Here is a 54,627-nt window from a genome sequence, read left to right on the forward strand (position 1 = left end):
GTGGCCCACTCGCGGGGAAGGTCAGCGATACCTTCCGGCAAACGCGGGGCGATGGACTCTGGGAACACTAGGCGCGTGCTCTCCGGACTCGAAAGTCCGGCGGCGCTCAGATCGAGGGATTCCGGCTTCGATACGTTCGGGCCGCTACGGCGCTCCCCTTCGTCATAGGTGGCCCAGTAGACCTCTTTGCGGCGAGCGTCGATGGCCACCAGCCACTCCCCCATTCGACCATGCGCGATGGCATCCAAGGTGCACACGCCGTGTACCGGCACGTGGAGGGCCACGCCCAACGCGGAGGCGGTGGCCATGCCCACGCGCAGGCCGGTAAACGGTCCGGGCCCCGTGCCCACGACGATGGCGGAGAGATCTAGGTAGGTCAGGGAGGCGTCGGCAAGCAGCTCCTCGATGGTAGGGATGAGCTGCTCATTGTGGGCGCGCGTACCGCTGATGACGCGGTCGATGCTGTCGCCAGTGTCGGTGTCAACGATGCCCGTGACCAGATCCGTGGTGGCGGTATCGAGTGCGAGGACCTTCATTAGCCCACGAACTGCCAGGCAGGAGCGTCCTCATTGTCAGCACCCTGCTGCAACATCTGGTCATCACCGCGCAGGAACTGCAGCGGCTCGCCCGGCTGGATGCCGCGCAGCGGCGGAGCGTCCTGGCCCTGGGCCTTGGCCATCTCCACCTGCTCGAGGACGCCGGAGCAGAGGTCCACCTGGGAGCGGTTCAGCTTCTCCACCTGGTACTCCTGATTGACGCTCACGGTGACAAAGTAGTTCTCATCCTCCGCCACCTTGCCGTCGACAAAGTCGATACCGGCGACATCCACGCCGCCTTCCCCAAGCTGCTGCTCCGTAGCACCCGGGCAGACGACGAGACCGGCAATCCAATCCTGGCCGTAGACGTCGGGGACCAAGAGCGCGGAGAAGCTCAGGTTCTTCGGGTACGTGTCCAAGGTTTCACCCAACGTCGAGGAAGGCTCCTCCGGCGAGCGGGTCATGGACAGCGCGATGAGCAAGCCAAGGACGATGGCAAAGCCGCCGATGACTACGGTCGTGATGAATTGGCCGATTTTATTCATGGGGATGTGCTCCTAATAATAGGGAGTTCAGTACGGGGATATCCTACGCGACCGCCCTGCAGCGACCCTGACCGGCCCTTCCGGTGCCGAGAAAAGGATCAGACGATCAACAGGGCAAGGACCTGACACATGAGGATCTTGCCGATCATCGCCGTGGGGTACACGGTGGCATAGCCGCGCTCTGCCAGCTGGGTGCCGGTCTGGGGGTTGAGGTAGGCCATGATCGCCGGGTTCGTGGTCATGCCTGCGGCGATGCCCATCGACTCATCAAACTTCAGGCGCAGCACCAGCATGGATACCGCGATGATGCCGATGGCGGAGACCAGCGACAGCACAATACCCACGCCCATATACTTCAGGGAGGTCGGATCCGACAAGGCGTCGCGGAACTGGCCGCCTGCCGACGTTCCCACGCCCGCCAGGAACAAGGTCAACCCCAGCGTGGAGATAGTCTGCTTGGCGTGGAAAGGAAGCTGCCAGTTAATCGGGCCCGAGCGGCCCAGCGCGCCCAGGATGAGGCCGACGACGATGGGGCCGCCACCGAAGCCGAAGGACAGCGTCGTGCCGCCTGGCAGCGGAATCGGGATAGCACCGAAGAGCAGACCAATGAAGAGGCCGAGGGCAAAGGGGAAGAGATCGACGTTGCCGAGTTTGGCTTCGGAGTCGCCGAGGAAACGGCGGACGTCGTCAAGCCTGCCCGGCGCGGTGATGACGCGCACACGGTCCGAGTAGTGCAGGACGGTTTCCTCGTTCGGCACGACGTCGGAGTCACCGCGGCGCACGCGCGCGATGAGGAAGCCTTCCTTGACAGTGTCCAGGTCCTTGAGCTGATAGCCCGCAACACGTGGGCTGGACACGGTCAGGCGGCGGTAGACCAGGCCATCTTCCTCGTGGAGGTTGAGGTGGATCTCCTCACCCAGCTGGGAAATCGCACTATCGAGCGCTGGTGCCGTGCCGTTAAGCAAGAGCTCCATGCCGGCGCGCAGCGGCAGCTCCGGGTAGGCCAGGTTGTGGTTGTGGGGATTGTTGACGTGGCGGGTAGCGATGACGCGCTCGCCAGTCACCTCCTGCAGCTCCCCTACCGTTGCGTCAAAGTCGCGGGTCAGGCGCACCGCCCGCCACTCCAGCGGCTCCGCAATCATGCCCTCGGCCCGGGCGTCCTCAACGTGATTCACGCGCAGCGCCTTCGCGCCGATGGCGGCCACCAAAATGGTTCCGATAATGCAGCCAGGGTAAGCCAAGGAATAGCCCACCACCGGGGTGCTATCGCCGCCCAGGGCCTCGACGACCGCGGCCATACCGGGCGTCGAGCTCAGCGAACCTGCCAGCGTGCCCACGCTGATCGCGGGGTCCAGATCAAAGAGGCGCATCGCTAGGGTTGTCAGCCCCGCGAGCAGGAAGAAGAAGACGATGACCACCATGGACATCTTCCAACCGCGCCGGCGGAAATCTTCGAAGAAGCTGCGGCCAAAATTCAGGCCGATAACGTAGACGAAGATGGCCAGGCCAAACTGATAAACAAAGGCGGGGACCACGATGTCCGGGTTCGCCGCGGACAAGCCCAAGGCCACGAACATCGCCGCTGCGGCGCCGAGCGAGATGCCGAAGACATTGATCTTGCCAACAGCTAGTCCCACCGCCATGATCAGAAAGAGCGTCAGCAGGGGCTGTTCGGCAAGAAAAGCCAGCACGTTAGTTCACCCATTTCCATGTAAAGACGCGGACGTCATCGTCCGAGTCGCGGTTGATTGTGATGGCGAGGTACGCATCGGACAGGCGCTCCATGAAGCCCCCACCCCACTCGGCAACGACCACGGCGTCCTCGATTTCGGTGTCCAAGTCTAGACTGTCCAGCTCCCCCAACGGATCATCCGAATGATCGAGCAAGCGGTAGGCATCCACGTGCACCAACGTCGGCCCGCCCACGCGGGAAGGGTGCTCGCGCGCGATGACGAAGGTCGGCGACGTCACCCGCCCCTTCACCTGCATCCCGCGGGCAATGCCCTGCGTAAAGGTGGTTTTCCCGGCACCTAAGGGGCCGTCGAGGATCACCAAGTCCCCTGCTTCCAACGCCGCGCCCAGCTCTTCGCCGAAGGCCTGGGCATCCTCCGGGGTGGCAGCCACACGGCGCCCTTCGTGCGGAAAATCACTGCGCATCGTTAGCTCCTTCACAATAGGTGCGCGTGGTGCGCCCGGTGGGGCGGCACACCACTTCATAGTTGATGGTGCCAGCGGCCGCGGCCAATTCTGTAGCGCTCATACCGCCGCGCCCAAAGATAACGGCGGTGTCCCCGGCGCGCACGCCATGAGAGTTCGCGCCGAGGTCGACGACGATCTGGTCCATGCAGACCCGCCCCACCTGCTGGTACAACTCGCCACCAATGCCTACCTGCAGCGCCCCCTGAAAGGCGCGCGGCAGCCCGTCGGCATAACCCACGCTGACGGTGGCGAGCTCGCGGTCACTATCCGCGGTCCAGGTCAGGCCATAGCATGTGGACTCCCCCGCCGAAATCGGCTTCACGGCAACAACGGAAGCCTCCCACGTCATGGCTGGTTCCAGCCCATGGTCGAGCCCGGCCACCGGTTCAAGCCCGTACAGGGCCACACCGGCGCGCACTTGTTCAAAACGTGCTGAGGGGCGAGTCAATGCCGCCGGCGAATTGGCCAGGTGGTTCAGCGGGCACTCCAGCCCCACCTCGCGTGCAAGCGCTAGGGCCTGGCGGAATTCCGCCTCCTGATGATCATTGTGCGGGTGCTCCGGCTCGTCCGCACAGGCAAAGTGGGACATGAGGCCTAGGACGGTGATGTGGGGGGCGTCGGCAAGCAGGCGGAAGGTCTCCTGCCACGCATGCTTGTCGACGCCCGACCGGTGCATCCCCGTTTCCACCATCACGAAGGCTTCGGTGGGCGCTTCGGCAGCCTCGATGAGGGCTCGTGCGTGCATCAATGATGGGATGCCGATCTGAATACCAGCGGCAAGCGCCGGGGCGAGGTCCTCCGTTGGCTCCCACAACCAGGCAGCGATGGGAAGGTCCTCGATGACGCCTCGCAACTCCACGGCCTCGACGAGCGTGGCCACCCCGAAGGCGTCTGCCCCCGCCTTCGCCATGACCGGTGCGCAGCGCTGCGCACCGTGCCCGTACGCGTCCGCCTTGACCACGCACATGAGGCGGGCCGGGGCCACCGCCTCCTTCACGCGAGCAACATTGTGGGCAATAGCGTTGAGGTCAACGGTGGTTTTTAACATACCCACCATTGTGCCACTTGAGGGCTCAGCGCTATTCGACGGTCACCGACTTCGCAAGGTTGCGCGGCTGGTCCACGTCGTAGCCCTTGGCGGTGGCTACACCGCAGGCGAAAATCTGCAGCGGCACAGTAGCCAGCAGCGGCTGCATGAGCGTCGGCGCCTGGGGAATGCGGATGATGTGGTTGGCGTAGGCCTCGACCGCCTCGTCGCCCTCTTCCGCGATGACGATGGTGATAGCGCCGCGGGCGCGGATCTCCTGGATGTTGGAGACAACCTTGGCGTGCAGGGAATCGCGACCGCGCGGGGAAGGCACGATAACGAAGACCGGTTGACCCTCCTCGATAAGCGCGATCGGGCCGTGCTTGAGCTCGCCGGCAGCGAAGCCCTCCGCGTGCAGGTAGGCAATCTCCTTGAGCTTGAGCGCGCCCTCCAGCGCGACCGGGAAACCGACGTGGCGGCCCAAGAAGAGCACCGACTTAGCGTTCTCCATAGCGTTGGCTAGGTCGTAGACCTGCTTTTCGTTGTCGATGACTACCTGGACCTTATCCGGCATCGCACGCAGGTCATCCAGGACGGAGTTGACCTCATCGGAGAACATGTTGCCGCGCAGGCGCGCTAGGTAGAGGCCCAGCAGGTAGGTCGCGGTGATCTGCGCCAGGAAGGCCTTGGTGGAGGCCACGGCGATCTCCGGGCCGGCGTGGGTGTAGAGGGCGGCGTCGGACTCGCGCGGAATGGAGGAACCCTGGGTGTTGCAAATAGCAATCACCTTGGCGCCCTGCTGGCGGGCGTGGCGCACTGCCATGAGGGTATCCATGGTCTCGCCCGATTGGGAGAGGGCCACGACCAGGGTCTTCTCGTTGACAATGGGATCGCGGTAGCGGAACTCGTGAGCCAACTCCACCTCACACGGGATGCGGCACCAGTGCTCGATGGCGTAGCGCGCGACGTGGCCGGCATAAGCGGCGGTGCCGCAGGCGATGACGATGATCTTGTCGATGGACTTGAGCACCGACTCCTCGATGCGGATCTCATCGAGGACCAGGTTGCCGGTCTCATCGAGGCGGCCGAGCAGCGTATCGCGCACTGCTGCTGGCTGGTCGTGGATTTCCTTCTCCATGAAGGAGTTGAAGCCGCCCTTTTCGGCAGCAGCGGCGTCCCATTTGATCTCGAAGGGCTTGCCCTGGGCGGGGTTGCCGTCGTAGTCAGTGATCTCGATGTCATCCGCGGTGATGGTCACGACCTGGTCGTTGTCCATCTCCACGGCGGACTTGGTGTAGTCGATGAAGCCGGAGACATCCGAGCCCAGGAAGTTCTCCCCCTCGCCCAGGCCGATGACCAGCGGCGAATCGCGGCGGGCAGCCACGATGCGATCGGCCTGCTCGGTATGGATAGCCAGCAGGGTGAACGCGCCTTCCAGGCGCTTGCCGGTCAACTGCATGGCCTTGGTGAGGTCGCCGTGGGCCTCGTTGTGGAAGACATCCGCCAGCAGGGTGGCGGCAACCTCAGTATCGGTCTCGGACACAAAGTTGTGGCCCTTGCCCTCCAGCTCGCTCTTGAGCTCGGCGAAGTTCTCGATGATGCCGTTGTGTACGACGGCGAGCTTGCCGCCGTCCACGACGTGCGGGTGGGCGTTCAGATCGGTTGGACCACCGTGAGTAGCCCAGCGGGTGTGCCCGATGCCCAGGACGGAATCCTTGAGTGGGCGCGCAGCGATTTCGGCTTCCAGCGCAGCGACCTTTCCAGCCTTTTTGCGCCAGGAGATCTCCCCATCGGCGTACATTGCGACGCCTGCTGAGTCATAGCCGCGATACTCCAATCGGCGCAGGCCCTCCAGCACAACGTCGAGGGCAAAGTACTCACGACCATCGGTGTTATGGCCAATGTATCCAACGATTCCACACATGGAACGGAATTTTACAGCATGATTTAACGTGCCGAATCGCAAGGATCGTGCTTAAAACCTTCCCCCACCTATCTGGTACATGTCCACCTCTTTGTCTACGCTTTCCTCTATTCTGTAAAGCGTGTCTGCGAATTTGAAGAAGCATCTCGGTACGTTGTCCAAGCGCGGCCCGCACCGCGTCCTCGTTGGGGACCTGTCTTATGCAGGGCTAGAAGGCAAGGTCTACACCCCTGCTGAAGGCAAGGGCCTGCCCGCCGTGGCGTTTGCTCACGACTGGACGAAGAGCATCAAGGACTACCACGCCACCCTCCGCCACCTGGCCAGCTGGGGCATCGTGGTGGTTGCTCCCGATACGGAGACTGGTGTCTTTGCCAAGCACCGCAACTTGGCTGCTGACCTCGAATCGGCCCTGCAGATTGCCGCTGGCGTTAGGCTGGGCGCTGGCAAGATTTCGGTGTCCGCCTCCAAGCTGGGCGTTTTCGGCCACGGCATGGGCGGCGGCGTAGCCACCTTGGCTGCCGTGGATAACCCAAAGGTCCGCGCCGTCGCAGCCCTCTACCCTGCTGATACCTCACCATCCGCCGTTCAAGCTGCCCGCACCGTCAAGGCACGCGGCCTCGTTATCGGCGCGGGCCAGGATGACATCTTCCGCGCCGGCAACCCCGCAAAGCTGGCCAACGCGTGGGGCGGACCGGTGGCCTACCGGGAGATTGCCAAGGGCACGCAGTCCGGTTTCAGCGAGGATAAGTTCTTCAAGTTGGCGCTCGGTTCCGGCTTCTTCCAGGGCTCCGCAGTCGAGACCGCCCGCGGCCTTGTGACCGGCTTCTTCCTTTCCACCCTGGCTGGCGAATCCAAGTATGACGGCTTTGCGGATGCCGATGCCTCCGCGAAGGGCGTTGAGAGCTTCACCGGCGAGGACCTGGCTCAACGCGCCGGCTTTGAGCACAGCAAATAAAGCTCCAACGAAAGAGCGCTTCACAGCGCGGCTTTTCCTAACTACAGCAGGACGATCAGTTGTCGTCCTGCTTTAGTTGTTTTAGCTTAGGGACTTCAAGAAAATACCAGGCAATAAGTGCAATGCCCGGCAGAAGCAACTGAGCGGCCGTCCACAGCTTTATGTGGGACATTTCTCTGTCGAATTTAATCTCAATGCCAAGCACAACAAAAGCCACCAAGAGGTACAGCATGGGAAGAACGCCCCACAGGACGTCATGAAGCCAAGGCACTGTTGTCATGCGGCATTCTCCTCACCCTGGTTGATACGTGCAGTAGGCAGTCACCTCACGGTATCACCTGTGGCTGCGAGGAACCAGACTTGTTTCTCGCTGCTGCTTCAGCTGCGCCTGAGCACCGACTGCACCTGACCGCGCGGACGGCCCCGGCCCTGCCCCTGCGCTTGACTATGCGGCACGCCCCTGGACTCTGGGTTTCGCCCCGGCGTATGTGTGTGCGGCGCATGTGTGTGCGCTTGGGCTTGGGCCGCGCGCTGAGCGGACTTCTCAAGCTCGTCCTGTGCCTTGGCCATCGCTTTCTCAAACTCCAGCAGCCGTGCGGCTGTGCGCTCGCGGAATCCACGTGCGAACTCATCGAAATCATTGTGCGGCATTACCACTGCCCTGCCTTTCGCGCCTGTACGGATGGGGAATCTGGGCTTTCTTCCGGTGCCGTTTCCGGTGTCATTTCTGGTGCGGCTCCCGCGCCGGGAGCCGGCCCAGACGCTGGCTCAGGGGGCGGTTCAGGGGCTGGTACCGGTGCAGGTTCCGGCACTGGTGCCGGTGCCGGCGCTTCCGCTGCCTGCATATGCGCCAGCTTCTCCGGTGGAGCTTCTGGCTCGGGAACGTTATTTAGCTCTGGCGGTGGTGGCGTGACTCCGTTGTCCGGGGCTGGTTCTGGTGCCGGCGGTGGACCTGGCTCCGGTTCCGGCTGCGGCTCGGGTTCTGGTTCGGGCTCAGGCGCAGGTTCCAGCTCAGGCTCCGGCAGATTCTCAATGAAATCCACGGCGGCTTCAGCCAGCAGCCCAAGCCCCAGAATGGCAACTCCTACGCCTAGGATGCCCAGACTTCCGCAGCAGGATTCCTCCGGCTTACACTCACAGGATTCCGCGTTAGGACTCTCGCCGCTTTCTTCCTCACAGTCTTCAGCTACTACAGGCTCGTCAGGCTCCTCGACCTCTTCGACTTCCTGCACCGCCTCCTCTGGGCAGTCAGTCACCTCCGCTTGCACGGGTGCGGTGGGCACGTCAACCTCGCTGGGTGCCTCTATCCCGGCGTCGGCCGGCGTGGTGGTTCCCACGTCGCGCGGCTGCTCAGTGCAGGTACAAGACTGCTGCGACTCCTTCTCCGCGTGGCACCCGCACGGCTTGTGCTCTTCTTCTGTTGCGGTGGAATCGGGTGTGGGCTGCGCTTGCGCTGCGGGCTCAGTCGGCACGGTATGCGGCGTGTTCGGTTTCGCTGGCCGAGGCTTATCCTCAGCCGGCGGGCACTCTTCTTCCGTCACCGCCGCGGGCTGCGTTGGCGCAGGTTTTTCTGGCGGTGCCACCGGTTTGTCTGGTTCCGGCTCGACTGGTTGCTGCGGTGCAGGGGGCTGCTCTGCCGACGCCGGTGGCGTTGGCTGGGCTTGCGCCGGTGGCGGTGGTTCTGCGGGGCTTGCAGGTTTCGTCGGTTCACAGGGCTCAGGATCCGGTTGTGGGCACTCCTTCGGCTTCTCCTCGCAACCGCATTCAGGCTCAGGCGGGGTTTCCGGCAGCTCCCGCTCGCATACCTCGGTGCAGCGCTTTTCAAACTCGCCGTAGCAATTCTCAATGGCGGTGTCGCGGTCCCGGCAGGTTTGCGAAATGGTGTCATTCGTCTGGTCGATCAGGTCACCGCCAATGCGCGAAATAACCGGGACGATGGCCTTGCCCAACGGGTGCCGCTGCAGCAACATGGTCAAGATATTCAGCAGCGGAATTACTGCAGAAATCAACTCCGCTACGGCAGATTCGGAAACACTGACCACGTCTTCGATGGCCTCGGAGCACTGCTGCGCGGACTCCACCAGATCATCGGCTTCGTCCCTTTCCTTCTCAAAGTCATCCTGCACGCCGCGCAGGTGATCCATGATCGCTCCCCCAGCCAGCGACAGCACCGTGCCAAGGAGGAAATCCCGCAGACCATTGCCGCCACGCAGTGGACGTCGCGCGCCCATCGCCGACGCGGTATGCGTCACGAGCTCTCCTGGGTTGATCCCGTCGACGGAACCGACCATGTCCCCCAACAAATCAATCGGTGTGCTGGGACCGGAGTAGCCGCCAAGGCTCGCAGCCTGAAATTGGGAGACTACCTGTGAATAATCGCCCAGCAGTGACTTGATCATCGTGGACATCAGTTCGCCCCCGTTTCCTGGCTGCCGAATTGGCCAGCGAGGCCACGGTCGACGTCGCCAAAAGCCCGCACCTGCTCGCGCGCAGCACCCGCGGTGGCCGATATGTTCTCCAAGCGCCACGCACCGCGCTGGTGTAGCCGACTCAGCAACGCCTGAATCTGCGCCCCATGCCCGCTAAAATCCCGCCCCGCAGAAGACGGGGCAAAGCTCGGCCTGTCCCCGCGGTGCGCGTCACTTTGGGCGCGGGCTTGGTCCATGACGTCGTCGAGAAGCCGCGTGGCTTCCTCCTCATCAAAAAATACGTCGGGCATGTGCGCCCTCCTTCTCGTCCACAACAAACAGTGATTCCTGCTCTTATTGGACTGAGAAAGCCACCCGCCGGTTCCCCACCACACAGAAAAAGAAGAAACCCCAGGCCAAAGGCCCAGGGTTGCGATTATGCGGGTAGAATTAAACTGCAGCAACGACGGCAGCGAGCTTGCCCGCTACCTTGCGTGCCTGCTCCTTTTCAGCTGCTTCCACCATGACGCGGAAGAGCTCCTCTGTGCCTGAGGGGCGCAGCAGGACGCGGCCCGTATCACCAAGCTCTGCCTCGGCGGCGGCAATAGCTTCCTTGACTTCGGGGGCATTGAGGATGACCGCCTTATCGGACACCGGCACGTTGATGAGCACCTGCGGCAATACCGTCATCACGGAGGCCAGCTCCTTGAGAGTCTTGCCGGACTTAGCCATGCGCGCCATGATGGACAGTCCCGTCAGTGTGCCATCGCCAGTGGTGCAATCATCCGGGAGCACGACGTGACCGGACTGCTCGCCGCCCAGGGAGAAATCACCGCGGTTGAGCTCCTCCAGCACGTAGCGATCCCCCACGGCGGTTTCCTTGACCTCAATGCCCTGCTCCTGCATCGCCAGCTTCAGCCCCAGGTTCGACATCACGGTGGCCACCAGGGTGTTGAAGCGGAGGTCGTTCTCTTCCTTCATGCCCACCGCGAGGATCGCCATGATCTGGTCACCGTCAACGACGTTGCCCTCAGCATCGACGGCTAGGCAACGGTCAGCGTCACCGTCGTGGGCCAGACCCAGATCAGCGCCGTGCTCGACGACGGCCTCCTGAGTCTTCTCAATGTGGGTCGAACCGCAGTCCTCGTTGATGTTGAAGGCATTGGGCTTGTTGTGGATAGCAATGACCTCAGCGCCCGCTGCCTCATAGGCCTGCGGAGCAACCTTGGAGGCAGCACCGTTTGCGGTGTCGACGACAACCTTGATACCGCTCAGATCCGTGGTGACGACCTCTGCTAGGTGCTTGAGGTAGCGCTCCCGGCCGTCGGGGGCCTCCGAAATAATGCGGCCAATCTTGGTCCCCGTGGGCCCACCGTCGGTGAGGTTGTCCATGGCAGCCTGGATGCGGTCTTCCACCTCATCCGGCAGCTTCTTGCCGCCCGCGGAAAAGAACTTGATGCCATTGTCCGGCATCGGGTTGTGGGAGGCGGAAATCATCACGCCGAGGTCCGCCCCAAAATCATCGGTGAGGAATGCGATGGCCGGGGTCGGCAGCACGCCGACGCGCACGACGTCGACGCCGCGTGAGGCCAAGCCCGATGCAATCGCCGCATCCAACATCTCGCCCGACACACGCGGGTCGCGCCCAATAATCGCCAGCGGGCGGCGCTCGTAGGACTCCCGGTCCGAGGTCAGCACCTCCGCCGCTGCCTGTCCTAGGCGCAAAGCCAGAATGGGAGTGAGCTTCTTGTTCGCGAGGCCGCGAACTCCATCGGTTCCAAAAAGTCGAGTCATAGTTGTTTATTATGCCCGCTCCCCCTTGCCTGGCGCAGGTCGGCTCGCTCTTGTTGTGTAGACTTCTTCCCACCTTCTGCCCTGTGAGCAGGGCCGGTGGGGAGTTTCCCCAGTTAACGCGCGCGCTGGGCCGTCCTCTGCTTGAATAATCATCATGTCCTATGCGAAAGGCTTGACGCGCGTAAGGGAGTCGAAGGGAGTGAAACTCTTCAAAACCCTCACCGATGGTGTGCTCACCAAGTTCAACATGGCGATACTCGCTGTCGCAGCGCTATTTCTGGTGCTCGGAAATACCGAGCCCGCGGAAACGGAAGAACCTGCAGTCATCGCTCCGGGCGAAACGGTGGAGTTGCAGCAGGCCCAGGTGGTCGTCGATAAGCCCCGCGTCGAGGCCGGCCAAGTCCACGTCACCGCCACGTTCCTCAACACCCAAGACACCGCCTTCACGGACTACCAACAGATGTTTAGCCTTACCCGCAATGGTGAGCCTATCCCCTTTGAGCAGTTCTCCATCGCGCCTTCACTGGAGAACGGGGCGGTGACCAGACCCAACCCCGGGGTTCCCTTCGCCGTCGACATCACCGTCGACGATGCCCCCGGAACAGCGCTTGTTCTCAACGATCTGACGGTGCGCAAATCCAGCCTGGACATGTCCTACCGCTGGTTTGACCCCACCCCCGTAGCAGAGATGGAGTTGGCATGACCCACCGCAAATCTTCCTCCCTGCCCCTGCTCAACCGCAAGAAGGTCCCCATGATCGCCGTGGCCGCAGCGATCACCTCCCTGGGCATCTTCATTAGTGACCAGCTGCCCGATCCGCGCGAGGTGGAATTCTCCCACTTTGAGTACACCGACGAAATACCCGGGCACACCCGCATTAGCCAGGTAGACGTCCACACTCGCCCACTGGCGTCCGGCGACTACGCGGAATTCACCGGTACTCTGCCCGAGGGCGAGGAGCTCAGTGAGCTGTATGAAGTAGCCGTCGATTTCACGCTGGAGCGCACTCACTCCTACCCCCTGAGCCTGAAATTAGAAGACTCCGAGGGCCGTGTTTTCCGCACGACCACACCGCAATGCGACGCCGAGGTCGTCTCCCTCCCCATGACCTGTACCAGTCTCTTTGTACTCCCATCGGATTCGCTGGGCCCCGCCACGCTGGCGCTGGAAGTGGAGAATCTCCTCGGCGACTTCCACCAACAACCGGTCCCCATGGGCAAGGAACTTCACACAGCCGTGGAGGTTAAAGCATGACGTCCCAAGACACAGCATCGAAGAAGGCCTCGAAGGCGTGGTGGTGGGCAGCAACTCTTCCGGCGCTCGCGATCATGGTGGCGGCCTCCTCCTCCGTCATGGTGCACGGATACCGACCGCTGTCGGTCCATTCGACCGTCGAGGCCACCAAGCAAGAGCCCGCCGAGTTCAGCTTTGATTACCAGCTAGACCAGGACACCGCCCAGCGCTCGGCGACGGTCACCCTGGCCGCCATCGACAAGGCAGACCCCTCCGAATTCGGCTCCCTTTATGCCGACAAGAACCTCATGGATCCCCCTGCGCTCCCCGGGGACACCGCACTCTACAAGGCCACCGTGGACTGGCATGCGGATCCGGAAAGCCCACTGGAAGGCTGCGAGGTCGGGCTCCGTGACGGCCAAGGGATCGAGCAACCTGTCCGCCTCGTGTTGTCCCCGCAGGACGTGCCGACCGATATGCCCGCCGCCTTCCCCAACCTCTGTGAACCCGAAGGGGCTGCGGGGCCGATGGCCATCAATCCTTTCGAATTAGATGCCAATATCCTCCCCGAGTCCAGCGCGCGGCCGGCTGAATGGGAGATGACGTACTACTTCGTCACCAACGCCGATTTCGAGCCTTCCGAATTATTCGTCACCTGGGGCGCCCCTTATGAGGTGCGCCTGCACACAGGCGCTTAGAAGCCTTCTGCGCGGACAACCTCCTCAACGTCCTCCGCGCCCGGATCGGTCTTGTTCCATGGCCACGACACCATAACCTTCTCTTCTGGGTAGTAGACGAAAATGTCGCCACCGCCGAATCCATCTTTGCCCCATTCGTTGACGAGGACTTCCGGGGCGGATCCATTCGCCTCGCGAACAGTTCGGGTCGACGTCTGGAAGGCATCGTCCTGATAGTCGGGCAAGGCCCTGTACATCTCTTCGGCCTCCTCCCCAATGACAATGTCCCGCGGACTATGGAATGTCATGAGCCCCTCAGCGTCCTGCTCCTTGGTAAGCCACGGCTTGCAGGAATAACCATGGGCTCCTTCAAGTAGCGCATTCTCGGATTGCAGCGGTGCTTCGGTACACAGGGCGATCTTCTCAATGAAGGCCTCCGGCAAGACGTCCGCGGTCTCAGGGCGCAGGTTCACGATGTGGTCCTCCCGCAGGTCCGGACGCGCCAGCTCCTCGCCGGACCCGCGCCTGTTGATCTGCTCAACCGTAATCCCGCCAGCAACCAACACCACCGCGACGACCAAGGTGAGGATGTTGAGCTTGCGCGCGCTGATGTGGGTATCAGGATCGGTCGTGGCTTCTGCGCGATCCACGTCACCGGCTTGAGTGTGCTCAGTAGTCTGTGTCACCGATTCCACCTACTTTTCCCCCGCCTGGCTCGCTGGGACGGTAGATTCAGCGTCCGGCTCCTCGCCTTGAATTTCGTCTGTGTTCTCATCTGCGTCCTCCGCCTCGGCGTACTCAGCGTTGAGGAAACGGTCCAGCGCGGCTACCACCAGCGGAAGCGCAACGAGGAAGTACACGGCTCGGGCAAGGACCAGCACATAAGGCTCAAGCCCAATGGTGATGGTCCCCAGCGCCAGCGGTTTGATGATGGCACGCAGGGCATAAATGACGCCCAGCTCAGCTCCCGAAGCTAGGACGAAGACGAGGCAAAAGGTCAGCATGGGGACCGCACCGGCGACTGCCAGCGTCTTGAAATTGCGCCACGCATTACGGAAGGGGCCGACGAGTGGTTGCGCGGCGTTGTCCAGCATGTCCCGTGTCGTTCGGAAGGCGGCCTCCGAATAGCGGCGCCCATAATCGGCCCACATCTTCTGTTCGGCATGCGGGGAGAGCTTTCCTCGTTCGGCGGGACCTTCGATGGGGGCATCGGCTACCGTCTGCAAGGGCGGTACCGCGTCCTCCTCGCCTGACGTGTCCGGCTCAGAACTGTCCTCTTTTCTGGTCAGGCTCGTGTTGTAAACCACCGCGCCGAGGGTCAGCCATGCGAAGGGCACGACGATAAAGTTGCCGATTTGCGCCGCGTTATTCCACAGCCACCCAATCACCGCACCAATGACCCAGGTGTGGGCGACAATCCAATCCTTCGCCGTGACAATAGAGTCCCATACGGGGCCAATGCCTTGCCGGCTAAGAATCCACACACGGACCTTCTCAAAATTGCTGGTGATGCTTAGCGACGCCGTGGCCATCCACAGCACCTCCAGGTACGCGGCCGCAGTGGCCACGCCAAAGGCGCGCTCCCCCAACTGCAGCGCACCAATGAGTTTGCGCAGCACCACGATAGAGATGAGGAACCCTGCAAATAGCCATCCGGAGTTTATGAACGAGCGCCCGAAATCATAATCGAGAAAGCTGGTGGCCACCTCGATGGTCACGGAGTCGTAGACAAAGGTCCGCGCGTCATCGCGCAACAGGCCGTGGGAGGAATACACGGTGAGGAACGGGATGAGGAGGCCACCGACGGTCAGCAGCGTGGTCTTATCCAGTTTGCTAAAGCGGGTCTCGCCGCCAAAGAACTCCATGGAAGGTTGCATGATCCAAAAGCACGCAATGACGCCGGTCATCACAGAAAGCGGCGCAAAGGGGAAGATGAGCGTGGCGGCCAACGGCGAATACTCAGAAATGACCACCGCCAACCACAGCACCGCCGCGCGCACGGCCAGCGACAGGCAGATAACCGTGATCAGCTGCGGCAGGTACCGCCACAGCAACTTTGCTGCGTCCAAGGGGACCGATAGTGCGTCCCGCACGCTCTCAAGAATGACTTTCACGCCGCTTAGTATAAGGAGAATCACACCAGTGCGCTGGCCGAACGGGGAAAGCCGCCACCTCCCACGAAAGGGAAGCAGCGGCTTTCGAAAATGCAGTATGCGCGAAGATTAACGCTTGGAGTACTGCGGGGCACGACTGCCTTGTGCAGACCAGCCTTCTTACGCTCCACGGCACGAGCATCACGGGTGAGCAGACCGGCCTTCTTCAGGGCCTGGCGGTCAGCCGGGTTGTAGATGTTCAGTGCGCGGGCGATAGCCAGACGCAGAGCGCCGGCCTGGCCGGTCGGGCCACCACCGGTGACGGTGACCTTGAGGTCAAACTGGCCCTCGCGCTCGAGGATGGTCAGCGGCTGCAGGATGTCCTGCTGGTGCAGCTTGTTCGGGAAGTACTCGTCAAAGGCACGGCCGTTGACAGAGATGTTGCCGGAACCAGCGACGAGGCGGACACGAGCGATGGCGCGCTTACGGCGGCCAACGGTCTGAATCGGGCCCTCGTGGATAGCCGGGGCAGCGGTCTCAACCTCAGCCTCGGTGTCGGTTGCCAGGGAATCACCGATGGTGTTGGTGAACTCCTCGGTAGCGGCGGTTGCTGCAGCGATGTCGGCAGCGTCGGCTACATTGTTGTCGATGTTCTGCTCGGTCATTACTGTGCCACCTGCTTAAACTCAAAGGTTTCCGGCTTCTGGCCGGCGTACGGGTGCTCCTCGCCCACGAAAACGTGCAGCTTCTTGATGGAGGCGTTGGAAAGCTTGTTGTGCGGCATCATGCCCTTCACAGCTTCCTCGATAACGCGAACCGGGTTGGCGTCCAGGGACTGACCAAGGGTCATGGACTTCAGGCCGCCCGGGTAACCGGAGTGGCGGTAGCGCATCTCGCGCTCGCGCTTGTTGGAGGAAATGTGGATCTTGTCCGCATTCAGGATGATGATGTGGTCGCCGCAATCAACGTTCGGTGCGTACTGGGGCTTGTGCTTACCGCGCAGCATGTCAGCCACGGTGGAAGCAAGCTTGCCCAGAACCACGTCGGTAGCGTCGATGACGTACCACTTGCGGGTGATGTCACCGCTCTTCGGGTGGAAAGTAGACAAAATGACTCCTTGAAAGTCTGTCTCGGAACTGCCGGCCAACGCTATGTAAGCCCCTACGCGGTACATACAGCGGCCGGTGGAGACCTGCAGCACGCGCGCACCCACGTAGACGCGGGTGCGGACACATAGGTGTTTCACTTTAGTATGAGGCTGTTTGAAAACCCAAAACGCCGATATCGCCCCTCACCAACGCCTCCATCCCCAGATACTTCGGGGTGGGGGTAGAGACAGAAACGTTGATGAGAAGCGATACCGGCGCCTTTCACTAGGTGGGCGGAAAGTGCTGACTGTGAGGCGGTGCGTCCAGCCCTTCCATTCACTACACCCCTCTCCTAGCCCTTCACGCCTTCCTCCACGCCACCCACCGCTCATGGTTGTGAATGGTGATGGAAGACTGCGCCCACACTCCTAGCGAAAGACCCGCAGCTGGGACGGTTTAGCCCCAGCTAGCGGCGGCGCGGCGGTTGACGTCACTCATATTGTCATTGCCCTGGGACACCGTGGTGGAGATGGTAGCTAGCACCGTGTTGAGCTCGGCGGCAGCTTTATCCCACTTGGCCTGTGCCGCGTTATATGCGGCAGCGCTTTCTCCTTCCCATGTCGATACCATCGGCTGCAGGGTGGCCTTGAGGTCACCGAGGAGCCCGTTGATGCGGCCGGAGGTGGAGTTGATGTCGGCGGCGGCACCAGCGATGGCGCCAAACTGATACTTAATTCCAGACATTGCGTGTTCCTTATCTTCTGTGTGCTCGTGTGTGGTTCAGTGCGTACGGCTATAGGAGGCTGCGGCTCTGTTTAAAGGGCCAGGCCCGCGCCGCCGACGTTGTCGAAGGACTGGGCGTTATCTGCCTCGACCGAATCAAAGTTGCGGGCATTGTCCCTGATGTTGTCGCTGATGGCGGTCAGTGCCTCACGCAGCTGCTGTGCGGAGGAGTTGTAGCGCTGCATCAGGTTGTCAAAGGAAACCTGCGCGCGGCCTGCCCAGCTGGCGCGGACGGAGTCCACAACTCCCTGCAGACGGGTGAGCTCACCCTGTACCTCGTCATTGGTGGAGTCGACGCGGCCGGCGGTGGCCACCATTACGTCGGCTTCTGTGCGGAACGTTTGAGTCATTGTTCTCTCCCTTTCTTTGTTCCCTACCTGGGGCATGCCCTTTTACTACGGGGCCTGATGTGTGTTTCTTTCCCCCCGAGAAGCACCCTGTGTCCTTCTCACCCTTATTGGACTGAGTTAGTGGTGCATCGGTTCCCGCCGGTTTCAAAGTTTTTAGTTTTTCTGGCTTCCCGCTGCTTAGCCCTTCTTGACCAGCGATTCCACTGCCATTCGGCACGCTGCCTTCTGCACCACGTTGGGCTCGAACTTGGTGTGGCAGCCCACGGACATCTGGTGGCCTTTGTCCTCCCACATCATCCAGGTCACCCGCGAGCCATCGCCGGGGTCTTCGGTATAGGTCAGACGCCCGGACTCCTCTACCGGATCGCGGAGGGCGGGATCGGATTCGATCTGCTCCTTGATCTCCGCAAAAAGGACGTCAACGGGCACGTTGAAAAGCGGATCCGCAGCCACAAGGATCCGCAGGTTGGGATCCTCACCGGCCGCGGTAACGAGCCCATCTTCCACGCTGGTACGAAAACCCTGTGGCAAGACCAAGGACATCCCTTCCACGTCGATGGCTTGTTGGCCCGGACGCAGCTGCGCACTGCCGGTATCCCCGGGCGAGCCTTGCGTCCCGCCCTCCTCAGTCAGCGCGTCCGAGCTCTGGGTCGGGGCCGTACCCGGCGAACGGGCAGCACTGGAGGTACTTACCGCCGTCTGGTGTGGTGTCGCGGCTGCTAAGGCTGCGTCTTTGCGCCCCACGGCCCACCAGGACACTCCGGCCACGACGAGCACCATGACCGCGATGGCGATATAGAAGGGGTCGATGCCTCCCACGAGCGCAGAAAGGCGGTGTGGTGTCGCGCGATGGGAGCGTCGCGCGCGCGTGACTCGCGGCCGCTCAGCTGTCACGGTGTCTGCATGGCCCTCGTCGTGCCCGTCCACAACCGCCCTTGTAAGAGTCGGTGTTTGTTCCACCACCGGCGGCGATGGTTCTGGTTCCACTACCGTCGCGCCTGCGCCGGTGAGTTGGCGGCGCAGGATGCTCACTGCCTCGTCAGTGATGTCCGTACCGGATGGATCCGCTACCACCTCGGCGCTTACCTCCGGCCACTCCGCCCCACAGACCTTTTCTGCCTGGTCAAGAACGGCGTCGAGCGCCCAGCCTTCGGCGATACCAGTGCCGGGTAAGTCGTAGCGGTAGATCGTCTCCGGCCCCTCATAGATCGTGGCGGCGTCGAGCACCGTGATAACGAGTGTGGTCTCTGGCGTAGTCGACGGTGTGCGCAGTGCATGAGTAGCGGTCATTGGTTATCTCCCTTGCTGGATGTGGTGTGTGGTGGTTCTTCTGGTGTGTCGGTGTCCGGCACATACACCTGTGCCAGGCCTTGGGGTGCCCCACGCACGACCCATTGGCCGCGGCCGGGCGGCAGCGCTACTGGTTTGATGCCGAAGATGGCGCCTTCGTCGCGGTCGGCGTCGAGAAGCAGCAGTGCTGGCTGCAGGTCGCGCACTGCCGAGAGGAACTGCCCAAACAGCGCGCGCCCGATTCCTCCTGATTTGCGCGCGAGCACTAGGTGCAGGCCCACATCGCGGGCGTGCGGAAGAATCTCCACAAGTGGTGCCAGGGCAATGTCGCTGACCAAGTCGAGATCATCGATGACAAGGTAAATATCCGGCCCCTCCCACCAGCTCCGCGCGGCCAACTGCGCGGGAGTGACCTCGGGGCCGGGGAGGCGCTGCTCTAAGGTGCGGACGGTATCGAGGATGGCCTGGGTGGCCGCGCTTGCCGACGCCCCATATACCGCCACCATCTCCTCATCCAGCGTCCCCAAATGTGCCCGGCGCTCATCGATAACCACGAGGCGGGCTTCCTCCCGGTTCAGTTGGCTGATACCGGCGAGAATCACGCTGAGGAACTGCGACTTACCGGAACCTTGAGAACCAATGCACACGAGGTGGGGCTGCGTGGTCGGATCCCACGTCAGAAGGTCCAGGTCCGGCCCGCCAATTCCCCAAGCCACTCCGGTCGGTGGGCTCCCGGCCGGTTGTGGAAGCTCGGTGAGCAGGGCGGGCAGCATCTTCAACGGCGGGACCGGCTGGGCGTCCGCATGCACTCCGCAGATATGAGCGATATCCTGCGGGGACGTCGCAGCGAAGAGCAGGTTCTCCCCCGCCAGCGTGATGCCCCGCCCGGGCGCTGCCGGGAGTTTTTGTTGTGCTTTGCGGTCAATGAGGGAATCCATGGCTTCACCCAGACGCAGCTCGAGGCGCGCCGCGATAAGGTCCCGGATTGACGGCCGCAGGCTGGTCCACCGCGCCGCTGCAATGAGGACGTGTACGTGGGAGGACGCACCATCTGCGACCAGCTGAGTAATCGGCTCGGCTAGGTCCTCAAAATCCGCCCCAGAGGTGCCAATGTGGTGCCAGCCATCCACAATCAGGAAGGTGTGGCGGGATTCCGGGCGACGCACGAGACCAGCGACTTCGTCGACGATGCGCCGTACCTTCTCCGGTTCCTCGCGGCCGGCCACCCCGGCCACGTGGGGCAACCGCTCCAGAACCTGCAGTTGTCCGCCACCCAAGTCGATGACATAAAAGCGCACCTGGTCCGGCGAGTGCCGCAGTGCCATTCCGGAGGCGATACTGCGCAGCGCCATTGACTTGCCCGACTGCGGCCCACCGCACAGGGCCAGGTGCCCGCCACCCGTCGTGAAGTCCACGGTGAGCGGGTCTTGGCGCTGGTGGTAGGGGCGGTCGATAAGCCCCACCTCGGCGCACAGCCCGCCGTCCGCGCCGGGCGGTTCTACCTGCACAGCGGCGACACTGGACAGCTCCACCACGGCGGGCAAAGGCGGCAGCCAGATTCGCCGCGCTGATTGACCGCGCCCGGCGGCTTCGTCCCGGGCAGCCCCCACCACGGTGTCAAGGAGGGTGCTCGAGGAGTCCACGAGTACTGCATAGTCCACGTCCTCTACCGCAGCGCAGTGCCCGGTGAAAAGCTCTAGGCGCGCCGTGTGCTGTGCGGAAGCATCATCTTCTAGCGCTACCCGGCGCGTCACCGGGCCGGACACATAGGAGGCCTGGAAACGCGTGGGGGCATCGGCATCCGTCTTGAGGTAGCCGGCTCCCGGCTGGGCGGGGAGGTGGTAGGCGTCGGGCACACCGAGGACCTGGCGGGACTCCCCGGCGGAGAATGTCTTCAGGCCAATGCGGTAGGACAGGTGCGAATCCAATCCCCGTAGGCGCCCTTCTTCCAGGCGCTGGGAGGCCAGCAGCAGGTGCACGTGTAGTGAGCGGCCGAGCCTTCCCACTGCGACAAAAAGCTCGGCGAAGTCCGGGTGCTGGCCCAACAGTTCCGAGAACTCGTCCACCACGATGACCAGTGCCGGCAGCGGCCCATGCTCCGCCACCGCGGCAGCGGAGGCGTTGAACTCGCCCACATTGGCAAAGTTGCCGGCCTTTCGCAGTAGCTCCTGGCGGCGGTTCATCTCCCCGGAGATGGCATCGTACATGCGCTCCACCAGGGTAGATTCCTCCTCCAGGTTGGTAATCACGGCGGAGGTGTGCGGCAGCTCCTCGCAGCCGAGAAAGGTCGCGCCACCTTTGAAGTCCACAAGCACGAGGTTGAGCTCCTCCGGGCTATGCGTGGCGGCTAGGGCCACGACGAGTGTCCTGAGCAGCTCCGATTTTCCGCTGCCCGTAGCACCGATGCACAGCCCATGCGGGCCCATGCCGCCCTGCGCCGACTCCTTCAGGTCGAGCACCACCGCCTGCCCGGACTCGTCCACACCGATGGGCACGCGCAGGCGTTCGGCCGGGCTGCGGCCATGCCACATGCCGGAGGCCTGCAGCGCATCCACGTCCCGGTAGCCCAGCAGCGCGGGGAGGTCCGCATCGCGACCGTGCCGTGGCGCTGCCGTAGCATCGCCGCCGAAGGGGCGGTGATAGGGCGCAAGCGTGCGGGCGTGGAGGAGGGCCGCGGGAACGTCGACAAGCGCGCAGCTGCCCAGCTCCTCCTCCCCCGCGGCGGTGACCACGGACAGCGCGCCTTCCGCCCGCAGGTAAATGCCTTCGTCCTCCGCACGGCGGCCCAGCGGCGAATGAGGTGTGACCCCCACGGCGATGATGGTCGTCGGGGCGTCCCCCGGCGCTCCCTCTTTGTCCAGTACACCGCGATGCCGGTGGTCCTCCTCCACGACGCGGATACGAAACTGAGCGCTCTCCGGATCCCTCGAGTGCGGCAGCCACTTCAGCCACTCCCAGCTCTCCCCGTGGTACTCAATGCCCACGGTTTCCGGGCCATGCAGTACCGCCAGGTGCAACAGCAGCGCGCGGGCCATACCGTGCGCATCCGCACCGGCCAGCCCCACGATAGGGAAGGCTTGGAGCTGGATGACCACCGGCATATCCGCCAGCGTTCCCACCGCGCGCACGGTCTGGCGCAGGCTCACCGCACACACTGGGTCGAGGTCTTCCGCGGCACCCGAATCTGGAACATTGATCGGCGTGCACAGTGCCATCGGCCCGGTGCCCACCCGCACCTCCAGCGCATCCGGGGCATCCGCATCCCGCTCCCAGAGGCGCGACGTCGGAATCAACGCGCCGAGCTGCCCAGGCGCCGGATTGCGGTGTTCCTCATGCGCGCGCTGCGCCGCCGCGCGCTCCAGCGCCTCCTCGCGCAGCGCCTTGAGGTGACGCAGGTACGTCCGGCGAGTTTCGTCCGGATCCTGCCCGCCTCCCTGCGGGTTGAACATCATCGCCATGCTGGCCAGCATCATGAGCGGGAACATGAGACTCATGGGGCTTATCCGGCGCGCATCACCCGCGCCGAGAACCATGAGCGCCACCATGCCCACCATGGCCGCGATCATGACCAGCGGCATAAGCAGGCGAACCAACGGAACGGGCTGGGCACGGGCCGCCTCCGGCACGGCCTCGGCATCAATGCTGCCTTGCGGCAGTGGTGGCGCTGGTTCCCGATATGACGACAGCCCGGTGTCAACGACGCGTGTAGGTACGCGCATGTCAAAGTCCTTCCCCCCGAAGTACTCCACCGCCTCCTTAAGCGGTGGACAGCGTGCCACCAGTAAGCCACAATGTGAGGCAATGGGCAAGGGGTTGCCCAGAAATTTTTCTCGGGGGAGGTATTTTCCATGACTCGCGCACTCGCGCATTCTGTCCGCGTCACCGTCCGTATCCACGCAGGCCAGACCCGCAAAGAAGCGGATATCTCACTGCCGCTTTCTTCCAGTCTCGGGGAGGTGCTGGGGGAGCTGCTCGTGCTTGTCGACGTTCCCCCAGCACCCATCCTGTGGCGCGCCACTACCGCGGCGGGCAAGACCATATCGATGACCACGCCACTGGATCGCACCAGCGTAGAAGAAGGCTCCGTGCTGGTGCTTAGCCCGGATGCACCGGCGCCGGCACCCATCGTGCGCGACGCCGCGGAAGCATTAGCCGCCGATGTCTCCGCCACGCAGCTTTCTGGCCTGGCTGGGCTGTGGGGTGTGGCGGGCCTTATCGCCGGCGGTGGGCTCCTTGCCGCAACACTGTCCCCCACGGTCGGCTGCGCCGCCACTGCACTCCTCGCCCTCGTTCTTGCGGTATGGACGCGGCGAGGATCTCTGCTCGCCACCGCGCACGTCGCCGCAGGGCTGGCGGGCGGGTTAGCCGCTGGCGCAGCATTTGTCGCTGGACCTGCAGGTACTGCGGTATCGGCGGCACCCGTCGTGGGGGCCGCGACCGCCGTCGGTGCGACGGCGGTGCTCTCCCACCTGGTACGCATCGGCGGGCTGCGGGACCGGGCTACTGCCGCGACGTGGTGCCTGCTCGTGCTCGTCGGCCTCCTCGGCCCCGCCCCGCTCCTCGCCGCCACCGTGGGGCTGTTGGCGGGCGCTCCCCTGCTGACCACGCGGCTGGCGGGTCTGCGCGTGCCGCAGCTTCCCACCGCCGGGCAAGACTTAAGCATCTCGGACGAGGTACCCACCGATAACGCGCTCGCTGCCCGGCGCGCCGGGCAGGCCTACGAGGGCATTGCGGTGGGCTGCGCGGTGGCGGGCATCCCTGCCCTGCTCCTCATCGCATTAAACGCCAACGCGGCGGCAACCCAGGGGGCCTCCCAAGCGCTGTGTGTAAGTATCGCTGGCGGGGTCATCGTGCATGCAGCACGCCATGCCCGGCCCATTGCTGCGTGGGCACTGGGTATCTATGGCCTCGCCGCTGCTAGTGCCGCGGTGGCTGTGCCATTGCGCGAGTGGCAGCTGCTTTCTGCGCCAACCACGGAAACATGGGTGCTCAGCGTCGTCGCGGGGCTCATCGTTATGGCCATGCTGTCAGTACCGGTGTGGGCAGGCAAGCTACGGCAGATTGAGCCGACCACCATCGTGTGGTTCGAGCGCGCCGAAGCCCTCGCGCTGGCTGCGTGTTTGCCGCTCGCCGCACACCTGGCTGGGCTTTTCGAGTTCATTAGGGGGCTGGGCTCATGAACTTGGGGATCCGAATTGGTGCTGCCAGCGCTGCTCTTGGCGCTGGTCTGGCGTGGGGGTCCTGCGTGTTGTCCGGGCCGGTAGCTGCTGCCCGCGAGCCAGACACCGCGTGCGCGGAGGCTACCCTCGCCGCGGAAGGGCCACAGCCTTCCGCACAATACTCGGACTATCGCGCGCGGCTGCACTCTTTTGCCACGGGTGCCGGGGTGAAGGTCGCGGTCATCGACACCGGAGTGGCCGCGCACCCCCAGCTGCGCGTGACACCGGGAGCGGACTTCGTAACCCCAGACGAGCCCGACCCGCTACGGGACTGTGACCTGCACGGCACGGTGGTGGCCGGGGTCATTGCGGGAAAAGAGCTCGGCGTGGCCCCGGATGCGGAGATCTACGCCATCCGGCAGACCAGTTCGCATTTCAGGCAACCGGCGCCGGATAACTCGGCAGGGGCCGATGGTTCAGCGGAGGAAGACCACGGTTCCGGAACGCTGGCCAGCCTAGCTGCTGCCATCGAGGATGCCGTGAACGCGGGAGCTCAGGTCATCAACGTCTCCGTCGTGTCCTGCGTCCCGCCGGATGCCGCCTCACGGGTGGATCGATCGGGCTTGGACGCAGCGCTGCAGCGCGCGGAGGACGCTGGGGCGGTGGTGGTGGCGGCGTCGGGAAACGCGACATCCGGTGGCTGTGAACAAGGTGATGTGGTCTTCCCCGCCGTGGCGGATACTGTCCTCGCGGTTGGCGCCCTAGCCACCCCGTACGACCTTGCGGATTACTCCATCGCTGCACCTCTCAGCGCAGAGGGCAACGTACCACTCGCCTTGGAACCCGGCGGCGGCTGGGCCAGTGCCAAGGGGGATACCCTATTTCAAGGCACGTCTTTCGCCGCGCCCCTGGTCAGCGGAACGCTCGCTCTGTTGGTGCAGCGCTACCCCGACGAGTCCCCGGCGCAGCTGCGCCAACGCGTCATCGATTCCGCCGAGCCCGGCCACGGAGTGGTCGATCCCCTCACCGCGGTGACCTTTCGACCTGCGGCCGAAACCCGCGAGGAGCGTTCCTTTACGGTGACACCGTTGGCGGCACCGGCCGCCCAAGGCTGGCCTATGGTGCGTCTACTCCTCGGGGCCCTGGGGTTCCTCGTCCTCGTGGCTGTTATCAGTGCTCATTCTTTAAGGCCTCTGCGCGGCTCAAGGCAGAACCTTCCGGCAGCAGACGCAGTATCTCCCACGGCACCCGCTCCGGTTCCCCCAGGCCCAGCGCGTTTAGCTCCCCGGCGCTAGCCAGCTCGTGGCGCCTGCCGGTGGCAGAGACCACGTGATAACCATGCCCGCTGTCCACGCCCACGCCCGCCCGCAGACCGGCGAAACGCTGCGCCGCCGAATCACCCGGCAAGTCCACGGTGGCTGACACCGGGCGCGTCATACCGGCTCCATGCTGGTTCGTCGCGCACAACCAGCCCTGCTCAGGAGACAGGAAGTCCATGCGGGTAGCCGGGAGGTTGAAGGTCGGTGGGACGTCGCCAAGCGCGGCTACCTCCTGCGACTGTGCCGGCAAACGCTGTGCGCCCATGCCGACGAGCATCTCCGCCTGGGTGGGGGTGATGGAGAAAACGCCCTGCTCGGTTCGCGCCCACAGTTGTTCGCCGGTATCCAGAATCTCAGGGGGCGCGGCTGGGAAACTCAGCGGCTCCAGTTCGGCGAAGGCATTGAGTAGCTCCGCGGGAACGCTCCACACCGCCGTCTCCGCGGTCATCCCCAAGGCGCGGCGCAGCACCCTGCCTTGCGTGCTCGTGGCCTCGGGCAACACGACGCGCCCTTGACCGGTGAGCAACCACTGCGTGCCCTCGGATTCCGCCACGGCGGCGTGCTCTTCGTCGAATCCTGGAACGGCATGGTGCGCCACCACGGTCACGGTGCCGACGCGACTGCTGGACTGCCAGTTCTCCCCTTCGGTGGATTCCTCCAAGCAGGCTGACCAGCTTGGCTCCTCCCCTGTCGCAGCGGCAAGGAGGTTCGGGGCATCCGCAATCCCCAGCGGGGTGCCTAAGCTTATCTGGTCTAGAAAGCTATCCCCGGCCGCATGTGGCTCCACCGCTTCGTTGGCAATGAGCCGGGCCGACGCCAGGTTAGCCACCGGGTGGTAGGTGCCATTGACCAGTGCTAAAAGCTGTCCCTCCGCAGAACGGACAACGGGCGCATCCCCGGGTTGCGGATCCGGTTGCATCCACGCAATGAGCCCCGAACCGAGGCTAAGGAATGCGACTGCAGCTACTCCACCGAGCAGTGCGCGCCGTCGCCGCTTCAGCGGATCATGGATCATCCTGATATCCCCGAACACCAAGCCGTGCTCGAGCCGACGCAGTAGAAACTTGTGCCCGGATACCTGGGCCTTGGTAGTAGGCAACGCGCGTGCCATGAAAATCCTCCCCGAATCAGTGCACCACCCTCCCTGGTGCAGTGGGGTCTAGATTAACCCAACTCCGTGTCCTCCGCAGCGCGACGGCTGCGAGTCATCTTCGCGCGTGCAGCCAATTGGTCTGCGTCGGGATAGTCCACGCCAACCAGGCTCAGCCCCGCGGCCGGGGCGAGGGGAATCTGGGAGGACCTGCTGGTTTCCTGAAGCATCTGGGCCGCGAACTCCACATCGCGGGAACCTTCGCCTACCCGCAGGCAGCATCCCACGAGGCAGCGCACCATGGACCAACAGAAGGCATCGGCGCTAACGTGTGCCTCATAAAGCTGCGGTTCTGCGGGCGTTGAGACGTCCTTCCACTCGAAGGCGAGCAACTCGCGGATGGTCGTGGCGTGTGGCTTGGCCTTGCAGAAGGCCACGAAATCGTTGAGACCCACCAACTGATCGGCGGCGGCCTGCATCAGATCCAGGTCCACCGGCTTGAGCCACGTTGCGGTGTCCCGAGCGCGGGTCGGCAGCGCGCCGCGCGGATGAGTGGTGATGCGGTAGACGTAATGGCGGCGTAGCGCCGAAAAGCGAGCATCGAAATCGGGCGACACCTCGGTGCAGGCGTGCACGCGGACGTCAACCGGCAGCAGCTTGGCCAAGCGCCGGACCAATTTGGCGGGATCGCCATCGATGCTGCGCTGGCTTAGTGCGGCGCGGGTGGTGTCAAAGTGCGCGACCTGGCCGCTGGCATGCACGCCCGCGTCGGTGCGCCCAGCCACCGTGAGCTCCACCGGGTGGCGCAAGACCATGGCCAGCTTCTCCTCGATGGTCTGCTGCACCGTGCGAAGGCCGTCCTTCTGCCGGGCCCACCCGTGGAAGTCGGTGCCGTCATAGGCCAAGTCCAGTCGCAGGCGAACGCTTTCACTCATGGGGGTTGATGATACCGTGCGCTCCACGTGCCGTGGGAACTGCGTCCGTGGTCCGTTTTAACAAATAGTGGCCTGAAAAGTGCAATTTTTGGACCCTTATTTGTTAAAACGGTACACCCCCAGCACTGCTCCCCTCTCTCTGCGCCGTGGCCCGTAGAAAACGACAAGGGCCCGCGCCCCACCATCGTGGTGAGCGCGGGCCCTTCGAAGACCTAAAGAAGAATTACTTCTCCTCGGTGGTCTCCTCAGCCTCGGTAGCCTCAGCGGACTCAGCCTCAGCCTCTTCAGCCTTAGCTTCCTCGGCCTGCTTGGAAGCAGCAGCGCGGGTAGCGCGGTTAGCCTCAGAGGTCACGGTCTCCTCGAGAACGAGGGAGATCTGGGACATCGGGGCGTTGTCGCCGGAGCGGTTGTCCAGCTTGATGATGCGGGTGTAGCCACCCTCACGGTTCTCAAACTTCGGTGCCAGCTCGTCGAAGAGGTAGGCAACAACATCCTTGTGCGGGATGAGCTTGAGAACTGCGCGACGGTCAGCAACGGTGCCGGCCTTCGCCTTGGTGATGATCTTCTCGGCGTAAGGACGAAGCAGCTTCGCCTTAGCGTCGGTGGTCTTGATTGCGCCGTGCTCGAACAGGCTCGCTGCCATGTTGCTCAGCAGGTGCTTCTGCTGGCTGGCGGAGCCGCCGAGACGCGGACCCTTCTTGGGGGTAGGCATTATGTACTCCTCGTGTGCGGATTAATTGAGCGCGCGACGGGGCGCAAAAAGCCGCGCCGTCACGATTCAGTGGAATTCTTTACTCGGAATCGTCGGAAGCCGGGTCCTTGAAGTCGCCGGTCTCTGCGTCGTAGCCTTCGAGCTGGGTCGGGTCGAAGTCCTCAGGGGTGTCCTTGAGGGCCAAGCCCAAGTTAGCCAGCTTGATCTTTACCTCGTTGATCGACTTCTGACCGAAGTTGCGGATATCCAGCAGGTCCGACTCGGTGCACTCAGCGAGCTCACCGACGGTGTGGATCTCCTGACGCTTCAGGCAGTTGTAGGAGCGGACGGAGAAGTTCAGATCCTCGATCGGCATGCTGTAGGCGGCGATGTACTCCGTCTCCTGCGGGGACGGGCCAATCTCAATGCCCTCAGCAGCGGTGTTCAGCTCGCGAGCCAGGCCGAAGAGCTCGACCAGGGTGCCGCCGGCGGAAGCCAGGGCGTCGCGTGCGGAAATCGAGTTCTTAGTCTCGACGTCGATGATCAGCTTGTCAAAGTCAGTGCGCTGCTCAACACGAGTAGCTTCGACCTTGTAAGAGACCTTCAGCACCGGGGAGTAAATCTGGTCGACCGGAATGCGGCCGATTTCTCCCGAGGTGGCGGCAGCCGGAACGTAGCCACGGCCGCGCTCGACGACGAGTTCCATCTCCAGCTTGGCGGACTCATTCAGCGATGCGATGTGCAGATCCGAGTTGTGGATCTCCACGCCAGCCGGCGGCTGGATATCGCCTGCAGTGACCTCACCCGGGCCTTCCTTGCTCAGGTACATGACCACCGGCTCGTCGGAGTCGGAAGACAGAACCAGACCCTTGACGTTAAGGATGATTTCGGAAACGTCTTCCTTCACACCATTGATGGTGGTGAACTCGTGGAGCACACCGTCAATCTTGATGGAGGTTACTGCCGCGCCCGGGATGGACGAAAGCAGCGTGCGACGAAGCGAGTTACCGAGGGTGTAACCGAAGCCCGGCTCGAGCGGCTCGATAACGAACTTAGAGCGAGACGAGTCGATGAATTCCTCGGTGAGCTGAGGACGCTGGGAAATAAGCATGGAGTTTCTCCTTGTCGGCGCCCGCTATTTGACGCCGGTAGAAGGGGTAAAGATGAAAGTGTCGAAGGATTACTTCGAGTAAAGCTCGACGATGAGCTGCTCCTGCAGCGGAACGTCGATCTGAGCGCGCTCGGGCAGCTGGTGCACGAGGATGCGCAGGGTGTCCGGAACGACCTGCAGCCACGCCGGAACGTTGGCGTCAACCAGGCGGTCCTGAGCCTCTTCGAACCATTCCATCTTCTGGGAACGCTCACGAACATCGATGATGTCGTACTGCGTAACGCGGAAGGAAGGAACGTTGATCTTCTTGCCGTTCACGGTGAAGTGACCGTGGGAGACAAGCTGGCGAGCCTGGCGGCGGGTGTTGGCCAGACCTGCGCGGTAGATCACGTTGTCGAGACGGGACTCGAGCAAAACGACGAGGTTGTCACCGGTCTTGCCCGGAAGGCGGTTAGCCTCGGCGTAGTAGCGGCGGAACTGACGCTCCAGCACACCGTAGGTGTACTTGGCCTTCTGCTTCTCCTGGAGCTGCAGCAGGTACTCAGATTCCTTGATGCGGTTGCGGCCAGCCTGTCCCGGAGGGTACGGGCGACGCTCAAATGCCATGTCGCCGCCGACCAGGTCGACGCGCAGACGGCGGGATACGCGGGTAGCGGGGCCAGTATAACGAGCCATTTTCTTACCTCTTCCTTTCCCTTAAACCTTGCGGCGCTTGGTCGGACGGCAGCCGTTGTGCGGCTGTGGGGTGGCATCCGTGATCGAGGAAACCTCGAGGCCTGCAGCCTGCAGGGAACGGATGGCGGTCTCGCGGCCGGAGCCCGGACCCTTGACGAAAACGTCAACCTTCTTCATACCGTGGTCCATGGCCTTGCGGGCCGCGTTCTCAGCAGCCATCTGCGCTGCGAACGGGGTGGACTTACGGGAACCCTTGAAGCCGACGTGGCCGGAGGATGCCCAGGAGATGACAGCACCGTGCGGGTCCGTGATGGACACGATGGTGTTGTTGAAGGTGGACTTGATGTATGCGTGGCCAGCGGCCACGTTCTTCTTTACGACGCGACGACCACCACGCGCGCGCCGGAACGAGTCTTGGGTGGCATGTTTTACTTCTTCTTTCCTGCGATCGTCTTCTTCGGACCCTTGCGCGTACGAGCGTTGGTCTTGGTGCGCTGACCACGAACGGGCAGACCACGGCGGTGGCGGATGCCCTGGTAGCAACCGATTTCAATCTTGCGACGGATGTCAGCCTGAACCTGGCGGCGGAGGTCACCCTCTACCTTCCAGGTAGCTTCAATGACGTCACGCAGCGCCGACAGCTGATCGTCGTCGAGGTTGTCGGTGCGCAGGTCGGGAGAAATGCCGGTCTTTTCCAGCAGTTCCTTGGCACGGGAAGGCCCGATGCCGTAGATGTAGGTGAGAGCAACCTCCATGCGCTTGTTGCGCGGGAGGTCAACACCAGCTAGACGTGCCATATGGCGAGTCCTTTCGGGTTGTTACGATGGTTTTCTCCTCATCCGTCCCCCGCCACGCATACGCTTCGCCCCGGGCCGTGCCGGGGAAACTGTGGGCATGCTTAGCAGCGTGGGCTCAGGCCATCGCAGCCTGAGGTAAAAAAGGACGCACGAAGGGCGCGTCCCGTGGGTGAGGAGGCTTACAGTCTTTACTTGTAGCGGTAGACGATGCGTCCGCGGGTCAGGTCATAAGGAGACAGCTCCACAACAACGCGATCCTCTGGGAGGATGCGGATGTAGTGCTGACGCATCTTGCCCGAGATGTGGGCAAGAACCTTGTGCCCGTTGTCGAGCTCGACGCGGAACATTGCGTTGGGCAGGGGTTCGACGATGCGACCCTCAACCTCGATTGCGCCTTCCTTAGCCATAACCTCTACTTTTCTGATGGAGTTCTTTTCGCCACGCTTGGCGACGCCTCCACCTGCATGTTTGGTGTCTACTGCCTGGTGTCCTCAGCAGCCAATCCGGCTGCGTACAGACACCAGCACTAAAGCATACGCTGCAAAGACCCGTTTTCCAAATACAGAAACCTCCCGTCGCCGTCAAGCGCGGGAGGCAGATGACCTGTAGCGGTGGCTTGGCCACCGCTACGTTCTAGTAGATGAAGACCTTGGAACCAACCGGGACATCATTCCAGTAGCGCACGGCATCCTGGTGGGTCAGGCGCACGCAGCCATTGGACTGGTAGGCCGGGGAGCCCTCGTGGAAGGCGTGGCCGTTGTTCGTGAAGTACATTGCGTAAGGCATCGGTGCGTTACCGAATTCCCACGAGATCTCGTCCTTCACCTTACGGTTGATGTAGTACGTGCCGGCCGGGGTTTCCTCACCCGGCTTACCGGTGGACATGCCCTGCGCAACGTAGGTGACGTTGCCGTTGCCGTCCTGCAGCCAGGTACGGCGGCCATCGCGGTCCACGCAGATACGCGCATCTGCCGGGCACGGGCCAACATCGAAGCGCTGCGCCTGACGCTCAGCCTCAGCCTTGCGCGCGGCTTCCTCAGCGGCGGCCTTCTCGCGAGCAATCTGCTCAGCGTGGGCGCGCTCCTCAGCTTCACGAGCAGCGCGAATCTCGGCGTTCTTCTGCTCGATGAGGCCCGGGAAGACGAGCTCAATAGCGCCATCGATTACTGGGCGAAGAGCATCGGCTGCCTGCGGGTTAACATTCTGCAGCGCTTCCAGCATTTGGTTGCGGCTAGCCCACGCGTTCTCACGGGTCTGGCCAGCGAACTCATCAAGCTGGGACTGGACGTTGGAGGACAGGGAATCAATAGAGGGGACCGTCTGTGCATGTGCGGCCGGGGCGACCGAGAGAGTAGCGGTCAGAAGGCCGATTGCGGTGGCTCGGCGTAGGGAGCGAGCACCAGCGCGGGAGCGAATTTTAGACATGGCAAGAAGTATAAACCTTCCGACCATGATTTCCTACCCGAAAGACGTGTTTTAGTAGCGCGGGGTCAGGATTCGGGGACCATTCTCCGTCGCCGCGACGGTGTGCTCCCAGTGCGCCGACCACGAGCCATCGAGGGTTACCACGGTCCAGTCATCCTCTAAGACCTCGCTGTCCTCAGTACCCAGGGTCAGCATCGGCTCGATGGCCAACACGGAACCTTCCTGGATGAGGGGACCGCGCCCTGCCTTGCCTTCGTTGGCCAGGTAGGGCTCCTCGTGCATCTCTCGGCCGATGCCGTGGCCGCCGTAGCCATCGACGATAAAGAGCTCGACGCCGAATTTATCCTCGGCGCGGTAAGTCGCCTGCTCGAGGGCAGCGGAGACGTCGGTCAGCCGGTTGCCCGGAACCATCGCCTTGAGGCCCTCGTGGAGGACCCATTCGGTGGCGTCGCTCAGCGCCTGCGCTTCGGCGCTGGGCTTACCGACGCCAAACGTCCACGCACTATCCCCCACCCAGCCGTCGAGAGTGGCACCGCAGTCGATGGAAACAAGGTCCCCCTCAGCCAGCAGCATTTCCTTGCTGGGGATGCCGTGGACGATGACGTCGTTGACGGAAGCGCAGATGGAACCCGGGAACCCGCCGTAGCCTTTGAAGGTGGGCACGGCACCGGCATCGCGGATGGTCTGCTCGGCCACCTCATCGAGTTCCAGAGTGCTCACGCCCACCGCTGCGGCAGCGCGTACCGCCTGCAGGGCGCGGCCGACGATCTCGCCGGCCGCCTGCATGGCATCGAGCTCGCCTGGGGTGCGGGCGGGGATGGTTTTAGTGCGTCGTCGAAAAGCCATGGCTTAAAAGGCAGATTACTTGCCCATGGCCTTCAGGGTGCGCTCGTTGATCTCCTCAACGGAACCCTCAGCCTTCACGGAGATGATGGCATCGCCGTAGTGCTCAATAAGCGGGAAGGTCTCCTCGCGGTACACGCCCAGGCGGGTGCGGATGGTCTCCTCGGTGTCGTCTGCGCGACCGCGGGCGAGCATGCGCTCGACGACGACGTCCTCGGACACCTCAAAGTTCAACACGCCATCCAGCTTGAGGCCCTTGTCGTCAAGGAGCTTCGCCAGGATGTCGGCCTGCTCCACGGTGCGCGGGAAGCCGTCAAGGAGGAAACCTTCCTTGGCGTCATCCTGGTTAAGGCGGTCCTCTACCATGCGGGCGGTGACGTCAGTCGGCACCAGCTTGCCGGCATCGATGTAGGACTTGGCTTCTACACCAAGCGGGGTGCCCTCACCAATGTTGGCGCGGAAGAGGTCACCGGTGGAGATGTGCGGAACGCCGAGCTTCTCGCTGAGGAGGGCGGCTTGGGTGCCCTTGCCGGCACCGGGAGGGCCAAGGAGTACGTAACGCATTACTTAAGCAGTCCTTCGTAGTTGGATTGTAGAAGCTGGGACTCGATTTGCTTGACCGTAGTCAAGGCAACCGAGACCATAATGAGGATGGCGGTACCACCGAAGGCGGAGGTGCCGCTGGCACCTGCAGTGCCCACGCCGAGGTCCAAGAGGATATTCGGCAGAACAGCGATGAGCGCCAGGTAGATCGAACCGACGAACAGCAGGCGGTTCATCACGAAGCCTAGGTACTCGGCGGTCGGTCGGCCCGGGCGGATACCCGGGATGAATCCACCATACTTCTTCATGTTGTCGGCTTGTTCCGCAGGGTCGTACTGAACCGATACGTAGAAGTAGGAGAAGAAGATGGTGAGCACAAAGTAGAGGACGATGTACTGCCAGGAGCTCGGTGCTTGCAGGTGAGCAATGACGTTGCGCTGCCACCAGTTATCGGAGACACCCGGGGAGCCGGAGTTGACGATCTGGGTGATGAGCACCGGCATGTAGATCAGCGAGGAGGCGAAGATGACCGGGATAACGCCGGCCTGGTTGACCTTGAGCGGCAGGTAGGTGGAAGAGCCACCGTACTGGCGGCGGCCCACCATGCGCTTTGCGTACTGCACCGGGATACGGCGCTGACCCTGCTCGATGAAGGTAATGCCCGCGACGAGAACGATGAGGCCCGTGAGAACCATGGCGAAGACCAGACCACCATTGTTCTGGAAGATGTTGACGCCGTCGGTAGGAAGGCGGGTAGCAATACCGGCGAAAATCAGCAGCGACATGCCGTTGCCGATTCCCTTCTCCGTAATCAGCTCACCCATCCACATCACCAGGATTGCACCAGAAGTCATGGTGATAACGAGCACGACGAGGGTGAAGAAGTTGCGGTCCTCCGCCAAGACGCGCACGCCCTGGCCCAGGAGCTGCTCGCGGTCCGCCAAGGCCACGATGCCCGCGGACTGCAGCAGGGCCAGCGCAAGGGTGAGGTAACGCGTGTATTGCGTCATCTTCGCCTGACCGGACTGACCCTCCTTCTTCAACTGCTCGAAGTGCGGAATAACCACGGTGAGCAGCTGCACGATAATGGACGCCGTAATGTACGGCATGATGCCGATGGCGAAGATCGACAGCTGCAGCAGCGCACCACCGGAGAACAGGTTGATCACCGAGTACAGGTTTCCGGACTCCTCCGTAAGGTCACGAAGGCGACCGGCGATGGTGGCGTAATCAACGCCCGGCGACGGGATCTGCGCGCCAACGCGGTAGAGAATAATCATCACGAGCGTGAAGATGATTTTCTTCCGCAGGTCGGCATCTTTGAAAGCCTGCAAAATGGCGGACACTACTCAATCCTCCTGGCCTACCGCGCTTGCTGTGCGGTTCGAATTCGCCGCGCACGGGGGTGGATCTCATCTGTTCCCAAAAGTTAAGAACCTTCTTAAGGTCCTTCATAGGAACGGTTGGACAGTTTTGACCCCATTACCCTACCAGCCCCGCCCCCTTTCGCCACATTGGCCCCGCGAAAACCAGGCTTATCCTTCTCGGATTAGTTTCCCCCTTAGCGCCATCGACGCATGAGGCCTACCATGGACCGCGTTGCCCTAAGGCAATGTCCTTACAACATTTCTACGTCTTTTCGACCTCTCAAGCGGCGCCCCGGGGCGCCACAGAGTATGGCCGTCTTCTATCTGCCTAACCTTAATCCGAAAGTAGTATGTAGTTTTATGAGTAAGCGATTCTCCCCAATGACCGTGGCTGAGATCATCGATACCTTCGTTCCCAGCCCCAACCCCTTCCGCTGGGAAGCTTTCGACGGTTCCGCAACCGGCCCAGCCGACGCGCAGTTCACCGTCAGAATCAATAACCTGCAGGGCCTGGCCTACATCGCCACACACCCGGGCGATGTAGGCTTCGCCCGCGCCTACGTCACCGACGGAATCACCGTCGAGGGGGAACACCCGGCGCACCCCTACGGCATCTTCGACGCGCTGCACGCAATGTATGACACGTTCTCCCGCCCAGACGCGAAAACCCTTGCTCGCGTCGCGCGTTCCTTGGCTTCGATGGGTGCTTTTCAAATCCAGCCGGTCCCGGATGTCGAGCGTGCCTCGTGGCTGCGCCGCAAGCTCCACGAGGGTCTATCCAAACACTCCAAGGAGCGCGACGCGGAAGTCATCTCCGATCACTATGACGTGGGCAACGACTTTTACGAGCTCTTCCTCGGCGACTCGATGACGTACACCTGCGCCTACTACCCCTCCCCTGACGCCACGCTCGACGAGGCCCAGGAAAACAAGTACCGCCTCATCTTCGACAAGCTGCGGCTCAAGGAAGGCGACCGCCACTTGGACGTCGGCTGCGGCTGGGGCGGCATGGTGCGCTACGCGGCCAAGCGCGGCGTGAAGTCCTTGGGAGTCACCCTCTCCAAGGAACAGGCAGAGTGGGGCCAGGCCAAGATCAAGGAGGAGGGCCTAGAAGATCTCGCGGAGATCCGCTTCCTGGATTACCGCGACGTCACCGAGGAAGGCTTCGACGCCATCTCCGCCATCGGGTTGCTCGAGCACATCGGAGTCAAGAACTACCCCGACTTCTTCAGCTTCCTCCACGGCAAGCTCAAGCCGGGCGGCCTCATGCTCAACCACTGCATCACCTACCCGGATAACCACAAGACGCCGAAGGGCGGCTTCATCGACCGCTATATCTTCCCCGATGGCGAACTCTCCGGCTCCGGCACCATCACCAAGTGCATGCAGGACGCCGGCTTCGAGGTCTTTCACACCGAGTCCCTGCGCTTCGACTACATGCGCACGCTGCATGATTGGTGTGAGAACCTCAAGGAAACGTGGGAGGAAGCCTGCTCGCTGGTGGGCCTTCCCACCGCCCGCCTGTGGGCCATCTACATGGCCGGCTCCGAGTGGGGCTTCGAGCACAACATCATCAACCTGTACCACTTCTTGGGCGTCAAACTGGGCGATGCTGGCTCCCGCGCCGGCGTGCCCGAGCGCCGCTGGTGGGAAGATTCGCGCTTCTAAATCTTGAAGGAGTTCCATGTTAATCGATCTCATCCGCAATCATCGCAGCGTCGACGCAATCGAAGTCCCGCCGGTGGCTGGAAGGCGCATGAGGAGGGCGTCGACAAGCTCCTGCGTAGCTTCCACGCGGTGCCGAAGGATAAGCGCGTACGTTTGGCGAAGAAGACCTCGAACCTGTTCCGCGGGCGCAGCGAGCAGCAGGCGGGCCTCGATGTGTCCGGCCTGGGTGGGGTCATTGAGGTCGATCCGATTGTGCAGACCGCCGAGGTCCAGGGCATGTGCACCTACGAGGACCTTGTCGACGCCACCTTGCCGCACGGGCTCATGCCCTTCGTGGTGCCGCAGCTCAAGACCATTACGCTCGGCGGTGCGGTGACGGGCATGGGAGTCGAGTCCACGAGCTTCCGCGACGGCCTTCCCCACGAATCCGTCCTGGAGATGGATATCCTGACCGGCACCGGGGATATTGTGACGTGCTCGCGCGAGGAGAACGTCGATCTCTTCCGCCTCTTCCCCAACTCCTACGGCTCTCTAGGCTATGCGGTGCGCCTCAAGATTGAGCTGCGCGCGGTCAAGCCCTACGTGGAGCTGCGTCAGGTGCGCTTCAACGACTTCAACTCACTCACGCACGCGCTTGACGACGTCTCCCTCACCCGCACCTACGACGACGTCGAGGTCCACGGTCTCGATGGCGTGGTCTTCTCACCGGAGGAGTCATACCTCGTCCTGACCCGTTTTACGGATGAGGAAGGGCCAACCTCGGATTACACGCGGGAGAAAATCTTTTATCGCAGCCTCCAGCACCAGAGCGGGATCCGCCGCGACCGCCTCACGGTGCGCGACTATATCTGGCGCTGGGATACGGATTGGTTCTGGTGCTCCCGCGCGTTCGGCGCGCAGAATCCGCGCGTGCGCGAGGTGTGGCCGCGACAGCTGCGCCGCAGTTCCTTCTACTGGAAGCTCGTGCGCTTAGACCGCAAGTACGAGCTGGAGTACAACTTCATCAAGAAGCCGAAGGGTCTGCCCCGCGGCGAGCGCGTGGTCCAGGACATCGAAGTCACACCGGACAATCTGCCGAAATTCTTGGATTGGTTCTTCCAAGCCTCCGACATCCAACCGGTGTGGCTCTGTCCGATTCGGCTGCGCGAGGGCGTCGAGGACCTCATCGGCACCGGCTCGCTTGCCGCTGATTCCCCGGCCCCGTGGCCGCTCTACCCCCTGCGCCCAGGACAGACCTGGATCAACGTCGGTTTTTGGTCCGGCGTGGAGGGCAATCACGTCGATCCCTCGGCCCCTGGCAATGGCGCCTTCAACCGCGTCATCGAGGCCAAGGTCAGCGAACTCGGCGGACATAAATCCCTGTACTCAGAGGCCTTCTACTCCCCTGAGCAGTTCGCGGAGCTCTATGGCGGCGACCTGCCAGAGCGCATCAAGGCCGTGACCGACCCTGATGATCGCTTCCCGGGCCTCTACGAGAAGACGGTCAACGACGCCTAACGGCCCCACCGCACGCTGTGCCTCAGCATCACCACGGCATACTGTGCCTCAGCATCACCGCCGCGCCTTATGCAACCAACTAGGCCCGCATAAATTTCTCACCATAAGGTTCCTCTCAAAAGGCATTAATACCTTTTGAGAGATGCCTTTTGCGGGCCTCCCGCAGCCAAAGCCCTGGTCATCGCATAACATCTGGACCATAAGGTTCCCCTCAAAAGGTACTAATGCCTTTTGCGGGGCTCGCTGGGTAAATCCCCAGGTCATCGCATAACACTGAAGCCATAAGGTGCCTTTCAAATGGTACTAATACCCTTTGTGTCCTAGGCCAGGACCAAAAACGCCAGAAGCCCTCCCGAAGGCCACCGAAAGGTGGCGCCCGGGAGGGCAGTGGCTCTCACAGAGCCTGTAAGAGAATTACTTGGTTGCGGTGGCGGTGCCGCCAGCAGCCTCGATCTTCTCGACAGCAGACTTGGAGAACTTGTCAGCGGTGACGTTCAACTTAACGTTGATGTCGCCGTTGCCCAGAACCTTGACCGGCTGGTTCTTGCGAACCAGGCCAGCAGCGACGATGTCCGCAACGGTGACGTCGCCACCGTTAGCGAAAGCCTCTGCGAGGTCAGCAACGTTGACTACCTGGTACTCAACGTGGTTCGGGTTCTTGAAGCCCTTGAGCTTCGGCAGACGCATATGGATCGGCATCTGGCCACCCTCGAAAGCAGCGGAAACCTGCTTACGAGCACCGGTGCCCTTGGTACCGCGACCAGCGGTCTTACCCTTGGATGCCTCACCGCGGCCGACGCGGGTCTTGGGCTTGTTGGAGCCTGCGGCCGGGCGCAGGTCGTGGAGCTTGATGATATCAGCCATGGTTTACTCCCCTGCCACTTCTTCGACGGTGACCAGGTGACGCACCTTGTGAACCATACCGCGGATGATCGGGGTGTCCTGCTTAACCACAGAGTGACCGATGCGCTTGAGACCAAGCGACTCCATGTTTGCGCGGTGGTTCGGCTTGGTGCCCACAAGGCCCTTTACCTGAGTAATCTTCAGAGCCATTGCTTATGCCTCCTGACCTGCGCGCTTGCGCAGCATCTGGGCCGGTGCGACGTCCTCGAGGGACTTGCCACGACGTGCGGCAACTTCCTCCGGACGAACCAGCTGCTTGAGGCCGTCCACGGTAGCGCGGACGACGTTGAGAGCGTTGTCGGAGCCCAGGGACTTCGACAGAATGTCCTGCACACCAGCGCACTCAAGCACCGGGCGAGCAGCACCGCCGGCGATGACACCGGTACCCGGAGCGGCCGGCTTCATCATGACGATGCCAGCTGCGTCGCGACCCTCAACCGGGTGGGTAATGGTGCCAGCAATCATCGGAACGCGGAAGAAGTTCTTGCGAGCCTCTTCTGCACCCTTCTGGATTGCGGCCGGGACTTCCTTGGCCTTGCCGTAGCCGACGCCCACCATGCCCTGGCCGTCGCCGACGACGACGAGAGCGGTGAAGGACATGTTGCGGCCACCCTTAACGGTCTTAGCGACGCGGTTGATGGTCACAACGCGCTCGATGTACTTATCGCGCTCGTTGTCCTGGTGGTTGCGGCGGTCGTTACGACGGCCGTTGTTGCGACCCTTGCGGTCGTTGTTGTTCTCGGCGGAGCGTCCGCCGTCACGCTGTTCACGGTCCGACATTAGGCGTTCCTTCCGTTGATGTTTCCGTATGCCTTAATCATTAGAACTGCAGACCACCTTCGCGAGCGGCGTCGGCCAGCGCAGCAACGCGGCCGTGGTACTTGTAGCCTGCACGGTCGAAGACGACCTGCTCGATGCCAGCGGCCTTGGCGCGCTCAGCGATGAGCTGGCCTACCTTGGCAGCCTTGGCCTTCTTATCGCCCTCGAGTGCACGCACGTCGGCTTCCATGGAGGAAGCTGCAGCCAGGGTGTGGCCGGCCAGGTCGTCGATGACCTGGACGTGCATGTGGCGGGAGGAGCGGTGCACGACCAGACGCGGTGCCTCAGGGGTGCCGCGGAGGGTCTTACGGATGCGGAAGTGGCGGCGCGCGCGTGCTTCACGACGACGCGAGGAAATGTCCTTGCCAACCGGGGTGCGCTTTGCGTTTTCAGTGTTAGCCATTGCTTACTTACCCGTCTTTCCGACCTTGCGGCGGACCTGCTCGCCGTCGTAGCGAATACCCTTGCCCTTGTAAGGATCGTCCTTACGCAGGCGGCGGATGTACGCGGCGACCTGTCCAACCAGTTGCTTGTCAATACCAGATACGGAGAGCTTGGTTGCGCCATCCACAGCGAAGGTGATGCCCTCCGGAGCCTCGATGAGGATCGGGTGGGAGTAGCCCAGAGAAAACTCCAGGTCCTTGCCCTTCTGCTGGACACGGTAACCGACACCGAAGATTTCCATCTTCTTGGTGTAGCCCTCGGTCACGCCAACAACGGCGTTGTTGACCAGGGAGCGGGATAGACCGTGCAGGGCGCGGTTCTTGCGGTCGTCATCCGGACGGGAGACCTTGATCTCATCGTCCTCGACGGCTGCGGTGATCGGCTCCGGCAGCTCAACCTCGAGGGTGCCCTTGGAACCCTTAACGTTGACAACCTGGCCGTTGATGGTGATCTCGACGCCCTTCGGGACGGCGATAGGTGCTAGACCGATACGAGACATGTGTCAATCCTCCCTTACCAGACGTAGGCGAGAACTTCTCCGCCTACACCCTTCTCCTGAGCCTGACGGTCGGTAAGCAGACCCTGAGACGTGGAAATGATGGCCACGCCCAGGCCGCCCAGAACCTGCGGCAGTTCGGTGGACTTTGCGTACACACGCAGACCCGGCTTAGACACGCGACGCAGACCCGAGAGGGAACGCTCACGGTTGTTGTACTTAAGCTCGAGGGTCAGCTCGTGGCCCTCGACGGAGTAGTCAGCGATGTAGCCTTCCTGCTTCAAGATCTCAGCGATGTTGGCCTTGATCTTGGAGGTCGGCATCGACACGACGTCGTGGTGCGCATTAGATGCATTGCGCACGCGCGACAGCATGTCGGCAATAGGATCAGTCATAGTCATATGAGTGACCTGTAACCTTTCTCGTTGCGGTTCCCGTAATGCCCACCAAAGCGTTTTCCGTGTGATTTCGGGCTACTCACGCTCCCCGCGGTCAATACCGCGAGGCGCTCGCCACCCTTTGATACAGACAACGGTCCGCTATCTACGGCGAGGGGCCTACAACAAAGTAGATATGTTCAATTCTTCCGGCTTGGCACATTTGCGCACCTCCTGCGCTGTTTTCACGGCGCGGGAGGAGGAAAAATGCAAGTCCGTCGGATTACTCTACCCTTGACATGCTGTTTTCCAAAACGCGTTAGCATGAGAAGCCATGAGTGAAACACCAGACCCCATCCGCACCGCCCACCAGTGGCTCCAGGAGGCCGCCGAGCTTCTCGACGTCTCCCCGACCGACGCCACCGCCCTCATCAAAGAGCTGCTTGACCTCACCAAAGACGTGGCCCATACCCAATCCCGCCCCGCTGCCCCGCTGACGGCGTATTTGGTTGGTTTGGCATCGAAGGACGTCGACGAAGCTCGCGCGCACATTGCCACCTTGAAGGAGGCCCTCAACCGATGAGCGGGCGCATTAACGCCACCTTTGCCGTAACCAAGGTGCGCCTCGATGAGGAGGGCCACGTCACCCAGGCCGATACCCGCGGCGATACCGTCGCCGGCGAGGAGCCTCTGGAGATCCGCGTGGGCGGACAGACGCTGACGACAACGATGCGCACGCCGGGACACGACGTCGAGCTGGCGCACGGCTTCCTCCACTCCGAAGGCCACATTGAAAAGGCCAGCGACGTCCACGAGGCCCGCTACTGCGCTGGGGCCTCGGTGGATGGCCGCAATCCTTATAACCTTCTCGACGTGGAGCTGGCTACCCCCCATGCGCTTACCCTCGCGGATCTGCGCCTCACCACGACGACCTCTGCCTGCGGCGTGTGCGGTACCTCTTCTATCGAGGCGCTCATGAAGCAGTCACGCTACGAGATTCCGCGCGTGCCGGTGGATCCGAGGGTCGTCGCTCAGCTTCCCGATGCTCTGAAGGCGGAGCAAAAACAGTTCCGCAAGACCGGCGGCATCCACGCCGCAGGCGCATTCACTCTCGACGGCGAGCCCATCGTCGTCCGCGAGGACGTCGGCCGCCACAACGCCGCCGACAAGGTCATTGGCCACCTGCTCATGGACGGCATGCTGCCTGCCAGCGACCTCATCCTGGTCATGAGCTCGCGCGCCAGCTTCGAGCTGGTCAACAAGGCTGCCATGGCCGGCTTCGGCATGCTCGTCGCGGTCTCCGCAGCCTCATCACTGGCAGTTGAGACCGCCCGGGAGACCGGTATGGCGCTCGTTGGCTTTGCCCGCGGGGACCGCTTCAACCTCTATTCGGGCGAGCTTAGTCGCGATAGGCTTCCGGGCCGGAGTTAAGCCAGGCGTACACCCCACCAATAAAGAAGCCACCACCAATGAGGTTTCCTACCCACACGATGGACCAGTTGGCCAGCACCGCGCCAAGGGTAAAGCCCTCCGGCAGCGGGCTGGCGCAGAAGAAGGTCAAGAGCATGAGGCAGAAGTTCGCAATGACGTGCTCGAGACCCAAACCCACGAAGCAGGCGATAATCGGCACGATGACGAAGAACTTGGAGACGATGTCTTTGGCAAAAACTGCTCCCACAATCGCCATATTGACCACGAAGTTAGCCAGGATGGCCTCCACGAACATGCCGCCTGGCCCCTTGGTCAGCTTGCCCATCGATAGCGTGGCGATGAGGTGATCCGGGGCAATACCACCCAGCTTCGCTGACGCTCCCATGGCAACGGCGAAGAGCGCAACGCCCACCAAATTGAAGAGCGTGGTGACTACTAAAAGCCACATTCCCTTGCCCCAGCCCACCTGCTTTGTTACGGCGCCATAGACCATGTACATCATGTTGCCGGTGGCCAGCTCCGCGCCGAGAAGAACGATGGCAAACAGGCCCAAGCCGAACAGGCAGGCAAAGACCAGCGAGCCCATGCCTTCCGCATGCTTCTCGACGCCCACCCCCATCACCGCAGCAAACGCCGTGCCGATGGCGAGGTACACACCTGCCAGGGTGGAGCGCACGGCGAACCGGCCAAAGGACTCATCGAGCAGCGCAACCTTTTTCGTGACGGCCGCCGCAGCAGCATCATTCAAGGACATCGATTACCTCGCACGATAGAGATTTCAGAGACCTTTGTATCGTACTCCCTTGCATCCCATTTGAGGATCTTGGGAGCATAAACCTTATTGACATTAGTTCCCTGTTATATATAATGAAATTGCCCTAGACAAAAGGGATCACTTTGAGATGAAAGGAACCACTTTGAAAAAGTGCAAAGCGCTCGGGCTTGCTGCGCTCACTACAATCGGTGCGCTAGCAAATGCCGCCACCAGCACTGCTTATGCAGCCCCTGCAGATCAAGCTGATTGCGACACGATCCAATTTGAAGGTAGTCACGCCTCTACAGATTGCCAGAACAATACCAACCACGACGTAATTGCGGAGATGTGGATCAATTGTAAACCTGCATCACCAGATCAACACACCAGCGCAACTGTGAGCCCAGGAAGCACCAAGCGGCTCGTCCTAGACTGCCCGACCCCTTGGGATCATGCAGAAGGCGGAGCCGCCTCAGTCCACTAGATGAATTCTTCGATTTCTATTAACAGCCTCAGTTACGGCTACTCCGCCCGCGCTGAGGTTGTTCGCGATATATCATTTGGCCTCCCCCCAGGGCTCACCGTCCTCCTCGGCGCAAATGGCGCGGGGAAAAGCACACTCATGCAGCTCATCGCCGGTGAGCTACGCCCGCCGACAGGAACCGTCTTCGTGGGTGGTGAAGATGTCCGCCGTTCCGACTCTTGGCGGCAGCGCGTCGGCTGGGTTCCGCAACGCAGTGTCTTTGATCCGGCGCAACGCGCAGTGGATTTCGTAGCAGACGTTGGCTGGCTGCGCGGACTGGCCCGCGCGACAGCACGCCACCACGCGGTCAATGCCTTGCGGATAATGGGCTTGGAGGACCACAGCACTACTCGCCTGCGCGCGATGTCCGGTGGAATGCAGCGCCGCGCCATGGTCGCGGCGGGCATTGTCCACGAGCCAGATGTGCTGCTTCTCGACGAACCCACCGCAGGCCTCGACCCACACCACCGATCCTCACTCATCCACGCACTGCGTGACATGGCCTCCAACGGCACCACTGTCCTCATGTCTACGCACATCGCGGCCGATATGGACTCCGCCGATCGCGCGCTCATTCTTCATCGCGGGTGCATCGCAGCCGATTCTTCTGTTGCAGATTTCATCGAAAGGTACGGCTCCGTGGAACAAGGATTCTGCGCCGTCACCGAACAAGCTACCGACGGGACACAGGGAGGGACTGCTTTGTGAGACACGTTCGCTTCATTCCTGTTGTACTCTTCACCGCACTGCTGAGTTTTGCCTCTGCGCGGGGCAGTAACGTCGCCGGTTCCTGGCCAGAGGCCACCGCAATCTGTGCGGTTGTCGCCGCGGCTACGGGCGTACTTCTCGCAAGTATTGCTGCATGGGACTCAGGAAGCCAGGACGCTACGTTTCTGCGCTCCACATCCACCTCGCACGCTCGCACAGCAGCACTTCTCGTCGGCCGGGCGCTGGTATGGGGACTGGCCAGCATTCTTATCGGCTTCATGATCCTGGCAGGGTTTGTCTATACCGCACCCGTGGGCGGCTCTCCATGGTTCCTCGTCATCATTAGCAGCCTTGTGTGGGTTGTGCTGTGTGCGGTTCTCGGTGCGAGCTTGGGTGTCCTTGTCCGGCGCCGGCTTCTCGCCGCGTTACTCGCAGCACTCCTCACGATAGCTTTGTGCGTGGTATCGGCGTGTGCGGATTCCGCACCGGCTTCCCTACGCTTTCTTTTCTTCCCCGGCAATGGGTATGAGCTGATCGCCCGGCAGCCACGGGTGGCTTCGGTCGCAATTTCTGCCGTCATGGTAGCGGCCTTAAGTGCCTGTGTCCTTGCCGCACTGACACGCCACCACCCGGCCCCGCGTTACACCGTGCTGAGTCTCCTAGCCATCATCACCGTCGCCGCTGTTGGCTCCGCCGCAGTGGGGCCCCAAGGTACGCGGGCACGGGACATCACGGAGGCGTCGGCAAGCTGCACCCGGGATGCGAACAAACAGCGATACTGCAGTTGGCCAGAAGACCACGCACTCGTCTTAGCTGCAGACGCGCACTGGCAGGAATTCACGCAGGTGCTTGTCGACGCCGGTCTTCCTCCCCTCACCGGTACATACGGCCAACCCGGCTCCGAGCACACGACGGAGTTATCCCAAACAGTTGCGAGCCCAGCGGCCCTGTACACGCGGGTTTTTGAGGCTCAAGCTGCGGCGCTGCGCGCTCAGCGCCCCTGCGAAGAAACTTCTGCCTCTCGCAATGCACACCAGGTACTTTCGGACTGGGCCACGTATGCGTTCAGAACGGAGGACGACAGGTTTTCTACCCTCAGCGCACAGGGCTCAACTACTCCTGCGCGCGCCTGGATTGAAAACGAGCTTTCGCACCGTTCACCCGCGGAGCAAGCCAAGGCTCTGGCTCCCTTTGTTCACACCATGCAGAAGTGCGGCTCCGAGCTACCGCCACTGGGGGTTGCACAATGAGCCCTTACTTAAGACTTCGCCGTTGGCCGGAGTTCTTCTTAATCCTCAGCCTTGGCGTGGTGGCGCAGTTCCTAGATAACCTGGCCGTACCACAGCTCTTCGGAGCGCCACTGAACCGTCCCGTGTTCGTTTTCAACCTGCTGCCACTGCTCGTCGCAGGCTCCATACTGGCTTTGCTGAATAGTTCATGGGACGAGAAATACGAAGCCACCAGCACGGCCCGTTCGCTACACGAAGAGAAAATTACCTTGTTGGGCGCAGCTACCACAGCGTGGACCGCTGTATTCGGGTTCGGATTGTTCATTGGGGTGGTTCCTCTTCATTCAGCATCCACGATCCTTTTCTGTCTCGCTGCAGTTGGCCTCGCGTTAACGCTGCGTAGCGCACTGGATTCAAAGGCATCTGCGGGAATTGCGCTCCCGCTGTCATTGCTAGCGCCCCTTTTCCCCTGGTACATGGGGGAGACCACCCCACTGGGCAATTCCCTCGGCCAAGGTATGTCTCCCATCGTTGCCATCGTGTGCGCCGCTCTCTTCCTTGTGGGCGCGGCTGCGTGGCTTCGCCGCCGGTACTAAAACTCAAAAATCCCCCGGCCTCCTTCACGGAGTGCCGGGGGAATTCCTCAAGCGCTATTTACTTGAACGGGAAGCCGAGCTCGCGCAGGAGCTTGCGGCCCTCCTCGTCGTTGGTAGCGGAGGTCACGACGGTGATGTCCATACCACGCGGGCGGTCCACCTTGTCGATGTCGATCTCGTAGAACATAGTCTGCTCGGTGAGGCCGAAGGTGTAGTTGCCGTGGCCGTCGAACTGCTGGTCGGAGAGACCGCGGAAGTCGCGAATACGCGGCAGCGCGATGGTCAGCAGGCGGTCCAGGAACTCCCACATGCGGTCGCCGCGCAGGGTAACGCGTGCGCCGATGGGCATGCCCTCACGGAGCTTGAAGTTAGCGATGGACTTCTTAGCGCGGCGCACCTGCGGCTTCTGGCCGGTGATAGCGGTAAGGTCCTCGAGAGCGCCGTTGATCATCTTGGAGTCGCGGGCAGCGTCGCCCACACCCATGTTGACAACAACCTTGGTGACGCCCGGAATCTGCATCACATTGTCGTACTTGAACTCTTCGTTCAGAGCCTTCTTGATTTCCTCGCGGTAGCGGGTCTTCAGACGCGGAGTGTAGTTCTCGCTCATGTTAGATGTCCTTCCCGTTGCTACGTGCGATGCGGACCTTCTTGCCGTTTTCGTCGAAACGGTAGCCCACGCGGGTCGGGTTGCCCTCGGAGTCAACGATCGCAACGTTGGACACGTGGATCGGAGCTTCCTGGGTCACGATTCCGCCGGACTCGGCGCCACGCTCGGTAGCAGAGTTAGCAACGTGCTTCTTGACGCGGTTAACGCCCTCAACGAGGACCTTGTCGCGCTTCGGGTATGCCTCGATGACCTTGCCCTTCGCGCCCTTGTCCGGGCCCGAAATAACGATCACCATATCGCCCTTATGAATCTTCATAAGACTAGATCACCTCCGGTGCGAGAGAAACGATCTTCATGAAACGCTTGTCACGAAGTTCGCGAGCAACCGGGCCGAAGATGCGGGTACCGCGCGGCTCGTTGTCACCCTTGAGAATAACTGCGGCGTTTTCATCGAATGCGATGTAGGAGCCGTCCGGACGACGGGTCTCCTTCTTGGCGCGCACGATGACGGCCTTGACGATGTCGCCTTCCTTTACGTTGCCACCCGGGATGGCTTCCTTGACAGTGGCGACGACGATGTCACCAATGCCAGCGAAACGTCGAACGGAGCCGCCGAGAACACGGACGACGAGGATCTCTCGTGCACCGGAGTTGTCGGCGACGCGCAGACGCGATTCTTGCTGAATCACTATGGGTCTCCTGACCTGGATTAACGTGCGTCAAGATTTCCGTCCTTGACACACCTGGTCTACTTGCTTACGTGGCACAGGCTGTGCGACGAACTCGCTGTTCACAGCGGTCGAAGGGTCTCGGTGCGGCGATTCGGAAACGCATCGCGCTGCACCGACCGGCCATATGCAACCCATACATTCAAGCATGCCTTAGACTGTTTCCCCAAATTGCACGCCTCACCACTTCCCACACCCCGGTTGCATGACGGGGCTCCCATGCGGCATACCCCCCTCCCTCGCGTCTGCGCCCTTAAGACGCACATGTGCAGACCTGAAAGTGCAGAGGTGCTGGTGGACATCGTGAAGTCACGCGCAGTGCTTGACAGCACGCAGCACGTCTGCACTTTCAGGTCTGCACTTTTAGGAGCGGCGGGCGAGGGCTTTAGGTCTTCGCCGTGGCCGGAGCTCCTACGCCTTGGAGGCTGATGCGGCAGGTGCTGCATCAGCCGGTTCCGGCTTCGGGTCCACCGTCAGAAGCTCATCGCCGAAGGAGATCTCCTCGCCCGTGGCATAGGCCGGGAGGACCGGACCCGTCTTCTTCGAGTTGGAGACGACGACCGGCGTGGTCACCGGGTAGTCGGCTGCCTTGATCGCATCAATGTCGAACTCGCAGAGGAGGTCGCCGGCTTTCACCTCATCGCCTTTGGAGACGAGCGAGGTGAAGTGTTCGCCCTTCAGGTTCACGGTATCGAACCCGATGTGCATGAGAATGTCCACGTTGTTGCCGTCGGCGTCCTTGCCGCGCACGGCATACGCGTGTTTGGAGGGGAAGGTGACGGTGACCTTACCGTCGATCGGGGAGACAAGGCGCCCCTCTGTGGGCTCGACGGCCGCGCCGGCGCCCAGCTTGCCCGCCGCGAACATCGGATCCGAGACCGACTCCAAAGCGATAGCAGTACCAGCCAGCGGGGAGGCCACGCGATAGGCGTTCGGGTCAGCGGTGGCAGCAGGTACCGCGCCGCCGGCACCGGTAGCAGCACCGGTCTCATCAGGATCGATGGAACCGTTCTTGGCAATCAGGTAGCGGCCATAGGCAAAGGCAACGCCGAAAGCGAGGATCAAAGAGGTAAAGGCGCAGATGAAGAACTGCGTGTAGTCCTCGGGGCGCATGGACACGAAGCCGATGAAGCCGGCGGCGCCGAGGGCGGTGGCTTTGACGTCGAAAAGCGCAATGAGTGTCGCTGCAATCGCGGACGCACCCATGCCGATGTAGAACGGCCAGCGCAAGCGCAGGTTCACACCGAAGATGGCGGGCTCGGTGATGCCGAAGAGCGCGGACACACCCGAAGCACCGGACAGGCCCTTGAGCTTCTCAGAGCGGGCCAGGAAGTAGACCGCCAGGGCCACACCACCCTGGGCAATGTTGGCCACGGAAGCCACCGCAAAGATGAAGGAGCCGCCCTCGTTCCACAGCATCGTCTCAATCGGCGGGAAGGACTGGTGCAGACCCGTGATGACAATCGGCGAGTAGAACAGACCAAAGATGAAGCCGCCCACCGGGCCGGCGAACGTGTAGAGGTCATTCAGACCAGCACCGAGCATGTCGCCGGCAGTGCGCAGGACCGGACCCACCGCAATAAAGGTGATGAAGCCCGTCACCAGCAACGTCAGCAGCGGGGTAAGCAGGAAGTCCACCGTACCCTTGAGGTGCTTGTGCAGGAACTTCTCAATCGTGGCAAGAATCCAGGCGATGACGAGGATGGGCAGGATGGAGCCTTGGTAGCCGGCTTGGGCCACGTCGAGGCCGAAGATGTTCCAGTAGGTCATCTCCCCCGCTTCGATGGTCGCGGCTACCTGGTAACCGTTGACCAGGTCCGGCATCACCATCGCCATAGCCATGCCGGCGCCGAGGAACTCGTTGCCGCCGAAGCGCTTGGTGGCGGTAAAGCCCACCAAAATAGGCAAGAACGCAAACGGCGCGGAAGCCAGGAGGTTGATAAGCCCGGCGACATCGGCCATAGCCGGGAACATCTCAATGACTGACTGCTCGCCAAAAAGGCCGTTGACGGTGAGCACGTTATTGAGCGCCATGAGCAGACCGCCACCGACCAGAATCGGGATGAGCGGCACGAAGATATCCGCGAGGACCTTCACCGCGCGGGAGAACCAGTTGCCGGAATCGGCGGCGATGTCCTTGAGCTTGTCGGTGGAGACCGCGATGTCCTTGGTGGTTATCTTGTTGAGCTGGTCGAAGACGATGTTGACATCGCCCGGGCCAACGATGACTTGGAACATGCCGCCGGCCTCAAAGATGCCCTTGAGGTCCGGATCGTTTTCCAGGGCGGCCTTGTCGACCTTCTTGCTGTCTTTGAGCACCATGCGCAGGCGGGTGGCGCAGTGCGCGAGCGCCACGATGTTGTCTTCGCCGCCGATGGCTTTCAGGATTCGCTCCGCGACTTGTGAGTGTTCCACGCCGCTGTGCCTCCTAGAGTGAGATGAATTATTTAGTGTCACCTTCCATTAGACACGCCACCCCACAGAAAGCCAAGCATTCGGACATGAATATAGGAAGATTCACACCCTAACGGGCAATCCAGCCCTTCCACCGAGCATCGCTGGCACCAAAAATCGCCGACGCCCCCGCAATCCGCCCATCTCCCGCGAAGACTTCGACCGCACAGCCATCCGCGATGAGCTCCACAGACCCCGCCGGGCACGGCACGACGCGCTCGTCGTCGCCCGCGACCAAGCGTAGTTCTCCCTCGCCGTAGGTGACGCGGAAGGCGTCGGCACCGGAGGCGTCGACAAGCACGTACGTTCCCTCGCCGGCCGTCAACGTGGCTACCGAACCGAACTCAGCGCGTGCTGCCTCCGCCGGCACAGTCGGCAGCGACCACAACGGTGCCTGGCGCAACCAGCCATCTTCCAACCACACGCGCCGCGGCAAGGTGAGCGTGTGGACCCAGCCCTGGGCAACCGTCGGGGTGTCATCCTGCGCGGGCAGGCCCATCCAGCCCAGCATGATGGCTTCGCCGTCCTTCTCCACCAGCTGTGGCGCGTAGAACTGGTGGCCATAGTCCAACTCACTAAAACCACGCTCCACGTGAAAGACCGTGCCATCGAGCCGGCCCACGAGGTAGCCGCACTGGTCGGAGGAAGCGTAGTGCGTGGTGTCGTCGGCAAGCACCGGCTCAAGACCTTGCGGGCAGATGACCAAGACATCCTTGTCCTCCCCCGTCGCGCGATCCTGGAGCCTGAGCAGGTTGGGGCACTCCCACATGTAACCACCCGGCACGAGGTCCGGACTCAGGCCCGGCTGAGCACTCGAGGTATCAAAGGTGAGGGCGCCTTCTAAGGACCACTGTGCCAAGTCCGTGGAGCGGTAGAGCACCACGTGCCCCGTTTCATCCTCCGCTTGCGCGCCGAGCACCATGCGCCAGCCCGCATCATCACGGGTGATCTGGGGATCCCGGTAGTGTCCCGTGAACCCCTCCGCGGGCCCATTGATGAGTGGGTTGGCCGGGTCGTGTTCGTAGAAACCACCTGCCGGGCCGGAGGGGTCCACCACGCGCACGCGGTTCTGCGAGGGAATCCGTACGCCATCGCGCTTGAGGTTGCCGGTATAGAACAGCCAGACGTCCTCGCCGTCGACCACTGCGCCGCCCGAGTAGCAGCCGTGGGCGTCATGCTCACGGATGGGAAACAGCGCGTCCGGGTAGTGCCGCCACGGTTGCGCGGCGCTCAGCGATGCTACTGCGTGCCCCCACCCCGTTTGTTTCTTAGCGTGTGGGAAGCACGGGTCGTGCTGGTAGTAGACGTGCAGAGTATCGCCATCAACAAAGATTCCGTTCGGGTCATTCAAGCGGCCGGAGGGCGGGGAGAGATGAAAAAGCGGACGGTAGTTCATGCCCTCGATAGTATGGGCTCTATGGACATTATGGTGTGTGGCGAAGGCCTCGTTGATCTTGTTCCGCGTGGCCGCGGGCAGCTGGCTGACCTCCAACCGGCGCTGGGTGGCGGCCCCTTCAACGTGGCGGTGGCAGCCGGGCGATTGGGCGCTGACGTGGGCTTTCAGTCCCGTCTATCGAAGGATGCATTCGGCTGTGCGCTGGTGGAGCGTCTCACCGAGGAGGGCGTGGACACCTCCCTTGTGCAGCGCGGCGAGGAACCCACCACGCTGGCGGTGTGCAACATCGCCGACGACGGCTCGGCAACCTATTCCTTTTACACGGAGGGTACTGCCGACCGCCTGGTAGAGCCCGCGCTTGCCGACGTCCCCTGGGCCTGCTTCGGCACCGTCTCCCTAGCGCTGGAGCCGGGCGCCTCGCGTTATGCCGCGCTTCTCCAGGACTTGGCTGCGCGCGGGACGAAGGTGGCGCTGGACCCGAACATCCGGCCCTTCTTCGCCACTGCGGAGCACCGCGAGTTCCTGCTGAGTCTGCTTCCTCACGTCACGCTGCTGAAGCTCAGTGAAGAAGAGGTTGATTTCCTTGGGGCTGGGGCACTGGAGCAGGTACCGGTGGTGGTCACCACGCGCGGGGCGGACGGGCTGAGCGTGCGCACGGCGTCGGTGTCGTTGGAGGTCCCGCCGGTGAACGTCGAGGTGGCGGACACCATCGGCGCGGGCGACACGGTTATGGCTGCACTCCTGACTCTTCTGGCGGAACGAGACGGGAATGCAGCCGAGCTCAGCGCCGAAGACTGGCGCGAGATCCTGCAGTTTGCGGCGGCTGCCGCGGCCATCACAGTCTCACGCACCGGCGCCCAGCCGCCCACACGCACCGAAGTAGAGGCACGGCTATGAACTATCCCCTGCGCACAGCCGTCTTAAACGCGGTCCTCCTCGTTCTCGTCGCGATATGTTTCCTCCTGCCGGTATTCTTCGGCACCTCGGCCCTGCTCCCGGTGCCCGTCGCGGCCTGGACATCGATCATCCTTGCCGTGCTAGCGCTTATCGACGCCTCCTACCACGCCTTCTCCCCCGCCCAACGCCCCACCCGTGGCCTCCGCGCGCTCACCGCCCTCGGGGCGGGCACGCTCATCGCAGGCTGGTTGGTCTGGGTTCAGATCTTTAACACCATCGACGTGACCAGCACTACGCCCTACCGCATCGGCACGTTCCTTCTCGCGGTCGGCACGGTGCTCAATGCGTTTTGCCTTGCCATTGCGCTCACATACCGCGGCACGCGCTAGAGGAGCTGGTCTCGTAGAAGAGCGCCTTGCAGGATCAAAAATAGCCCCCACGGTTATCGTGGGGGCTATTCACGTAGAAGAGGGCTAGATATTACTTAGCCTTCTCCACGATCTCGACGAGACGGAAGTGCTTGTCCTTGGACAGCGGGCGAGTCTCGGCGATGAGAACGCGGTCGCCGATGCCGGCGGTCTCGTTCTCGTCGTGCGCCTTAACCTTCTTGTTAGTGCGCATGATCTTGCCGTAGAGGGCGTGCTGCTTGCGGTCCTCGAGCTCGACAACGATGGTCTTATTCATCTTGTCGGAGACAACGATGCCGGTGCGGGTCTTGCGAGCGCCCTTTTCCTTCTTAGTGTTCACGTTTGCCTCACTCATGATTAAGCCTCAGCTCCCGGAGCAACGGACAGGCCCAGCTCGCGCTCGCGCAGAACGGTGTAGATGCGGGCAATGTCGCGCTTAACCGTGCCGATGCGGCGGTTGTTGGTCAGCTGGCCGGTGGCCTTCTGGAAACGAAGGTTGAAGAGCTCTTCCTTCGCGTCCTTCAGGCGGTTCTCCAGCTCAGCATTGTCGAGCTCGCGGAACTCGTGGGCGGGGATACCGTTAGCCATTAGAACTGGTCCTCCTTCTTGATGATGCGGACCTTGCACGGAAGCTTCTGACCAGCGCGGCGCAGGGCCTCGATGGCGGTAGCCTCGTTCGGGTAGGTCATCTCGAAGAGGATGCGGCCCGGCTTAACGTTGGCAACCCACTTCTCGACGGGACCCTTACCGGAACCCATACGCACGCCGAGCGGCTTCTGGGTCAGCGGACGGTCCGGGAAGATGTTGATCCACACCTTGCCACCACGCTTGACGTGGCGGTTGATGGCAATACGTGCGGCCTCAATCTGGCGGTTGGTGATGTACGCCGGCTCGAGAGCCTGGATGGCGTAGTCACCGAAGTTGATGCGGTTACCGCCCTTGGACACACCCGAGCGGGTCGGGCGGTGCTGACGACGGTACTTGACGCGCTTAGGAATCAGCATGGATTAGCCCTCCTGCTTCTGCTGTGCGCGCTGGCGACGCTGGCCACCACGACGCGGACGACCGTTGCGGTCACCGCGGCCACGGCCCTGCGCCGGAGCGTTCAGTTCGGACTCGCGGACGCCACCGACAACGTCACCCTTGTAGATCCACACCTTGATGCCAATGCGGCCGAAGGTGGTGTGGGCCTCTGCGGTGCCGTAGTCGATCTCGGCGCGAAGGGTGTGCAGCGGAACGCGACCCTCGTGGTAGCGCTCGGTGCGGGACATCTCAGCGCCGCCCAGACGACCAGCCAGGAGGATCTTAATACCCTTAACCTGCGGCTGGCGCATAGCGGACTGGATGGCCTTGCGCATTGCGCGGCGGAAAGCAACGCGGTTAACCAGCTGCTCAGCGATGGACTGTGCAACCAGGTTTGCGTTGGCGTCGACCTGCTTGACCTCGAGGATGTTGAGGGCGACCATCTTGCCGGTGAGCTTCTCCAGCTCGCGGCGGATGCGGTCAGCCTCAGCACCGCGGCGGCCAATCACGATGCCCGGGCGGGCGGTGTGAATGTCCACGCGGACGCGGTCGCGGGTGCGCTCGATGACGACGTCGGCGATGCCGGCGCGGTCGAGGCCCTTCTCCAGGTACTCGCGGATCTTGATGTCTTCGGCTACGTAATTTGCGTAGTCCTTATCGGCGTACCAGTGGGTCTTCCAGTCGGAAGTGATGCCCAAACGTAGGCCGTGAGGATGGATCTTCTGGCCCATTACTTGGCCCCTTCCTTCTGGCTCTCGACAACCACGGTGATGTGGCTGGTGCGCTTACGAATCATGAATGCGCGGCCCT

60 protein-coding genes and 3 pseudogenes (2 of these 63 cut by a window edge) are annotated in these 54,627 nt (G+C 62.3%); 15 read left to right on the forward strand and 48 right to left on the reverse strand.

Annotated elements, in window-relative coordinates; translation table 11 throughout:
- The 6 genes from tsaB to glmS all read right to left on the reverse strand — a co-directional run.
- A protein-coding gene (gene tsaB / locus FME68_RS07545; protein WP_158397014.1) for a tRNA (adenosine(37)-N6)-threonylcarbamoyltransferase complex dimerization subunit type 1 TsaB crosses the window boundary here: on the reverse strand, window positions 1-536 show its 5' portion. The gene continues 157 nt to the left of window position 1, outside the view; 536 of the gene's 693 nt are visible here — the first part of the coding sequence; it begins with the start codon at window positions 534-536; its stop codon lies beyond the left edge, outside the window.
- The gene (locus FME68_RS07550) at window positions 536-1,081 is read right to left on the reverse strand and encodes a hypothetical protein (protein ID WP_046648423.1); all 546 of its coding nucleotides are present in this window, start codon (window positions 1,079-1,081) and stop codon (window positions 536-538) included. The genes tsaB and FME68_RS07550 overlap by 1 nt, the downstream gene beginning before the upstream one ends.
- Window positions 1,082-1,179: 98 nt before the next feature.
- Window positions 1,180-2,772 carry an aspartate:alanine exchanger family transporter gene (locus tag FME68_RS07555; RefSeq protein WP_328287773.1) on the reverse strand — a complete coding sequence of 531 codons (1,593 nt, stop codon included), beginning with the start codon at window positions 2,770-2,772 and terminating at the stop codon, window positions 1,180-1,182.
- Between the two features lies 1 nt (window position 2,773).
- Window positions 2,774-3,238 (reverse strand): tRNA (adenosine(37)-N6)-threonylcarbamoyltransferase complex ATPase subunit type 1 TsaE, encoded by a 465-nt coding sequence (gene tsaE, locus FME68_RS07560; RefSeq protein ID WP_070754639.1) that lies wholly within the window; start codon window positions 3,236-3,238, stop codon window positions 2,774-2,776.
- A complete protein-coding gene (alr, locus tag FME68_RS07565; protein ID WP_158397016.1) occupies window positions 3,228-4,328 on the reverse strand; it encodes an alanine racemase in 1,101 nt (366 codons plus the stop codon). The genes tsaE and alr overlap by 11 nt, the downstream gene beginning before the upstream one ends.
- 31 nt (window positions 4,329-4,359) lie before the next feature.
- Window positions 4,360-6,231: a glutamine--fructose-6-phosphate transaminase (isomerizing) gene (gene glmS, locus FME68_RS07570; RefSeq protein ID WP_158397018.1), complete on the reverse strand. Its 1,872-nt coding sequence runs from the start codon at window positions 6,229-6,231 to the stop codon at window positions 4,360-4,362.
- Window positions 6,232-6,352: 121 nt separating this feature from the next.
- Between glmS and FME68_RS07575 the strand changes: the two genes are divergently transcribed.
- Window positions 6,353-7,186 (forward strand): dienelactone hydrolase family protein, encoded by an 834-nt coding sequence (locus FME68_RS07575; RefSeq protein ID WP_049157025.1) that lies wholly within the window; start codon window positions 6,353-6,355, stop codon window positions 7,184-7,186.
- A 55-nt stretch (window positions 7,187-7,241) separates the two neighbouring features.
- Here FME68_RS07575 and FME68_RS07580 read toward each other — a convergent pair whose 3' ends face one another.
- The 5 genes from FME68_RS07580 to glmM all read right to left on the reverse strand — a co-directional run bounded on the left by FME68_RS07580 (window position 7,242) and on the right by glmM (window position 11,388).
- Window positions 7,242-7,466, reverse strand: coding sequence for a hypothetical protein (locus FME68_RS07580; protein ID WP_049157023.1), 225 nt, complete (start codon window positions 7,464-7,466; stop codon window positions 7,242-7,244).
- A gap of 98 nt (window positions 7,467-7,564) precedes the next feature.
- Window positions 7,565-7,837 (reverse strand): hypothetical protein, encoded by a 273-nt coding sequence (locus FME68_RS07585; protein WP_046648430.1) that lies wholly within the window; start codon window positions 7,835-7,837, stop codon window positions 7,565-7,567.
- Window positions 7,837-9,594 (reverse strand): zinc metalloprotease, encoded by a 1,758-nt coding sequence (locus FME68_RS07590; RefSeq protein ID WP_158397020.1) that lies wholly within the window; start codon window positions 9,592-9,594, stop codon window positions 7,837-7,839. Before FME68_RS07590 ends, FME68_RS07585 begins: the two co-directional genes overlap by 1 nt.
- Window positions 9,594-9,905 carry a hypothetical protein gene (locus FME68_RS07595; protein ID WP_158397023.1) on the reverse strand — a complete coding sequence of 104 codons (312 nt, stop codon included), beginning with the start codon at window positions 9,903-9,905 and terminating at the stop codon, window positions 9,594-9,596. The genes FME68_RS07590 and FME68_RS07595 overlap by 1 nt, the downstream gene beginning before the upstream one ends.
- Before the next feature lie 139 nt (window positions 9,906-10,044).
- Window positions 10,045-11,388 carry a phosphoglucosamine mutase gene (gene glmM / locus FME68_RS07600; protein WP_049157018.1) on the reverse strand — a complete coding sequence of 448 codons (1,344 nt, stop codon included), beginning with the start codon at window positions 11,386-11,388 and terminating at the stop codon, window positions 10,045-10,047.
- Between the two features lie 199 nt (window positions 11,389-11,587).
- Between glmM and FME68_RS07605 the strand changes: the two genes are divergently transcribed.
- From FME68_RS07605 to FME68_RS07615, 3 genes are read left to right on the forward strand one after another with little or no spacing between them, the layout of a single operon-like run.
- The gene (locus tag FME68_RS07605; RefSeq protein ID WP_158397025.1) at window positions 11,588-12,091 is read left to right on the forward strand and encodes a hypothetical protein; all 504 of its coding nucleotides are present in this window, start codon (window positions 11,588-11,590) and stop codon (window positions 12,089-12,091) included.
- Window positions 12,088-12,642: a hypothetical protein gene (locus tag FME68_RS07610; protein WP_158397027.1), complete on the forward strand. Its 555-nt coding sequence runs from the start codon at window positions 12,088-12,090 to the stop codon at window positions 12,640-12,642. The genes FME68_RS07605 and FME68_RS07610 overlap by 4 nt, the downstream gene beginning before the upstream one ends.
- A complete protein-coding gene (locus FME68_RS07615; protein WP_158397030.1) occupies window positions 12,639-13,319 on the forward strand; it encodes a hypothetical protein in 681 nt (226 codons plus the stop codon). Before FME68_RS07610 ends, FME68_RS07615 begins: the two co-directional genes overlap by 4 nt.
- Here FME68_RS07615 and FME68_RS07620 read toward each other — a convergent pair.
- The 8 genes and pseudogenes from FME68_RS07620 to eccCa form a co-directional block, all read right to left on the reverse strand.
- Window positions 13,316-13,984, reverse strand: coding sequence for a hypothetical protein (locus FME68_RS07620; protein ID WP_158397032.1), 669 nt, complete (start codon window positions 13,982-13,984; stop codon window positions 13,316-13,318). The genes FME68_RS07615 and FME68_RS07620 overlap by 4 nt on opposite strands.
- A gap of 9 nt (window positions 13,985-13,993) precedes the next feature.
- Window positions 13,994-15,412 carry a hypothetical protein gene (locus FME68_RS07625; protein WP_158397034.1) on the reverse strand — a complete coding sequence of 473 codons (1,419 nt, stop codon included), beginning with the start codon at window positions 15,410-15,412 and terminating at the stop codon, window positions 13,994-13,996.
- Between the two features lie 108 nt (window positions 15,413-15,520).
- A pseudogene (gene rpsI / locus FME68_RS07630) lies at window positions 15,521-16,056 on the reverse strand (30S ribosomal protein S9).
- Entirely contained in the window at window positions 16,056-16,499 is a 444-nt protein-coding gene (gene rplM / locus FME68_RS07635) for a 50S ribosomal protein L13 (protein WP_010189505.1), read from the reverse strand. The pseudogene rpsI and the gene rplM overlap by 1 nt, the downstream one beginning before the upstream one ends.
- Before the next feature lie 436 nt (window positions 16,500-16,935).
- Complete coding sequence (locus tag FME68_RS07640; RefSeq protein WP_046648439.1) at window positions 16,936-17,223, reverse strand: WXG100 family type VII secretion target; 288 nt, start codon at window positions 17,221-17,223, stop codon at window positions 16,936-16,938.
- Between the two features lie 71 nt (window positions 17,224-17,294).
- Window positions 17,295-17,612 carry a WXG100 family type VII secretion target gene (locus FME68_RS07645; RefSeq protein WP_046648440.1) on the reverse strand — a complete coding sequence of 106 codons (318 nt, stop codon included), beginning with the start codon at window positions 17,610-17,612 and terminating at the stop codon, window positions 17,295-17,297.
- A gap of 177 nt (window positions 17,613-17,789) precedes the next feature.
- Complete coding sequence (locus tag FME68_RS07650) at window positions 17,790-18,902, reverse strand: type VII secretion-associated protein (RefSeq protein WP_158397036.1); 1,113 nt, start codon at window positions 18,900-18,902, stop codon at window positions 17,790-17,792.
- Window positions 18,899-22,621, reverse strand: coding sequence for a type VII secretion protein EccCa (gene eccCa / locus FME68_RS07655; RefSeq protein WP_158397038.1), 3,723 nt, complete (start codon window positions 22,619-22,621; stop codon window positions 18,899-18,901). Before eccCa ends, FME68_RS07650 begins: the two co-directional genes overlap by 4 nt.
- A gap of 129 nt (window positions 22,622-22,750) precedes the next feature.
- Between eccCa and eccD the strand changes: the two genes are divergently transcribed.
- Both eccD and FME68_RS07665 read left to right on the forward strand, forming a co-directional pair.
- On the forward strand, window positions 22,751-24,082 hold the full coding sequence (gene eccD, locus FME68_RS07660) for a type VII secretion integral membrane protein EccD (protein WP_158397041.1): 1,332 nt from the start codon (window positions 22,751-22,753) through the stop codon (window positions 24,080-24,082).
- Window positions 24,079-25,047 (forward strand): annotated as a pseudogene (locus FME68_RS07665) (S8 family serine peptidase); the annotation flags it as partial. The gene eccD and the pseudogene FME68_RS07665, both read left to right, overlap by 4 nt.
- 184 nt (window positions 25,048-25,231) lie before the next feature.
- Here the strand turns inward: FME68_RS07665 and eccB are convergent.
- From eccB to secY, 12 genes and pseudogenes are all read right to left on the reverse strand, one after another.
- Window positions 25,232-26,491 (reverse strand): type VII secretion protein EccB, encoded by a 1,260-nt coding sequence (eccB, locus tag FME68_RS07670; protein WP_158397043.1) that lies wholly within the window; start codon window positions 26,489-26,491, stop codon window positions 25,232-25,234.
- 53 nt (window positions 26,492-26,544) lie between these two features.
- Window positions 26,545-27,405: a tRNA pseudouridine(38-40) synthase TruA gene (truA, locus tag FME68_RS07675; RefSeq protein ID WP_158397046.1), complete on the reverse strand. Its 861-nt coding sequence runs from the start codon at window positions 27,403-27,405 to the stop codon at window positions 26,545-26,547.
- Between the two features lie 223 nt (window positions 27,406-27,628).
- Window positions 27,629-28,117 (reverse strand): 50S ribosomal protein L17, encoded by a 489-nt coding sequence (rplQ, locus tag FME68_RS07680; RefSeq protein ID WP_158397048.1) that lies wholly within the window; start codon window positions 28,115-28,117, stop codon window positions 27,629-27,631.
- 79 nt (window positions 28,118-28,196) lie between these two features.
- Complete coding sequence (locus FME68_RS07685; protein ID WP_010189530.1) at window positions 28,197-29,207, reverse strand: DNA-directed RNA polymerase subunit alpha; 1,011 nt, start codon at window positions 29,205-29,207, stop codon at window positions 28,197-28,199.
- A gap of 69 nt (window positions 29,208-29,276) precedes the next feature.
- A complete protein-coding gene (gene rpsD, locus FME68_RS07690) occupies window positions 29,277-29,882 on the reverse strand; it encodes a 30S ribosomal protein S4 (protein WP_010189536.1) in 606 nt (201 codons plus the stop codon).
- Window positions 29,883-29,903: 21 nt separating this feature from the next.
- Window positions 29,904-30,307, reverse strand: a pseudogene (gene rpsK, locus FME68_RS07695) (30S ribosomal protein S11).
- A 3-nt stretch (window positions 30,308-30,310) separates the two neighbouring features.
- The gene (rpsM, locus tag FME68_RS07700; protein WP_039673764.1) at window positions 30,311-30,679 is read right to left on the reverse strand and encodes a 30S ribosomal protein S13; all 369 of its coding nucleotides are present in this window, start codon (window positions 30,677-30,679) and stop codon (window positions 30,311-30,313) included.
- 188 nt (window positions 30,680-30,867) lie between these two features.
- Window positions 30,868-31,086 carry a translation initiation factor IF-1 gene (infA, locus tag FME68_RS07705; RefSeq protein ID WP_003854422.1) on the reverse strand — a complete coding sequence of 73 codons (219 nt, stop codon included), beginning with the start codon at window positions 31,084-31,086 and terminating at the stop codon, window positions 30,868-30,870.
- A gap of 226 nt (window positions 31,087-31,312) precedes the next feature.
- Window positions 31,313-32,104 carry a L,D-transpeptidase gene (locus tag FME68_RS07710; RefSeq protein ID WP_158397051.1) on the reverse strand — a complete coding sequence of 264 codons (792 nt, stop codon included), beginning with the start codon at window positions 32,102-32,104 and terminating at the stop codon, window positions 31,313-31,315.
- Between the two features lie 51 nt (window positions 32,105-32,155).
- Window positions 32,156-32,950 carry a type I methionyl aminopeptidase gene (map, locus tag FME68_RS07715; protein WP_049156995.1) on the reverse strand — a complete coding sequence of 265 codons (795 nt, stop codon included), beginning with the start codon at window positions 32,948-32,950 and terminating at the stop codon, window positions 32,156-32,158.
- 15 nt (window positions 32,951-32,965) lie between these two features.
- Window positions 32,966-33,511, reverse strand: coding sequence for an adenylate kinase (locus tag FME68_RS07720; protein ID WP_046648459.1), 546 nt, complete (start codon window positions 33,509-33,511; stop codon window positions 32,966-32,968).
- Entirely contained in the window at window positions 33,511-34,836 is a 1,326-nt protein-coding gene (secY, locus tag FME68_RS07725) for a preprotein translocase subunit SecY (RefSeq protein ID WP_046648460.1), read from the reverse strand. The genes FME68_RS07720 and secY overlap by 1 nt, the downstream gene beginning before the upstream one ends.
- A gap of 381 nt (window positions 34,837-35,217) precedes the next feature.
- Between secY and FME68_RS07730 the strand changes: the two genes are divergently transcribed.
- Both FME68_RS07730 and FME68_RS07735 read left to right on the forward strand, forming a co-directional pair.
- A complete protein-coding gene (locus FME68_RS07730) occupies window positions 35,218-36,525 on the forward strand; it encodes a class I SAM-dependent methyltransferase (protein ID WP_158397053.1) in 1,308 nt (435 codons plus the stop codon).
- Window positions 36,526-36,528: 3 nt separating this feature from the next.
- A complete protein-coding gene (locus FME68_RS07735) occupies window positions 36,529-38,022 on the forward strand; it encodes an FAD-binding oxidoreductase (protein WP_439329291.1) in 1,494 nt (497 codons plus the stop codon).
- Window positions 38,023-38,436: 414 nt separating this feature from the next.
- Here the strand turns inward: FME68_RS07735 and rplO are convergent, their stop codons facing one another.
- The 6 genes from rplO to rpsH are packed head-to-tail and all read right to left on the reverse strand — an operon-like array spanning window position 38,437 to window position 41,085.
- Window positions 38,437-38,886 (reverse strand): 50S ribosomal protein L15, encoded by a 450-nt coding sequence (gene rplO, locus FME68_RS07740; protein WP_070511323.1) that lies wholly within the window; start codon window positions 38,884-38,886, stop codon window positions 38,437-38,439.
- Window positions 38,887-38,889: 3 nt separating this feature from the next.
- Complete coding sequence (rpmD, locus tag FME68_RS07745; protein WP_010189565.1) at window positions 38,890-39,075, reverse strand: 50S ribosomal protein L30; 186 nt, start codon at window positions 39,073-39,075, stop codon at window positions 38,890-38,892.
- Window positions 39,076-39,078: 3 nt separating this feature from the next.
- Window positions 39,079-39,705, reverse strand: a complete 627-nt coding sequence (gene rpsE, locus FME68_RS07750) for a 30S ribosomal protein S5 (protein WP_158397055.1) — start codon at window positions 39,703-39,705, stop codon at window positions 39,079-39,081.
- 40 nt (window positions 39,706-39,745) lie between these two features.
- Window positions 39,746-40,147 carry a 50S ribosomal protein L18 gene (gene rplR, locus FME68_RS07755; RefSeq protein ID WP_046648465.1) on the reverse strand — a complete coding sequence of 134 codons (402 nt, stop codon included), beginning with the start codon at window positions 40,145-40,147 and terminating at the stop codon, window positions 39,746-39,748.
- 3 nt (window positions 40,148-40,150) lie between these two features.
- Complete coding sequence (gene rplF, locus FME68_RS07760) at window positions 40,151-40,687, reverse strand: 50S ribosomal protein L6 (protein ID WP_049157327.1); 537 nt, start codon at window positions 40,685-40,687, stop codon at window positions 40,151-40,153.
- A 14-nt stretch (window positions 40,688-40,701) separates the two neighbouring features.
- Window positions 40,702-41,085 (reverse strand): 30S ribosomal protein S8, encoded by a 384-nt coding sequence (gene rpsH / locus FME68_RS07765; protein ID WP_049157329.1) that lies wholly within the window; start codon window positions 41,083-41,085, stop codon window positions 40,702-40,704.
- Window positions 41,086-41,395: 310 nt separating this feature from the next.
- On the opposite strand from rpsH, the gene FME68_RS07770 reads away from it, so the two are divergent.
- Both FME68_RS07770 and fdhD read left to right on the forward strand, forming a co-directional pair.
- Window positions 41,396-41,644 carry a DUF6457 domain-containing protein gene (locus FME68_RS07770; RefSeq protein ID WP_158397057.1) on the forward strand — a complete coding sequence of 83 codons (249 nt, stop codon included), beginning with the start codon at window positions 41,396-41,398 and terminating at the stop codon, window positions 41,642-41,644.
- Window positions 41,641-42,492 (forward strand): formate dehydrogenase accessory sulfurtransferase FdhD, encoded by an 852-nt coding sequence (gene fdhD, locus FME68_RS07775; RefSeq protein ID WP_158397059.1) that lies wholly within the window; start codon window positions 41,641-41,643, stop codon window positions 42,490-42,492. Before FME68_RS07770 ends, fdhD begins: the two co-directional genes overlap by 4 nt.
- On the opposite strand, the gene FME68_RS07780 is transcribed toward fdhD, so the two are convergent.
- A complete protein-coding gene (locus tag FME68_RS07780) occupies window positions 42,461-43,246 on the reverse strand; it encodes a formate/nitrite transporter family protein (RefSeq protein WP_158381170.1) in 786 nt (261 codons plus the stop codon). The two genes, fdhD and FME68_RS07780, sit on opposite strands and share 32 nt — an antisense overlap.
- Window positions 43,247-43,730: 484 nt before the next feature.
- Between FME68_RS07780 and FME68_RS07785 the strand changes: the two genes are divergently transcribed.
- The 3 genes from FME68_RS07785 to FME68_RS07795 are packed head-to-tail and all read left to right on the forward strand — an operon-like array spanning window position 43,731 to window position 46,302.
- The gene (locus FME68_RS07785) at window positions 43,731-44,477 is read left to right on the forward strand and encodes an ABC transporter ATP-binding protein (RefSeq protein WP_158381169.1); all 747 of its coding nucleotides are present in this window, start codon (window positions 43,731-43,733) and stop codon (window positions 44,475-44,477) included.
- Entirely contained in the window at window positions 44,474-45,727 is a 1,254-nt protein-coding gene (locus FME68_RS07790; protein ID WP_158397061.1) for a hypothetical protein, read from the forward strand. Before FME68_RS07785 ends, FME68_RS07790 begins: the two co-directional genes overlap by 4 nt.
- Window positions 45,724-46,302: a hypothetical protein gene (locus tag FME68_RS07795; protein ID WP_158381167.1), complete on the forward strand. Its 579-nt coding sequence runs from the start codon at window positions 45,724-45,726 to the stop codon at window positions 46,300-46,302. The genes FME68_RS07790 and FME68_RS07795 overlap by 4 nt, the downstream gene beginning before the upstream one ends.
- Window positions 46,303-46,360: 58 nt before the next feature.
- On the opposite strand, the gene rplE is transcribed toward FME68_RS07795, so the two are convergent.
- From rplE to FME68_RS07820, 5 genes are all read right to left on the reverse strand, one after another.
- Window positions 46,361-46,912: a 50S ribosomal protein L5 gene (gene rplE, locus FME68_RS07800; RefSeq protein ID WP_046648471.1), complete on the reverse strand. Its 552-nt coding sequence runs from the start codon at window positions 46,910-46,912 to the stop codon at window positions 46,361-46,363.
- A gap of 1 nt (window position 46,913) precedes the next feature.
- Window positions 46,914-47,228 carry a 50S ribosomal protein L24 gene (gene rplX / locus FME68_RS07805; RefSeq protein ID WP_005527724.1) on the reverse strand — a complete coding sequence of 105 codons (315 nt, stop codon included), beginning with the start codon at window positions 47,226-47,228 and terminating at the stop codon, window positions 46,914-46,916.
- A 4-nt stretch (window positions 47,229-47,232) separates the two neighbouring features.
- Window positions 47,233-47,601, reverse strand: coding sequence for a 50S ribosomal protein L14 (rplN, locus tag FME68_RS07810; protein ID WP_158381166.1), 369 nt, complete (start codon window positions 47,599-47,601; stop codon window positions 47,233-47,235).
- 450 nt (window positions 47,602-48,051) lie between these two features.
- The gene (locus FME68_RS07815) at window positions 48,052-50,055 is read right to left on the reverse strand and encodes a sucrose-specific PTS transporter subunit IIBC (RefSeq protein ID WP_328287774.1); all 2,004 of its coding nucleotides are present in this window, start codon (window positions 50,053-50,055) and stop codon (window positions 48,052-48,054) included.
- A 109-nt stretch (window positions 50,056-50,164) separates the two neighbouring features.
- Window positions 50,165-51,490, reverse strand: coding sequence for a glycoside hydrolase family 32 protein (locus tag FME68_RS07820; RefSeq protein ID WP_158397063.1), 1,326 nt, complete (start codon window positions 51,488-51,490; stop codon window positions 50,165-50,167).
- Between the two features lie 21 nt (window positions 51,491-51,511).
- Between FME68_RS07820 and FME68_RS07825 the strand changes: the two genes are divergently transcribed.
- Window positions 51,512-52,387, forward strand: coding sequence for a carbohydrate kinase family protein (locus FME68_RS07825; protein WP_046648508.1), 876 nt, complete (start codon window positions 51,512-51,514; stop codon window positions 52,385-52,387).
- Window positions 52,384-52,776 (forward strand): hypothetical protein, encoded by a 393-nt coding sequence (locus FME68_RS07830; protein WP_046648475.1) that lies wholly within the window; start codon window positions 52,384-52,386, stop codon window positions 52,774-52,776. Before FME68_RS07825 ends, FME68_RS07830 begins: the two co-directional genes overlap by 4 nt.
- Before the next feature lie 91 nt (window positions 52,777-52,867).
- Here the strand turns inward: FME68_RS07830 and rpsQ are convergent, their stop codons facing one another.
- The 5 genes in view from rpsQ to rplV are tightly spaced (at most 3 nt apart) and all read right to left on the reverse strand, a layout consistent with a single transcriptional unit that may run on beyond the window.
- The gene (rpsQ, locus tag FME68_RS07835; protein WP_010189641.1) at window positions 52,868-53,149 is read right to left on the reverse strand and encodes a 30S ribosomal protein S17; all 282 of its coding nucleotides are present in this window, start codon (window positions 53,147-53,149) and stop codon (window positions 52,868-52,870) included.
- A gap of 2 nt (window positions 53,150-53,151) precedes the next feature.
- Complete coding sequence (rpmC, locus tag FME68_RS07840) at window positions 53,152-53,382, reverse strand: 50S ribosomal protein L29 (RefSeq protein WP_158397065.1); 231 nt, start codon at window positions 53,380-53,382, stop codon at window positions 53,152-53,154.
- Window positions 53,382-53,798 (reverse strand): 50S ribosomal protein L16, encoded by a 417-nt coding sequence (gene rplP / locus FME68_RS07845; protein ID WP_010189643.1) that lies wholly within the window; start codon window positions 53,796-53,798, stop codon window positions 53,382-53,384. Before rplP ends, rpmC begins: the two co-directional genes overlap by 1 nt.
- A gap of 3 nt (window positions 53,799-53,801) precedes the next feature.
- Window positions 53,802-54,548, reverse strand: coding sequence for a 30S ribosomal protein S3 (gene rpsC, locus FME68_RS07850; protein ID WP_049157353.1), 747 nt, complete (start codon window positions 54,546-54,548; stop codon window positions 53,802-53,804).
- Window positions 54,548-54,627 carry the 3' end of a 50S ribosomal protein L22 gene (gene rplV, locus FME68_RS07855; RefSeq protein ID WP_010189645.1) on the reverse strand. Its footprint extends 283 nt past the window's final position, so only the last 80 of its 363 coding nucleotides appear in the window; the start codon falls outside the window, past its right edge; the stop codon is at window positions 54,548-54,550. Before rplV ends, rpsC begins: the two co-directional genes overlap by 1 nt.

The organism is Corynebacterium hiratae, from assembly GCF_009708045.1.
Classification (GTDB): Bacteria; Actinomycetota; Actinomycetes; order Mycobacteriales; family Mycobacteriaceae; genus Corynebacterium; species Corynebacterium hiratae.

Excerpts from the sequence above, each read along its gene's own strand:
- FME68_RS07550 (WP_046648423.1), bottom strand. The coding sequence starts at position 1,081 with ATGAATAAAATCGGCCAATTCATCACGACCGTAGTCATCGGCGGCTTT.
- tsaE (WP_070754639.1), bottom strand. The coding sequence starts at position 3,238 with ATGCGCAGTGATTTTCCGCACGAAGGGCGCCGTGTGGCTGCCACCCCG.
- alr (WP_158397016.1), bottom strand. The coding sequence starts at position 4,328 with ATGTTAAAAACCACCGTTGACCTCAACGCTATTGCCCACAATGTTGCT.
- glmS (WP_158397018.1), bottom strand. The coding sequence starts at position 6,231 with ATGTGTGGAATCGTTGGATACATTGGCCATAACACCGATGGTCGTGAG.
- FME68_RS07580 (WP_049157023.1), bottom strand. The coding sequence starts at position 7,466 with ATGACAACAGTGCCTTGGCTTCATGACGTCCTGTGGGGCGTTCTTCCC.
- FME68_RS07585 (WP_046648430.1), bottom strand. The coding sequence starts at position 7,837 with ATGCCGCACAATGATTTCGATGAGTTCGCACGTGGATTCCGCGAGCGC.
- FME68_RS07590 (WP_158397020.1), bottom strand. The coding sequence starts at position 9,594 with ATGTCCACGATGATCAAGTCACTGCTGGGCGATTATTCACAGGTAGTC.
- FME68_RS07595 (WP_158397023.1), bottom strand. The coding sequence starts at position 9,905 with ATGCCCGACGTATTTTTTGATGAGGAGGAAGCCACGCGGCTTCTCGAC.
- glmM (WP_049157018.1), bottom strand. The coding sequence starts at position 11,388 with ATGACTCGACTTTTTGGAACCGATGGAGTTCGCGGCCTCGCGAACAAG.
- FME68_RS07610 (WP_158397027.1), top strand. The coding sequence starts at position 12,088 with ATGACCCACCGCAAATCTTCCTCCCTGCCCCTGCTCAACCGCAAGAAG.
- FME68_RS07615 (WP_158397030.1), top strand. The coding sequence starts at position 12,639 with ATGACGTCCCAAGACACAGCATCGAAGAAGGCCTCGAAGGCGTGGTGG.
- FME68_RS07640 (WP_046648439.1), bottom strand. The coding sequence starts at position 17,223 with ATGTCTGGAATTAAGTATCAGTTTGGCGCCATCGCTGGTGCCGCCGCC.
- FME68_RS07645 (WP_046648440.1), bottom strand. The coding sequence starts at position 17,612 with ATGACTCAAACGTTCCGCACAGAAGCCGACGTAATGGTGGCCACCGCC.
- FME68_RS07650 (WP_158397036.1), bottom strand. The coding sequence starts at position 18,902 with ATGACCGCTACTCATGCACTGCGCACACCGTCGACTACGCCAGAGACC.
- eccCa (WP_158397038.1), bottom strand. The coding sequence starts at position 22,621 with ATGCGCGTACCTACACGCGTCGTTGACACCGGGCTGTCGTCATATCGG.
- eccD (WP_158397041.1), top strand. The coding sequence starts at position 22,751 with ATGACTCGCGCACTCGCGCATTCTGTCCGCGTCACCGTCCGTATCCAC.
- eccB (WP_158397043.1), bottom strand. The coding sequence starts at position 26,491 with ATGGCACGCGCGTTGCCTACTACCAAGGCCCAGGTATCCGGGCACAAG.
- truA (WP_158397046.1), bottom strand. The coding sequence starts at position 27,405 with ATGAGTGAAAGCGTTCGCCTGCGACTGGACTTGGCCTATGACGGCACC.
- rplQ (WP_158397048.1), bottom strand. The coding sequence starts at position 28,117 with ATGCCTACCCCCAAGAAGGGTCCGCGTCTCGGCGGCTCCGCCAGCCAG.
- FME68_RS07685 (WP_010189530.1), bottom strand. The coding sequence starts at position 29,207 with ATGCTTATTTCCCAGCGTCCTCAGCTCACCGAGGAATTCATCGACTCG.
- rpsD (WP_010189536.1), bottom strand. The coding sequence starts at position 29,882 with ATGGCTCGTTATACTGGCCCCGCTACCCGCGTATCCCGCCGTCTGCGC.
- rpsM (WP_039673764.1), bottom strand. The coding sequence starts at position 30,679 with ATGGCACGTCTAGCTGGTGTTGACCTCCCGCGCAACAAGCGCATGGAG.
- infA (WP_003854422.1), bottom strand. The coding sequence starts at position 31,086 with ATGGCTAAGGAAGGCGCAATCGAGGTTGAGGGTCGCATCGTCGAACCC.
- FME68_RS07710 (WP_158397051.1), bottom strand. The coding sequence starts at position 32,104 with ATGTCTAAAATTCGCTCCCGCGCTGGTGCTCGCTCCCTACGCCGAGCC.
- map (WP_049156995.1), bottom strand. The coding sequence starts at position 32,950 with ATGGCTTTTCGACGACGCACTAAAACCATCCCCGCCCGCACCCCAGGC.
- FME68_RS07720 (WP_046648459.1), bottom strand. The coding sequence starts at position 33,511 with ATGCGTTACGTACTCCTTGGCCCTCCCGGTGCCGGCAAGGGCACCCAA.
- FME68_RS07730 (WP_158397053.1), top strand. The coding sequence starts at position 35,218 with ATGAGTAAGCGATTCTCCCCAATGACCGTGGCTGAGATCATCGATACC.
- rplO (WP_070511323.1), bottom strand. The coding sequence starts at position 38,886 with ATGGCTGATATCATCAAGCTCCACGACCTGCGCCCGGCCGCAGGCTCC.
- rpmD (WP_010189565.1), bottom strand. The coding sequence starts at position 39,075 with ATGGCTCTGAAGATTACTCAGGTAAAGGGCCTTGTGGGCACCAAGCCG.
- rpsE (WP_158397055.1), bottom strand. The coding sequence starts at position 39,705 with ATGTCGGACCGTGAACAGCGTGACGGCGGACGCTCCGCCGAGAACAAC.
- rplR (WP_046648465.1), bottom strand. The coding sequence starts at position 40,147 with ATGGCTAACACTGAAAACGCAAAGCGCACCCCGGTTGGCAAGGACATT.
- rplF (WP_049157327.1), bottom strand. The coding sequence starts at position 40,687 with ATGTCTCGTATCGGTCTAGCACCTATCGCCGTCCCGAAGGGCGTCGAG.
- rpsH (WP_049157329.1), bottom strand. The coding sequence starts at position 41,085 with ATGACTATGACTGATCCTATTGCCGACATGCTGTCGCGCGTGCGCAAT.
- FME68_RS07770 (WP_158397057.1), top strand. The coding sequence starts at position 41,396 with ATGAGTGAAACACCAGACCCCATCCGCACCGCCCACCAGTGGCTCCAG.
- fdhD (WP_158397059.1), top strand. The coding sequence starts at position 41,641 with ATGAGCGGGCGCATTAACGCCACCTTTGCCGTAACCAAGGTGCGCCTC.
- FME68_RS07780 (WP_158381170.1), bottom strand. The coding sequence starts at position 43,246 with ATGTCCTTGAATGATGCTGCTGCGGCGGCCGTCACGAAAAAGGTTGCG.
- FME68_RS07785 (WP_158381169.1), top strand. The coding sequence starts at position 43,731 with ATGAATTCTTCGATTTCTATTAACAGCCTCAGTTACGGCTACTCCGCC.
- FME68_RS07795 (WP_158381167.1), top strand. The coding sequence starts at position 45,724 with ATGAGCCCTTACTTAAGACTTCGCCGTTGGCCGGAGTTCTTCTTAATC.
- rplE (WP_046648471.1), bottom strand. The coding sequence starts at position 46,912 with ATGAGCGAGAACTACACTCCGCGTCTGAAGACCCGCTACCGCGAGGAA.
- rplX (WP_005527724.1), bottom strand. The coding sequence starts at position 47,228 with ATGAAGATTCATAAGGGCGATATGGTGATCGTTATTTCGGGCCCGGAC.
- FME68_RS07820 (WP_158397063.1), bottom strand. The coding sequence starts at position 51,490 with ATGAACTACCGTCCGCTTTTTCATCTCTCCCCGCCCTCCGGCCGCTTG.
- FME68_RS07825 (WP_046648508.1), top strand. The coding sequence starts at position 51,512 with ATGGACATTATGGTGTGTGGCGAAGGCCTCGTTGATCTTGTTCCGCGT.
- FME68_RS07830 (WP_046648475.1), top strand. The coding sequence starts at position 52,384 with ATGAACTATCCCCTGCGCACAGCCGTCTTAAACGCGGTCCTCCTCGTT.
- rpsQ (WP_010189641.1), bottom strand. The coding sequence starts at position 53,149 with ATGAGTGAGGCAAACGTGAACACTAAGAAGGAAAAGGGCGCTCGCAAG.
- rpmC (WP_158397065.1), bottom strand. The coding sequence starts at position 53,382 with ATGGCTAACGGTATCCCCGCCCACGAGTTCCGCGAGCTCGACAATGCT.
- rplP (WP_010189643.1), bottom strand. The coding sequence starts at position 53,798 with ATGCTGATTCCTAAGCGCGTCAAGTACCGTCGTCAGCACCGCCCGACC.
- rpsC (WP_049157353.1), bottom strand. The coding sequence starts at position 54,548 with ATGGGCCAGAAGATCCATCCTCACGGCCTACGTTTGGGCATCACTTCC.